Genomic DNA, 55,909 nt, shown 5'->3' with positions numbered 1-55,909 from the left:
TGTACGGCGACGAGGCCACCCCCGCCGCCGACGTCCACGCCTGGGCGGCGACGGTCGCCTACGCCGCGAGCGGTCGCGCGCCCTACGGCCGCGGGCCGGCCATGGCCGTCATGGACCGCACCCGCCGCGGCGAGCACGACCTGTCCGGCATCGAGCGCCCCCTCGCCGACGTCCTCGGCGCCGCGCTCCACCCGGACCCGCTCGCGCGGCCTCTCCTCGAGGAGCTCCTCGCCTGGCTCCGGCCGCTGAGCACCCGGCCCGAGCTGCCCCGGGTGGCGCCGCCGGGCGGGCTGTTCGCGCCGCCGACCGCGGCCGTGCCCGAGGTCCCGGCCGAGCCTGAGCCGGCGCCGGAGCCCGACGACTTCACGCTGCCTCTCGCGCTCGCCGCGCAGGCCCAGTCCGCCTCCTCGTCCCCCGGGGAGGGGTTGGGGCCGGTCAGCGCCGCCGCGCCGACCCCGGTCCTCACCCCGCCGACGGTGCCGGGCCCGGCGTACCCGCCGCCGGCCCCGGTCGCTGCGCCGGTCGCCGCGCCGGTGGTGGCGCCGGCCGTGGCGCCCCCCGACGCGGTGACCCGGATGGAGCGGGAGTTCGACCAGACCTGGGGCGTCGTCGACCCCGACGACCCCCTCGCGCTGCCCCCGCCCCCGGTCCCGCTCGGCGAGCGGATCCGCCGCTGGTGCGCCATCGGCGCCGGCGCCCTCGCCCTCGGCGCCGGCTTCGCCGCCGCGCCCTGGGTCGCGCTCGCGCTCGTGGTTCTCACCGTGTGGCTGCTCCGCGCGGGCTCGCTCGCCGCCTCGGCGGTCGCCCAGCGTCGTACCGTCCGCGGGATCAAGTGGTACGACGGCCTGCGCTGGGCCTTCTCCAGCCCCTGGCACGGCCTGCGCGCGGTGACCGGCACCGTCGTCCTCGTCTCCTGGAGCGCCGGACTCGGCCTCGCCGCCGGCCTCCTCGGCTACGCCATCGCCCTCGACGTCCCCTCGACCCTCCTCGCCGCCGGCGCGACCCTCGGCGTCGCCCTCTGGTCGGGCCCCGGCGGGAGCCGGTTCCGCTCACCGGTCGCCCGGGCCCTCTTCCCGCTGTGCCGGCGACCGCTGCCCTGGGTCCTGACCTGCGCGGTGCTGCTCGGGATCGCCGCGCTGCTCGCCGCCCTGGTCGCCGGCAACGGCGTCGCCTGGGTGCCCTGGACCAACGGCCCGTTCGGACTTTAGAGGCTCACCGCGCGCAGGGCGCCTGCTGCGCGACGCGGGGCACGCACGCCGGCCGCGTTGCCGTCCCTCGACAGGCCTCCGGCCTGCCTTCGCTCCGGCGCCTTGCCGGCGCACGCGCCCCGCGCCGCTCGCGACGGCGCCCTCCGCCCGCTGAGCCTCTGAGACCACCGTCTCACCATCCGTGGCAGACTAGGTCCCGTGACCACCTTCATCACGATCATTACCTAGCGCGTCCGACCACCGTCGGACGCGCCAGCCTCTCGTTGTCGGGAGGCTTTTGTTTTGCCCAGGTGACGCACCCAGCGAGAGATCACGATGACCCAGCAGCTCGACCTCCACGGCTCCTTCCACGTCTACGACACCACGCTGCGCGACGGTGCCCAGCAGGAGGGGCTCAACCTCTCCGTCGCCGACAAGCTGACGATCGCGCGCCAGCTCGACGGGCTCGGGGTGGGCTACATCGAGGGCGGCTGGCCGGGGTCGAACCCCAAGGACACCGAGTTCTTCCGGCGCGCCGCGCTCGAGCTGGACCTCCAGCACGCGCGGCTCGCCGCCTTCGGCTCGACCCGGCGGGCCGGGCTCAAGGCCGCCGACGACCCGCTGGTCGCGGCGCTGCGCGACAGCGGGGCCGGGGTGGTCACGCTGGTCGCCAAGTCGCACGTCGGGCACGTCGAGAAGGCGCTGCGGACCACGCTCGAGGAGAACCTCGCGATGATCCGCGACACCGTCTCCCACCTGCGCGCCGAGGGCCAGCAGGTCTTCCTCGACGCCGAGCACTTCTTCGACGGCTACCGGCTCGACCGGTCCTACGCGCTCGAGGTCCTCCGCACCGCGTACGACGCGGGCGCCGACGTGATCGCGCTCTGCGACACCAACGGCGGCATGCTGCCGGGCTGGGTCTCCGACGTCGTGCACGACGTCATCGAGGCGTCCCAGGTCCGCGTCGGCATCCACTGCCACAACGACACCGGCTGCGCGGTCGCCAACACGCTGGCCGCCGTCGACGCGGGCGCCACCCACGTCCAGGGCTGCATCAACGGCTACGGCGAGCGCACCGGCAACGCCGACCTCGTCAACGTCGTGGCCAACCTCGAGCTCAAGCTCGACAAGCAGGTCCTCCCGCCCGGACTCCTCGCCGAGGCCACCCGGATCGCCCACGCCGTCGCCGAGGTCACCAACGTCCCGCCCGCCTCGCGCCAGCCGTACGTCGGCACGTCCGCCTTCGCCCACAAGGCCGGACTCCACGCGAGCGCGATCAAGGTCGACCCCGACCTCTACCAGCACATGGACCCGGCCGGCGTCGGCAACGACATGCGCCTGCTCGTCTCGGACATGGCCGGGCGCGCCACCATCGAGCTCAAGGGCCGCGAGCTCGGCTTCGACCTGTCCGACTCCCCGGAGCTGGTCACCCGGGTGACCGCCCGGGTCAAGGAGCTGGAGGCGCGCGGCTACACCTTCGAGGCCGCGGACGCTTCGTTCGAGCTGCTCCTGGTCGAGGAGGCCGAGGGGCAGCGGCCGTCGTACTTCGACGTGGAGAGCTGGCGGGTCATCACCGAGACGCTCACCCACGCCCAGCCGGGCGAGGAGGCGGTGTCGGAGGCGACCGTCAAGCTCCAGGCCGCCGGCGTCCGCTATGTCGTCACCGGCGAGGGCAACGGCCCGGTCAACGCGCTCGACCAGGCGCTGCGCTCGGCGATCGTGCAGGCCTACCCCGAGATCGCGAAGTTCGAGCTCATCGACTTCAAGGTCCGCATCCTCGACCAGGGCCACGGCACCGACGCCATCACCCGGGTGCTCATCGAGACCACCGACGGCACCACGCCGTGGGTGACCGTCGGCGTGGGCGCCAACGTGATCGAGGCGTCGTGGGAGGCGCTGGTCGACGGGCTCACCTACGGCCTGTTGCGCCACACCCAGGACTGACCCGGCGATGAGTCCGGGCCGGGCGGCGGGTCTGCCCGGCATGGACACCCTGATGACCGGCCTCGGCCTGGTGGAGTCGCCGCGCCGCCACGACGGCCGGCTCTGGTTCAGCGACTGGACCCACGGACGGATCATCGCCGTCGACGACGTGGGCGCCGCCGAGACGGTCCTCGAGCACGCCTCGCTCCCGCTGTGCTTCGACTTCCTGCCCGACGGCCGGCTGGTCCTGGCGTCCAACCGGGAGCATGCGCTGCTGGTCGGCGAGCCCGACGGCTCCCTCGTGCCGTACGCCGACCTGGCCGGGCTCGCGCCCGCCCCCACGTTCAACGAGGTGGTGGCCGACCCCCACGGCCGGGTCTACGTCAACGGCTCCGGCGGCACCGAAGGGTCCGCCGGCTCCGGCGGGTCCGGATTCGTCGCGCTGGTCACGCCCGACGGCTCCGCCCGCGTCGTCGCCGAGGACCTCGCGTTCCCCAACGGGATGCTGCTCACGCCCGACGGCACGACCCTCGTCGTCGCGGACTCCTACCGCAACGAGCTCGTCGCCTTCCCGGTCGCCGCCGACGGCGGGCTGGCGGAGCGGCGTACCTGGGCGGGGCTGGGGGAGGACAACCCCGACGGCATCTGCCTCGATGCCACCGGTGCGATCTGGTACGCCGACGTACCGCACCAGCGCTGCGTGCGGGTCGCCGAGGGCGGCGCGGTGCTCGCCACCGTCGCGCTCGACCGCGGCGGCTTCTCGTGCGCGGTGGAGGGCGACCGGTTGTACGTGGTCGCGGCGCGGTGGCCGGGCATGGACCGGCTCGCCACGTTCCGCGACTGGGACGGGCAGGTGCTGCGGGTCGACCTGACCGAGTCGGCAGGGCGCGAGGCCTGAAGTCGGCGTTTTGCGCACCAGGGGGCCTGCGGCGGCGCCGGGTGCGGGCGCTCGGGACTAGGTTCGCTCCGCCGCGCCGGCGTCGGCGTCGGCGTCAGTGACGGAGGCCGGGGCCTCATCTCGGGTGGTCCCGGTCCCGACGACCCGGCGTACGAGCGTCTCCCAGCCGGCGAGCACGCGCGCCTCGCTCATCCCGCCCGGCCCCATCTGCTGGCGCAGGACGGGCACGTTGAGCGGCGCGATGAGCGACCCGGCGAGGTAGTCGAGGTCGCCCGGCGTCCCCAGCTCGGTGAGCAGCAGCCGGACGTGGAGGGTGGCGAAGCCGAGCACCGCGGGGTTGTCGCCCCAGGTCCGGCCTGCGGCCTCGATGAGTGCCGCCTGCTCGAGGTGCAGGCGCATCCGGGAGGCGCCGAAGGCGAGCAGCCGGTCCATCGCCGGCGCACCCGGTCCGAGCGGCGGGGGACCACTGATGACCCCGGCCTGCCAGACCCGCTCGCGGTGGTCGAGGAGCGAGGCCATCAGCCCCTCGCGGCTGCCGAAGCGGCGGAAGACGGTGCCCTTGCCGACCCCGGCCCGCGCCGCGACGGCGTCCATGGTGACGCCCTCGATGCTGCAGCCCTCGATCAGCTCGGTCGCGGCCTGGAGCAGCGCCTCCCGATTGCGCGCCGCATCGGCGCGCTCGGTGGGCGGCGCGCCGGTCAGCAGCGGCAGGGGTTTCGACATGGTTCGCCAACCCTAGGCGGTGGCGCCGACAGCCGCCTACGATCTGGCTCGCCGTCGCCGACCCGGCCGGCTACCTCGCCGCGCACGAGGACGCGCTGCTCCAGCGGGGGATCGAGGAGGCCGACGAGGTCGAGGGCGTGGTCGCCCTGGTCGACGCGCTCCACGGCGCCGGCGAGGTCGCCTACCTCGACTGGAAGGAGGAGGCCGGCGAGGTGCGGGCGCAGGTCGCGGGTCTGCCGCGGGTGCGAGCCGCGGGCGTGGCGCTGGACGCCGCGGGCGAGGGGAGCGTGGAGCAGGTCGCCGGGGCGATCAGCCGGCTGCTCGGCCCGGCCGGACTGGTCGTCGTGCAGGTCGACGAGGGCTCCGACGCCTATCCGCTCGTGGCGGTCCCGGCCGACCGGCTGCCGGCGCTCGTGGCGGCCGGAGCCGCCGTCGACGTCGGGGTGCGGACGTTCGGCTGAGGCGATCCGGGAAAAGAATCCGGCAGCCTGGAATAGAAGCGGACCGCGGTCCGTTTCGCCCATCATGACTGACACCACGAACACCCGCGTCGCCGTCCTCGTCGGTAGCCTCCGGGCCGACTCGCTCAACCGCAAGCTGGCCGAGATCCTCCGTGACGAGGCGCCTGCCGGCGTGACCCTCGACATCGTGGAGGGCCTCGACCAGGTCCCGTTCTACAACGAGGACATCGACGGTGAGAACCTGCCCGCGACGGCCGCCGCGCTGCGCGAGCGCGTCCAGGGCGCCGACCGCGTCCTCGCGGTCACCCCGGAGTACAACGGCACCATGCCGGCCGTGCTCAACAACGCGATCGACTGGCTCTCGCGTCCGTACGGCGCCGGCGCCCTGGTCGGCAAGCCCTTCGGCGTCGTCGGCGCCACCCCCACGCCGTACGGCGGCAAGTGGGCCCACGGTGACACCGCCCGCTCGGCCGGCATCGCCGGTGCGATCGTGGTCGAGGACGTGACCGTGTCGCAGTCCGCGATCGACGTCGACCCCACCACCGACGCCGAGGTCCGGGCCAAGCTGCTCGGCGCCCTCGCCCGTCTCGCGGAGTTCACCCCCGAGGTCACCGCCGCCTGATTTCCGCGAGGGACTACGGTCGGGTCGTGGCCGAACTCCACGACCTGACCGCGCTCGAGCAGGGCGCCCTGATCCGCTCCGGTGAGATCAGCCCTGTCGAGCTGACCGAGCACTACCTCGAACGCGCCGCGCGTCTCCCCCAGGAGTACGTCGACGGCGCGTTCGTGTTCCGCGACCCCGACACCGCCCGGGTCCGGGCGCGCGAGGTGGCGGCCGTGGGTCCGGTCGGCGAGGGTGCCTCGCCGCTGGCCGGCGTACCGACGGCGATCAAGGACCTCAACCTGACCAAGGGTGTGCCGACGGCGTTCGGCTCGCCGGCGTTCGCGGGCTACGTGCCCGAGATCTCCGACGGGGTGACGCTCGCGATCGAGGACGCCGGGCTGATCAGCCTGGGCAAGACGAGCACGCCCGAGTTCGGCTCGCCCTGCTACACCGAGCCCGAGGGGCGCCCGCCCGCGGTGACGCCCTGGGACACCACCCGGATGGCCGGCGGCTCCTCCGGCGGCGCGGCGGCCGTGGTGGCCGCGGGGCTGGTCCCGGTGGCGCAGGGCTCCGACGGCGGCGGCTCGATCCGGATCCCGGCGGCCTGCTGCGGGCTGGTCGGGCTCAAGCCGAGCCGGGGCCGGATCAGCGGCTTCCCGATGTACGGCGACCCGATCGGCCTCGCCGTCGCCGGACCCCTCGCGCGCACCGTCGCCGACGCCGCCGCGCTCCTCGACGTGATGGCCGGACGCCGCGCGGGCGACCCCTCGTGGGCGCCCGAGCCGAGCGGCACGTTCCTCGCCGCGACGGGCCGCGAGCCCGGGCGGCTGCGGATCGGCTGCTTCGACGAGCCCGTCATCGCCGACACCGAGATCGATCCCGAGGTGCGACGCGCCTACGACGAGACGACCCGGCTGCTGAGCTCGCTGGGGCACGTCGTCGAGGACATCCCGGTGCCGCTCCCGCGCGCGGCGGTCGCCGACTTCGAGACCTGCTGGGCGGTGCTGACCGGGCTGTCGACGGTCGGGCTGGCGCCCGAGCAGGAGGCCACGCTGCGTCCGCTGACCCGCTGGCTGGGGGAGCGCGGTGCGGCGATCTCGGGGCCCGCGTTCGGTCTGGCGATCGGCGCGCTGCGCCGGCACGCGGCCGAGGCGCTGGTCGCGCTGGCGCCGTACGACATCGTGCTGACGCCGACGGTCGCCACGCCGCCGCCGCTGGTCGGTGCGCTGCGCGACGACGCCGATCCGGCGGCGGACTTCGAGGCGCAGAAGCGCTACACGCCGTGGACCTCGGCCTGGAACGTCACCGGCATGCCGGCGATCTCGCTGCCGCTGCACCAGACGTCCGCGGGCCTGCCGATCGGCATGATGCTCGCCGCCCGTCCGGCCGAGGAGGAGCTGCTCCTCTCGCTCGCCGCCCAGCTCGAGACCGCGCTGCCGTGGAGGGACCGCCGCCCGCCGCTGTGGTGAGGCGGCTCAGCCGAACCAGCCCGGCGCCGCCTCGCCGAAGGCGTCGGGCAGCAACGACCCCGCCCCCTCCGGAACGACGGCGAGCACGGGCAGTCCGGTGACCCGCGGCAGGTCGTCGCGGTTGCAGCGCTCGGCCAGGCCCGGTGAGCACGGCCAGGCGCCGATGACGACGCCCAGCGGGACCACGCCGCGCGCGCGGAGCGCCGCGACGGTGAGCTCCGTGTGGTTGAGGGTGCCCAGCCCGGCCCGGGCGACGACCACGACGTCGGCGCCGAGCGCGACGGCGAGGTCGAGCAGCGTGCCGTCGTCCAGGTCGAGCCGGACGAGCAGTCCGCCGGCCCCCTCGACCAGGACGAGGTCGTGCTCGCCCGACGCGGCCAGGGCGCGGATCCGGCCGGCGTGGTCCGCGACCGTCGGCAGCGGCGCTCCGGCCCGGCGGGCGGCGGTGTCGGGTGCGAGCGCCTCGTCGAGGGCGGCGAGCTCGAGGACGTCGGCGCCGGTGAGCGCGGCGACCGTGTCGACGTCGTGGGGGTCGGGGTCGGCGCCGCCGATCCCGGTCTGGACGGGCTTCACGACCAGGACGCGCTGCCCCTCGGCCCGGGCCCGGGCGGCGAGCGCGGCGGTCGCGATGGTCTTGCCCACGCCGGTGTCGGTGCCGGTCACGACGACGACCCGGGCCGCGGTCACTGGTGCTCCTTGACGAGGGCGGCGAGGGTGGCGACGGCGCGCGCCCAGTCGTCGTCCGGTACGCCGGCGCTGGCGGTGATCCGCAGCCGCGAGATGCCGTCGGGCACCGAGGGCGGCCGGAAGCAGCCGACGCGCAGCCCGGCCTCCAGCGCGGCGGCCTGGGCGGCGACGGCCGCCTGGGGCGAGGACATCGGCACGGACAGGACCGCGCCCGCCGGTGCGGCCACGCCCAGGACGTCGGCGAGCTCGGCGACCCGGCTGCGGACCGTGGCGCCCAGCGCGGGCCGGTCGCGCAGCGTGCGGAGCGCGGCGAGCGCACCGGCGGTGGGCGCGGGGGCCAGGCCGGTGTCGAAGATGAGGGGCCGGGCCCGGTTGACCAGGTGCTCGCGCAGGGCCGGGGAGCCGAGGACCGCGCCGCCCTGGGCGCCGAGCGACTTCGAGAGGGTCGCGGTGACGACGACATGGGGGAGGCCGGCGAGCCCGAGGGTGGCCACGAGCCCGGGTCCGTGCACGCCGAGGCCGTGCGCCTCGTCGACCACCAGCAGGGCGTCGTGCTCGGCGCAGAGGTCGGCGAGCTCGACGAGCGGCGCGGCGTCGCCGAGCACCGAGTAGACCGACTCGGCCAGCACGATCGCGCGCTCGCCGTCGGCCGCGGCGGCGCGGAGTCCGACCCGGACCGCGTCCACGTCGCTGTGCGGTACGACGCTCAGCCGCGCCCGCGAGAGCCGCACGGCGTCGACGAGCGAGGCGTGGATGTGCGCGTCCGAGAGCACCCGCGTGGTGCGGTCGGCCAGCGCGGTGACCACGGCGAGGTTGGCGTGGTAGCCGGTCGAGAGCACGAGCGCCGCCGGCTGGCCGAGGTAGTCGGCGAGCTCGCGCTCGAGCTCGTCGTGCACGCCGAGGGTGCCCGTGACCAGCCGCGAGGCGCTGGCGCCGGCCCCCCAGGCCAGCGCAGCGTCCGCGGCGGCCCGGCGTACCCCGGCGTCGCGCGCGAGGCCGAGGTAGTCGTTGCCCGCCAGGTCGATGGTCGGGTCGTCGGCCGCGCGGGCCCGCAGCCGGCGGGTGAGGCCGGCGTCCTCGCGGGCCCTGGCCTCGGCCGCCAGCCAGGTCTCCCAGGTGCTCATCCGGCCCGCACCGCCGCGGTGATCCCGGCGACGAGCCGGTCGAGCTCGGCGGGTCCGGTGACGTAGGGCGGCATCGCGTAGATGAGGTCGCGGAACGGCCGCAGCCACACCCCCGCGGCGAGGGCGGCGTCGGTGGCCGCGACGACATCGACCGGGTGGTCGAGCTGGACGACGCCCACGGCGCCGATCGTCCGGACGTCGCGCACGCCCGGCGTACCGCGCAGGGGCGCGAGGCCCGTCGCGAGCCCGTCGCCGAGAGCGCCCACCCGGCGGGACCAGTCGCCCTCGAGGAGCAGGTCGATCGAGGCGCTCGCGACCGCGCAGGCCAGCGGGTTGCCCATGAAGGTGGGCCCGTGCATGACCACGCCGGCCTCGCTCGCGGAGATCCCGCGCGCCACCTCGTCGGTGGTGAGCACCGCGGCGAGGGTGAGGTAGCCGCCGGTCAGCGCCTTGCCCAGGCACAGGACGTCGGGCGTGACGAGCTCGCTCACGAAGAGGTGCCCGGTGCGGCCGAAGCCGGTCGCGATCTCGTCGAAGACCAGCAGCAGCCCGTGCTCGTCGGCGATCTCGCGGAAGACCTGCAGGCACGCGGCGGGATAGGGGTGCATGCCGCCCGCGCCCTGGAGCAGTGGCTCGACGATGATCCCGGCCAGCTCGTGCGCGTGCCGGGCCGCGAGGGAGCGCAGTCCGGCGGCCCAGGTAGCAAGTTCCGGCGCCCCCGCGTCGTACGACGGGGGCTGAGGCCCGAAGACCTGGTCGGGGAGGAGCCCCGCCCACATGCTGTGCATGCCGCCGACCGGGTCGGTGACGCTCATGCAGTCGAAGGTGTCGCCGTGGTAGCCGCCGAGGACGGTGAGCATCCGGGTGCGCTCGGGACGGCCGCGGCCGCGCTGGTACTGGAGCACCATCTTCATCGCGACCTCGACGCTCACCGAGCCCGAGTCGGCGAGGAAGACCCGCTCCAGCGGGGCCGGCGTGATCTCGACGAGGCGGCGCCCGAGACCGACGGCCGGCTCGTGGGTCAGCCCGCCGAACATGACGTGGCTGAACCGGCCGGCCTGCTCGGCGAGCGCGGCGTCGAGCGCCGGGTGCCGGTAGCCGTGGATCGCCGACCACCACGACGCCATCCCGTCGACCACCCAGGCGCCGTCGACCTCCAGCTCGCAGCCGCGGGCGCCGGTGACCAGGTGTGCCGGGGTCGGCGCGGTCATCGACGTGTAGGGGTGCCAGAGGTGCTCGCGGTCGAAGGCGAGCAGGTCGTGGTCGACGAGCGCGGTCATGTCAGGCGTTCGCCGCGACCTCGGTGCCCGCGCCGCGGCGCCGGATCGTCGGGTCGTGCTCGACCCCGTCGGAGGTCGCGGCGAGCGCGTCCTCGGCGCCGAGGATGACGAAGCCGTTGTCGCGGATCATCTCGATGTCGGCCTTGGCCTCCTGGCCCTCGGAGGTGAGGTAGTCGCCGAGGAAGATCGAGTTGGCGACGTGCAGCGCGAGGGCCTGGAGCGAGCGCAGGTGCATCTCGCGGCCACCGGCGATCCGGACCTCCTTGTCGGGGCACACGAAGCGCGCCATCGCGAGGATCTTGAGGCATCGGGTGGGGGAGAGCTCCCAGGTGTTCTCGAACGGCGTGCCGTCGAAGGGCATGAGGAAGTTGACCGGGATCGAGTCGGACTCGAGGGCCTTGAGCGCGAACAGCGCCTCGACGAGCTGCTCGTCGGTCTCGCCGAGCCCGGCGATCAGGCCCGAGCAGGGGGAGAGCCCGGCGGACTTGGCCTTGCCGATGGTGTCGACCCGGTCGTCGTACGTGTGGGTCTGGACGATCGTGTCGTGGTGCGACTCGGCGGTGTTGATGTTGTGGTTGTAGGCGTCGACCCCGGCCTCCTTGAGGCGCTCGGCCTGGCCGTCCTTGAGCAGGCCGAGACAGGCGCAGACCTCGACCTCGGGGTACTCCTCCTTGAGCGCCTCGGTCATCTCCGCGACCTTCTCGATGTCGCGGTTGGACGGCCCGCGCCCCGAGGAGACCATGCACACCCGGGTGGCGCCGCCGCGCAGGCCGGCACCGGCCTGCTGGAGGGTCTCGTCCTTGGAGAGCCAGGAGTACTTGAGGATCGGCGCGTCCGAGCCGAGCGCCTGGGAGCAGTAGTTGCAGTTCTCGGGGCACAGGCCGGACTTGAGGTTGACCAGGTAGTTGACCTTGACCGTGTTGCCGAAGTGCTCGCGGCGCAGCCGGCCGGCGGCGGCGACGAGGCCCACGAGGTCGGCGTCGGAGGCCCGGAGGACGGCGAGGGCGTCGGCCTCGGAGGCGGCTCCGCCGTCGAGGATCCGGCTGGCCAGCTGGTCGAACTGCGCGCTCATGGTGACTCCCTGGTGCGGTGGGCGAGGCTTCCTGAACAGTGTTCAGGTTGCTCAGGATAGCGGCGCCGGCGCTGTTTGGGGAGGCCTGCTCGCACCGTGGCTCACTCGAGGTCGACGTGGGTTAGGTGTCGTGCACCGGCTAGGCCGGTCGTGTCTGACTCCTTGCCGTCGGTGGTCTGGTCCTGTCGGCGCTTTGCTGGCAGGCGCAGTGAGCGGCCCGGTGGCCACGGTACGAAGCGGTTTGCGATGTCGGTGGGTGGAGCCGAGCTGGATGCTCGGTGGCACTCGCGATCGGGCTCCACCGACGAGGCGAAGGCGGGCGAGGAGTATCTCGCGCTCGAGCGCGAGGCCGGGCGACCTGTGTCGCGTGACGAGGTCCGCGTCGCCTCGGTCGGGGATCCGAGCGGAGTCACGATGGTCGTGGTCGCGCCCCGGCGCGGGACCGTTGTCCGGGAGGTGTCGGCGACCAGCGACCCCGTGTCGAGCGGGATCGCGCTCGGTGTCCGCATGGGTGTCGAGGAGAGAGGCGCGTCTCCGACGTCCGGCCGGGCCGCCGCTCGGCCCAGCTGGCCGTCGTGGTCCAGCTCGTTCCATTCCTCGGTTCGCATCAAGGTGTACGTCAACGTGCGCAAGCCGATCGGGCGCAAGTACGTCGGCGACGCGGTCTTCCAGACCTATCGCCGAAAGCTCGCGAACGACAAGAGCGACCAGGTGGACTACTGGCAGATCTCGCGCCACGCGATCGCGCGGCCCGCGAACACCAAGCTGCTGAGCACCCGAGTGAAGAAGCTCTGGGCGTCGCAGCAGCTCACGCCCAAGGCGCAGCGCAAGGCGCGCGAGTGGATGTGGAAGCAGACGAAGCCCACGCGCGGCTTCTCGGACTGCCGTGACGGTGTGTCGATCTCGGTGGGTCCGTTCAGCATCTCGCCGAGGGACTGCTCGGAGCTCGACGTGTGGACGGGCGACGTCGGGCATCAGCGGATGAGCATGGATCAGGGGGCTGTCGTCTCTGGGAACGGCGAACGATCCCTGGCCTACGTCTCGGGATTCTCGATGGCTCAGGGGCAGGCGCCGACGGCGACCTGGTACGAGTTCGTGACCTTCAAGGTAGGCAACGAGGTGATTCCGAACACGACGCACAAGTGCGCCTCGAGTGCGCTCGGTCCGCGCAATGCCACGGCCACCGAGACGTGCACGTCTTCGCAGTAGACGACGACCGAGCAGCTCAGTCGTCGCCGATGCCGCGAGCGTGCAGAGCGTCACCGGTCTCGAGGGCCCGCGCGACCACCCGGATGACGAACGGCGACAGGTACGCGCGCGGGTGGCGGCCGAGTCCCCGGGCGCGGGCGGCGTCGCGGGTCTCCAGGGCGAGGGCGATCGTGCCGGGCAAGGTCCCGATGGCGAGGGCGACAGCGAGCGCTACGCGTTCGGGGTCGACGAGGCGGCGTGCCGGCCACAGCCAGCGGACGATGGCGTCGAGCATGGCGTTGAGCGACGTCGTGGCGGTGACGACGACGGCGGCGAGCGCGAGCGCGACGAGGTCGACGAAGGACTCGACGGCCTTGCTCGCGCCGTACCACCACCACTGGAAGGCGGCGACGAAGAGGGCCAGCAGAACGACGCCGCGGGCGGCCCGGGCCAGGGTGCGCAGCCGGACCCGGGCGAGGGCGGCGAGGATGAGCGTGACGGTCAGGAAGACGAGGGAAGCGCTCGTGCTGCGGACCAGCACGATGGCCAGGCTGAACAGGGCCAGGCCGAGGACCTTCGCGCCGACCGGCAGCCGGTGCAGCGCGGTGCGCCCCGGCTGGTAGAGCGTCGCGGTGACCTGGCTCATCTGCTGACCGAGGCGACGTAGTGGTCGATGGCGGGGTCGGCTCCGCCGTCGAAGACCACCTCGGCGTCGGCAACGACGAGGACGCGGTCGCAGCGGCGGGCCAGCGCGAGGTCGTGGGTCACCAGGACGAGCTGTTGCGGCATCCCGAAGAGCAGGTCGGCGACCCGGCGGGTGTGGGCGAGGTCGAGAAGTGTGGTCGGCTCGTCGGCCACGACGACGGCGGGGTCGACGGCGAGGACGCCCGCCAGGGCGAGAACCTGCTTCTGGCCGCCGGAGAGCGAGTGCACGGAGTCGTGGGCATGGTCGGCCAGGCCGTGTCGGCTGAGGATCTCCAGGGCCCGGGACCGGCGCCGTTCCGCCGACTTCTCGTGCCTGCGCAGGGAGAGCTCGACGTCCTCGACGCAGGTAGGCATGACGAGCTGTGCGGCCGGGTCGGTGAAGCAGAAGCCCACCTTGCGGCGTACGGCGGAGGTCTGCTTGCGGACGTCGAGCCCGTCGATGCGTACCGAGCCGCCGGTGACGCGGACCAGTCCGTTGAGCAGGCGCGCGAGCGTCGACTTGCCCGAGCCGTTCGCGCCGATGATGCCGATCCGATGCTCGGTGAGGCTCAGCGTCGTCGGTGCCAGGACGGTGCGCTGGCCCCCGTCGCCGGCGAGCGGTACGACGACCTCCGCGGCTGCGAGCTCGATGAGGGGCATGGTCAGGCGTGCTCGTGATCGCGCTCGAGGAGGCGCGGGAAGGCGCGGTGCACCTCGGCGGCGATGAGCGCGACGATCGTGGTCTTCACCAGGTCACCGAGCCAGAAGGGCAGGTCGTAGTGCAGCGCCTGGTCGAACGAGACATCGAGGTGCAGCTTCATGCCGAGGATCCCCATCGGGTGGATGACGAGGATGCTGCCGGCCATCGAGCACAGGAACACCACGATCGCGCGGGTGCGGCGGGGGCCGGCGACGTACTTGACGAGGAAGCCGGCGAGCGCGGCGGCGAACGGGAACGACCAGAGGTAGCCGGCGCTGACGCTGGTGAACGCGCCGAGACCGGCCGAGTGCTCGGCGAACACGGGCAGCCCGATCGCGCCGAGCAGCATGTAGAGCGCCACCGCGAGGAAGCCGCGGACCGGGCCGAGCAGGCAGCCGGTGAGCATGACGGCGAACGTCTGGAGCGTGATCGGGACGCCGGACCCGCCGACCGGGATCGCGCCGAGGTAGGCGCACGCCGCGATGAGCGCCGCGAAGGAGGCGATGAGGGCGAGATCGGTCGTGGAGACCCGGCGATCGGTGGTGGTCTGCGTGTCGGTCACGGGTGCTGCTCTCCTCGACGGGCCAGTTGAACGCTGTTCAGGTTAAGGTGGCCTCTCGACAACGGTCAAAGTGGAGGCAGCGTGCGGTACCGCAGGACGGACGTGGTCGAGCGCGCGATCGAGGTGCTCGACGCCCACGGGCTCGACGCGCTGTCGATGCGCCGCCTCGCGACCGACCTGGGCGTCCAGCCGGGCGCGCTGTACCACCACTTCACCAACAAGGACGCCCTGCTCGCCGCGATCGCCGACGAGATCCTGCGCCGCGGCAGCCGGCCGGCCGAGATCGCGGCCTGGGACGCCGAGGTGCAGCTGCTGTGCGTGGGCCTGCGCGACGCGATGCGCCGCCACCGCGACGGCGCCGTGCTCATCGCCCACGTCAACCGGTCCGATGCGGAGGCGCTGGAGCGCCCCCTGCGGGCCGCGCTCGAGCGGGCCGGGGCCGACGACGACCTGGCCCGGGTGGGGGCGCGCACGCTCGTCCGGTTCGTGCTCTCGCACGAGGATGACGACGCGGCGGACTTCAGCCTGGGGCTCGGGCTGGTGCTCGGCGGGCTGCGCACGCGCCTCGACTGAGGACCGTCGTACGTCGCCTCTCGTTATCGTGGCGGTAACACCGAGGAGGCAGTGTGGACGACATGGCACCGAAGACCCAGAAGCCGGTGACGGTCGTGCTGTTCGGCGCGACCGGCGACCTCGCGCGGCGCAAGCTCCTGCCCGGGATGCTGCACCTGTTCGAGACCGGGCTGCTGCCGCAGCTGCAGATCATCGGCACCTCGCTCGACGAGCACACGACCGAGTCCTTCGTGCAGTTCGTGCACGAGGCGGTCATGGAGTTCTCCGGGGACGACGGCGACATGGCGGCGTGGCCGGAGTTCTCCCAGCTCCTGCACTGGGCGCCCGGTGCCGAGGGGCCGGCCGGGCTGCGGGCGGCGGTCGAGAAGGCCGAGTCCACCTGGGACGGCGACCGGATCCGCCTGCACTACCTGAGCGTGCCGCCCAAGGCGGCGCTCGCGGTGGTCAAGACGCTCGACGACGCCGACCTCGCGGCCGGCAGCCGGATCATCATGGAGAAGCCGTTCGGTGTCGACCTGGCCTCGGCCCAGCGGCTCAACGCCGAGCTGCACAAGACCTTCGACGAGTCGCAGATCTACCGGATCGACCACTTCCTCGGCAAGGAGGCGGCCCAGAACATCCTCGCCTTCCGGTTCGCCAACGGCCTGTTCGAACCGATCTGGCACCGCAACAACATCGACCACGTCCAGATCGACGTACCGGAGGAGCTCGGGCTCGAGCAGCGGGCGAACTTCTACGAGTCGACCGGCGCCTACCGCGACATGGTGGTCACCCACCTGTTCCAGGTGCTCGCGTTCACCGCGATGGAGCCGCCGACGTCCCTGGACCCGTCGGCCATCAACGACGAGAAGAACAAGGTCTTCCGCTCGCTGTTGCCGATCGACCCGGCCAACGTCGTGCGCGGCCAGTACGAGGGCTACCGCGACATCGAGGGCGTCGCGCCCGAGTCCGAGACCGAGACGTTCATCGCGCTCAAGTGCTACATCGACAACTGGCGCTGGGCCGGCGTCCCGTTCTACCTGCGCACCGGCAAGCGCCTGGCCGAGGGGGCGCGGATCATCTCGATCGCGTTCAAGGAGCCCCCGCGCTCGATGTTCCCCCACAACTCCGGTGTGGGCGACCACGGGCCCGACCACCTCACCTTCGACCTGGCCGACAAGGCGAAGATGTCGCTGTCGTTCTACGGCAAGCGCCCCGGTCCCGGGATGAAGCTCGACAAGCTCTCCATGCAGTTCGCGATGACCGACACCACCTGGGCGGGCTCGGTGCTCGAGGCCTACGAGCGCCTGATCTACGACGCCGCGCGCGGCGACCAGACCCTGTTCACGTCCGCGGCCGGCATCGAGCGGCTGTGGGAGGTCTCCGCGCCGCTGCTCGACAACCCGCCGGTGGTCCGGCCCTACCGCCAGGGCAGCTGGGGGCCGAACCAGATCCACCAGCTCATCGCGCCCTACGCGTGGCGGCTGCCGTTCGAGCGTCAGTGGCGCAACCCCAACGCGATGGGTGGCTGAGCCCGTGGGGCGGGCCCGCCGTACGCTCTCGCGCGCGCCCCTGGCGCTCGTGGTGGTCGTGGGCCTGCCCCTGCTCGTCCTGCTGGGGGCCGGGCCGACCCCGCCGGCGCTCGACGCGGCCCGGTTGTCCACCACGGCCGGTGCGCCGGGCGGCCACGAGGTGCTGGCGCTGGGGGACTCGGTGCCGTCCGGGTACGCCTGCGACTGCGCGCCCTTCCCGGTCACGTACGGCGCCCGCCTCGGCGCCCGGACCGGCGGTCAGGTCACGGTCGACAACGAGGCCGTCGACGGCAGCGACACCGCCGACCTGATCGACGAGCTGGGCACCCTGGCGCTGCAGGAGGCGGTGCGCCGCTCCGACATCGTGCTGCTGACGATCGGCGCCAACGACTTCGGCGACCACCTCGACGACGTCGTCGGCGGCGGGTGCACCGCCGGCGAGGGCGACTGCGTCGCCGACGAGCTCGCCACCCTGGGCCAGAACCTCGACACCGTGCTCGACACGATCCGGTCCCTGCGCGCGGGCCGGCCCACGACCGTCCTGGTCACCGGCTACTGGAACGTCTTCGAGGACGGCGAGGTCGGCCTGGACGCCTACGGCGCCGACGGCCTCGACAACGCGCGCACGCTCACCTGCCGGGCGAACGCGGTGATCAGCGCCGCGGTGACCGCTGCGGGAGCCCAGTACGTCGACCTGTTCGGGCCGTTCCAGGACGCCGGGCGCGACATCACCTCACTCATCGCGGACGACGGCGACCATCCCGACGCCGCCGGCCACGACGTCATCGCCGGGGCGCTGCTGGCGGCGGGGACACCGCGCCTGGGCTGAACCCCCGCACGTCCTGGCCCAACCAGCGCAGCGCGGCCGGCAGCAGCCCGATCCACACCGAGTCGCGGTGCCCGGCGTTCTGCAGGATGACCGCGTGCACGGCGGTCGGGGCACGCACCGCGCGCAGGAACTGCGCGCTGGAGCGATAGCTCAGGTGGTCGGCGTGTGAGGTCTCCAGCCACAGCGCCACCGGCGGCGGCCGGTCGCCGACCGCGCGGACGAGGTCGTAGCGCCGCCCGAGCGGGCTGTCGGCGCGGAACGGGTCGTAGAACGGCCCGAACTCGGGGCGGAAGTAGCCGCCGAGCACGATCCCGGCGCCGTACTGGGCCGGGTGCAGGACGGCGGCCATGGCGGCGTCGAAGCCGCCGGCGGAGTAGCCGATCGTCGCCCAGGCGTCGCGGTCGGCGATCACCCGGAAGTGCTGGCCGAGCCAGGCCGGGACGTCCTGCGTCAGCCAGGTCTCGACCTGCGGCTGCCCGGCCGGCCCGTTGACGCCCTCGGTGTCGACGCCGCGGGGGATCTCGACCTCGGGCATCACCAGCAGCGGCGCCCGCAGGTGCTGGGCGCCGGCCTCCTGGTCGATCACCCGGGGGAGGTCGAAGACCTGGATCCAGTTGAGCGGCTCGCTCGGGTAGCCGTGCAGGGCCTCCAGCACGGGGTAGCGCGTGCCGGCCGAGGACGAGGAGTAGCCCGGCGGCAGCTGGACGAGGACGGTCCCGGTCAGCCCGCTCGCGGAGCCGTGCACGACGTACGGGGTCAGGCCGTCGGGACCGGCCGGCGGGCTGGGCGGCGGCCGGGGATCCGTCGCCACGGGGGCGGCCTGGCCGGCGGCGGCGAGGTCGGGCGTCCGGCTCGCCACCCCGCCCCGGTCGAGCGAGGTCTGCGCCTGGTGCCCGGTGAGCGCGCCGTGGAGGTCGGCCCAGCTCGCGAAGAACAGGTACGTCGCGTTGAGCTGGGTCGCCGCCGTCAGCAGCACCATCACGTTGACCACGAGCAGGGCCGTCGCGCGCCCCGCGACGTGCCAGGGGGTGCGCCGGGTCAGGCGGGGCCACAGCACGACCACGGCGACGAAGGCCGCGACGGTCAGCGCGATGACCCCGTCGAGGAAGACCGGTCCGGTGAGTGACATGGCGTCCCCCTGGATGACGTCGGGAGCGACTGCTGCTCCCAGCAAAGCGCGCCAACCTGAGGGCCGCCTGATCGTGGCTAGCGGACGATCGCCTCGCTGTAGCCCGCCGGCCCGCCCAGCAGTGCCCGGCGCGACACCGGCGTGCGGCCGTCGACGTCGGTGACGCCCAGCGCGACCGCGAGCTCGGCACCGATCAGCGCCTGGCCCGACCGCTCCCGCTTGAGCGCCGGGTCGGCGTCGAGTGCCGCGATCGCCCGCCCGGTGAGCTCGGGGTGCTCCATGATCGGCAGCGAGTCGCGGTAGAGGTCCGGATCGCCGTCGACGACGCGCATCGTGCGCTCGGTGCGCAGCAGGCCCGGCCACAGCGCGACGACGCTGACGCCGGTCCCGGCGAGGTCGACGCCCATGTCGTGGCTCATCTTGTCCACGCCCGCCTTGACCGCGCCGTACGCCGGCCCGTGCAGGTAGCAGGTCGCACCGAAGCCGGAGATGTTGACGACCAGCGGCGCGCGCTCGGCCGACGCGAGCAGCAGGGGAGCGGCGTGCCAGGTCGTCGTGTACGTCGAGCGCAGCCCGACCTCGAACATCATCACCGCGTCGAGCGGCTTCTCCCAGAAGCCACCGCCCGCGGTCACCTCGTCGGGCACCGCGAACGCGTTGTTGACCAGGACGTCGAGCACGCCGTGCTCCGCGCGGACCTGGGCGACGAGCGCCGCGACGGCGTCGTCGTCACGGTGGTCGCAGGCCACGGCGATGCCGGTCCCGCCGCGCTCGGTGACGGCACGGGCGGTCTCGCCGACGGTGCCGCCGAGGTCGTGCGCGGCGGGGTCGACGGTGCGGCCGGTGACGTAGACGACGTACCCGGCCTCGCCGAGGGCGAGCGCAATGCCCTTGCCGAGCCCGCGGCTCGCTCCGGTGACGACGGCGACGCGGTGGTCCTTCGGGTGCGGCACGACTCAGTTCCCCCTAGATGACGCCGGATCGGCGCAGCGAGGCTACCCGGTCGCCGCCGTACCCGAGCTCGGCGAGCACCTCCTCGGTGTCCGCACCGACCTCGGGCGCCCGCCGGGGCGGACGACGCTGCTCGCCGATGACGTTGACCGGGGTGGGCAGCAGGTCGGCGCCGTGCTCGGCGGCCGGCCACCAGGGCATCCGGTGCGCGAACTGGGGGTCGCGGCCGATCCCGGAGGCGTCGTTGACCGGCGCGATGGGGCAGTCGATGGCGAGGCCGAGCTCGACCCAGGCCGCGGTGGTGCGGGTGGCGAACAGGTCCTGCAGCTCGGCGCGCAGGTCCCGGTCGCCGGTGGCGTGGTCGCCGTACTGCCGGCCCTCGCGGCCCGCGAAGAGGTCCATCCGGTCGCAGGCGAGGCAGAAGTTGCGCCAGAACTCCTGCTCGGAGGCCTGGAACAGCACGTGCCCGTCGGCCGACCGGTAGTACTGGTAGCGCACGGCCTCCTCCATCCCGCCCGGTCCGGGGCGGCGCCGGGCGCCGCCGTCGGCCGGGTTCCCGGTCACCTCGGGCTCGGGGCGCTCGTACGCCCGGTGGCCCTCGATCGGCAGCCAGTTGCTGAACGCCGCGGCGTCGCTCTGGGAGATGTCGAGATGGCACCCCGCCCCGGTACGACGTGCCCGCAGCACCGCGGACACCGCCGCGAGCGCGCCCCACAGCGGCCCGACCTTGGTGCCGGTGCCCGTGTGCTCGGGGATGTAGGTGAACCCCTGCTCGTCGATCGCGGGTGCGGCCAGCCCGGCCCAGGCGTCGAAGCCGACGCCGTGCGAGGGCAGGTCGCGGTAGGGGCCGTCGATGCCGAAGCCCGACAGCGAGCACAGCACGATCGCGGGGTTGACCTCGCGGAGCCGGTCGTAGCCGAGGCCGCGGCGCTCCAGCGCTCCGGGCCGCATGCCCTCGACGACGACGTCGGCGCCCTCGACCAGGTCGAGGAACACCTCGGGACCGCCCGGGGCGCGGAGATCGAGCCGGATCGAGCGCTTGCCCCGGTTGACGTGCCAGTGCAGCAGCGAGTGGCCCTCGACGATCGGCCAGCCGAGCCGGCGGATGTAGTCGCCGCCCGGGGGCTCGACCTTGATCACGTCGGCGCCGAGGTCGCCCAGGGTCATGGCCAGCGCGCCGGGCTCCAGCAGGGTGCACTCGACGACGCGGATGCCGTCGAGCAGGGAGGTGGGGGTCACGGGGATCCTCTCGGGTTCAGGGCTGCCGGCCGGTGCGCAGCGGCGACAAGGGGGCGGCGCACAGCAGCGTGCGCTGGTCGGACAGGACGAGGCCGGCGGTGCGCTCGCGCCACCGGTCGACGGCGGGGCCGTGGTCGAGGAACCGCTCGATCTCGGCCCAGCGTGGCCAGTCCGGGACCGACCACACGACGATCACCTCGCTGTCGGAGACCATCGCGGTGCGATAGGCGCCGGTGAGCCCGAGGCCGGCGCCGAGCGCCGGGTCGAGCCACTCGCCGGCCAGGAGCGCCAGGTACTCGCGGGCCCGGCCCCGGGCCACGGTCACCACCTCGTGGAGGTGGCAGACCGCGGCCGGCAGGTCCGCGCAGAGCCCGTCGATCGTGGGGCTGTAGTCGGCAGGGAGCAGGATCCGGTCGCGCCCGCCGGAGCGGAGCTCGGCGGCCGCCGCCCACCAACGGGCGAGCGTGGGGTCCTGGAGCGAGTCGTGCGAGAGCTCGTGGGCGAAGTTGGCGGCGAGGCCCTCCCAGTCGTCGAGCTCCCACAGGTTGACCACGCTCGGCCAGCGGCCGGTGCTGCCGACCGTCGCCCACACCCCGAAGCAGCGCATCCCGCGCTCGCCGCGCGCCCCGGCGTCCCAGCCCGAGGTCATGTGCTCCAGGTAGTCGGCGCGGCGGGCGCCGATGATGTCGATCTCCTCGTGGATGTAGATCGCGCTCACCGGGCGGCTACTTCGCGAGGTCGGCGTCGATGACCTCGTCCTCGGGGAGCGGGTCGGAGTAGACCAGCACGCCCTTCTGCCGGGCGTACGTCGCCTGGTAGCGGTCCGTGAGCCCGGCCGGGTAGGCCAGGTCGGGCGGGAAGACGAGCTCGGGCAGCTTGTCGAGCTGGTCCTCGGAGATCTCCAGCTGCTTGACCAGCGCCGCCCGGACGTCGGCGTCGTCGTGGTACGCGCCCTGGAGGTGGTCGGCGACGGCGCTGCGCATGCCGGCGAGGAGGCGCTTGCCCTTGTCGCGGTCCTTCTCCAGCAGGGTGGGGCCGAAGAGCACCGCGCCCATGGTGATGTCCTCCGGCTGGCCGAACGCGAAGGTGAGGTCCGCGGACTTCTCCGCCTCCAGCCAGACCGGGTCGGAGAGCCAGCCGGCCTTGACCGCGCCGCTCTCGAGGGCGACCAGGATGTCGGTCGCACCCATCGTCTGGAACTTCACGTCCTCGGCGGAGAGGCCGCTGCGCTCGAGCTCCTCCTCCAGCACCATCGAGACCGGAGCACCGGTGCCGACGGCGGTCGCGACCGTCTCGCCGCGCAGCTTCGCGGGGTCGAAGGTGCCGTTCGGCGCGAGGTCCTTGCTCACCCACAGCCCGGAGCGGCTGTTGTCGGGCGGGAACATGCCCGGCGCCACGATCTTGATGGGGGAGCCGCCGGAGACGGCGTTGAAGAACGCCGCGCTCGGCGCGCTGAAGACGGCGTCCACCTCGCCCGTGGCGAGCAGCACCATCGCGTCGCTGGGCGCGGCGGTGACGATCTCGACGTCGAGGTCCTCCTCGGCGTAGCTGCCGAGCTCCATGCCGACCAGCAGCGGCGCGAACGCCTCCAGCTTGGCGGAGATGGCGACCTTGACGGTGTTCTTGTCGGCGGCGTCGTCGGACGAGCCGCATCCGGCGAGCAGGGCGCCGGCGAGCAGCCCGGCGAGGGGCAGGGCGAGCTTTCGTTTCAACACTTCGGTTCCTTTGCGGGGGTGAGGGAGGAGGGGCGTCACCGGCGGTTCGCCGGTTGCGCCCACGGCAGGAGCCGCCGTCCGAGCGCGGTGACCAAGGTCGTGCAGAGCAGGCCGAGAAGGGCGATGACGCAGATGCCGACGTACATGGGGCGGGCCTGGAAGAGCGACCAGCTGTGCCAGATCCGGAAGCCGACGCCGCTGCTGCCCTGGACGAACTCGGCGCCGACGATGACGAGGATGGCGACGCCGACCGAGAGCCGGAGCGCGACGAAGAGCTGGGGCAGGAAGGCCGGCCACAGCACGTGGCGGAACATGTCCCAGCGGCTCGCGCCGAAGGCACGGGCCGCCTCGCGGTAGCCCTCGGGGATCGCGGTGACGCCGGCCATGCAGGTGATCCAGGTCGGGAAGAACACCGAGAGCGCGACGAGCAGGACGAGCGGCGTCTCGCCGAGGCCGAAGATCAGCAGGAGCAGCGGCAGCAGCGCGAGCTTCGGCACCGTGTAGAGCGCCGAGAGGAACGGGTCGAACGCCGCGCGGGCAAGACCGGAGAGGCCGAGCGCGAGACCGGCCGCGGCGCCGGCGGCCGAGCCGGCGACGAAGCCGACGACCACGCGGCGCAGGGTCGCGCCCAGGTCGTCGAGCAGCACGCCGTTGCGGATCATCTCGCCCGCGGTGGAGACGATCATCGTGGGCGCGGGGAAGAAGCGGACCGGGATGGCGCCCGTGCGGGCGGCGACCTCCCAGGCGACGAGCACCACCAGCGGGGTGAGGACGGCGAGCGCGCGCTCGAGGCGCCGGCGCCGCCGGGCGGTGCGGACCGGGTCGATCTCGGCGGCGGTGGGCCGGACCACCACGGTGGCGCTCACGACGCGCTCCCGCCGGCGAAGGTGCGGGAGACCTCGTCCCGCAGCAGCGTCCAGAGCTGCTGCTCCAGGGCGGCGAACGCGGGCTCGCCGCGGGTCTCGGCGGAGCGGGGCCGGGGGAGCGGCACCGGGAGGTCGGCGAGGATCCGGCCGGGCCGGGCGGACATGACGACGACGCGGTCCCCGAGCAGGATGGCCTCCTCGAGGCTGTGCGTCACGAAGACGACCGTGCGCCGGTCGGCCTGCCACAGCGCCAGGAGCTCCTCCTGGAGCACCGTGCGCAGCTGGGCGTCGAGGGCCGCGAACGGCTCGTCGAGCAGCAGCACCTCCGGCTCGACGGCGAGCGCCCGGGCGATCGAGACGCGCTGACGCATGCCGCCCGAGAGCGTCGCCGGGTAGGCGTCGGCGAAGTCGGCCAGGCCCAGCCGGGAGAGCCAGGTGTCGACGGTCCGGGTGGCCTCGGCGCGCGGTACGCCGGCCACGTCGAGCCCGAACCGGACGTTGGCCCGCACCGACTTCCACGGGAAGATCCCGTAGTCCTGGAACACCATCGCGGTCGGCGTCCGCCCGCTGCCCTCGTGGTGGACGAGCACCTCGCCCTCGCTGGGGCGGTGCAGCCCGGCCATCATCCGCAGCAGGGTCGACTTGCCGCACCCGGACGGGCCGACCAGGCAGACGAACTCGCCCTGGCGCACGGTCAGGTCGACGCCGTCGAGGGCGACGACGGCGTCCCGGGTGCCGTACCTCTTGCCGACACCGCGGACCTCGATCGCGGCGGCGCCCGCGGCGGCGGGCTCGGTGGTGGGGGACAAGGTGGCTCCTGGGGTGCTCATGCGACGGCTCCGGCGTTCTCGTGCGGGTCGGGGATCGAGGCGAGCGCGTCGACGGCGACGACGCGATCGGGCAGGACGATGAGGGGGTTGATGTCGAGCTCGGTCACGACGCCGTCCGCGGCCAGCCGCTGGACCGCCATGACGACGTCGACGAGCGGCTCCAGGTCGGCCGGCGGTGCCCCGCGGAAGCCCTTGAGGAGGGCCGATCCGGTGAGCTCGTCGACCATCCGGTGCACCTCGGCCCGGTCGAAGGGCGGCACCCGGAAGGAGACGTCGCGGTAGAGCTCGACCGCGACACCGCCGACGCCGAGCATCACGGTCGGCCCGAACACCGGGTCGGGTGCGATGCCGACGACCATCTCGACGCCGCCGTCGACCTGCTCGCTGACCAGGACGCCGGCGAGCCCGTCGGGGTGCTCGCCTGCGGGCAGGCCGGCGACGATCCGCTCGAAGTCGGCGACGACGGCGCGCCCCGCGGCGGCGTCGGTGATCCCGAGCCGGACCAGCCCGAGGTCGGACTTGTGCCCGAGCCCGTCGACGACGGCCTTGAGCACGACCGCGCCGTCGTGCCGCTCGATCGCCCGGGCGACCTCGGCGGCGTCGGCGCACAGCACGTCGCGCGAGACCGGGACGCCGTGCTCGGCGAGCAGGCTCTTCGCGTCGAGCTCGGTGAGCTGGCGCCCGGCGCCCGCCGGGGTCGGGGACGGGTCCGGGATCGCGGGGATCTCGTGCGCCCGCTCGCGCAGCTCGAGGTGGTCGGCCAGGGCGCGGATCGCGGCGACGCAGTTGCCGAACGTGCGGAACACGGGGAGCCGGGAGCCGAGCAGCACCCGGCGGTAGGCGTCCTCGGTCCCCGAGGGCGAGCCCCAGATCACGCAGATCGGCTTGTCCGTGGTCTCCGCGACCGCGACCAGGTCGGCCACGAGCGTGTCGCTCATCGGCGGGAAGGCGCCCGTGATCGGGACGACCAGGATGCCGACGGCCGGATCGGCCAGGATCGTCTCCAGGATGCGCCGGCCGCGCCAGTCGCCCACGGGGTGGCCGCCGTTGTCGACGGGATTGCTCACCCGCAGGTAGTCGGGGATCCACTGGCGCAGCGTCGTGACGGTCTCCGGGCTCAGCTCGGGCAGGTCGATCCCTGCGGCGCCGAGCAGGTCGGCCATGTGCGCGCTGGTCCCGCCGCTGATCGCGTAGACGCAGACGCCCGCGTGCGGGGGAGTGCCGGCCCGGGCGAAGAGGGCGGCGGTGTCGAGCAGCTCGTCGAGGCCGTCGACGCGGGCGATGCCGTACTGGCGCATCACCGCCGACGCGACGTCGTCCGCGCCGGCCAGGTGGCCGGTGTGCGACAGCGCCCAGGACCGGCCCAGCTCGGTCCGGCCGACCTTGACCGCGACCAGGGGGACCCCGCGGCGGGCGGCGGCGCGCGCGGCCCGGCGGAACGCCGTACCGTCGGCGAAGCCCTCGAGGTAGAGCGCGATCGCGCCGGTGTCGTCCTCGTGCGCGAAGTAGTCGACGAAGTGCGCGGCGTTGAGGTCGGCCTCGTTGCCGGTGGGCGCCCAGTGGCTGAACCGGATGCCCAGCTCCTGGCCCTGGAAGACGGGCCGGCCCTGGTGGCCGCTCTGCGTGATGAGCGCGATCGGCCGTCCGGGCAGGTCGGTACGGAACTCCTCGAAGAGGTTCATGTTGGTGTTCGGGCCGAGCGCGCGGACCCCGGCCGCGCGCAGCGAGCGGACCAGCGCGGCCTGGCGCTGCCCACCCTCGGGGCCGGTCTCGGCGTAGCCGGCGGCGAAGAGCACGACGAAGCCGACGCCCTTGGCCGCGATGCCCGGGAGCACCGAGTCGACGTCCCCGATGAGCACGATCGCCACGTCCACCCGGCCGGGCACGTCCTCGATCGAGCGGTACGCCGGCAGCCCGTCGATGACCGCCCGCCGCGGGTGCACGGGCACGGCCTCGGCACCGACCCGCGCGGCCCAGGCCGCGACCCGGCGCCAGTTGAGCGTCGTCGGCCGGCCCTCGGCGTCCGAGGCCCCGATCACCGCCACCCGTTCGGGTCGGAACAGGGCGTCGAGGTCGACGCTCGCGCGGTCGATGTGGTCCATCCAACACTCCTTCAGCGAAGCAAATGCTTGGTTCGGGGGGCAGTGTCAGGTTTTACTAACGATCGTTAGTCTGTCAAGCCCCAGGACCTAGGATGCGGAGTCCGATGAACGACGACACGACACGACAGCGCGGCCGCCCGCGCGGCAAGCCGGCCATCACTGCGGCCGACCGGATCCTCGACGCCGCGGCGGAGTCCTTCGCGCTCCACGGCAGCCGCGGGGCCTCGATGCGCACGATCGCCGACGCCGCGGGGATGCGCGCGCCCTCGATCTACAACCACTTCGCCAGCAAGGACGAGCTGCTCATCGCGGTCGGCAAGCGCTACTTCGCCGCGCTGGTCCCCGAGCTCCAAGCGGCCTCACGGCTGCCCGGGACCGGCGTGGACCGGCTCGAGAACCTCATCCGGGCCGCGACCGCGGTCAGCACGGCGCACCCGTTCGACCACCTCACGATGGTGCGCGAGCTCATGCAGGTGCGCCGCGAGCCGGGAGCCGAGTCGCTGGTCACCGACGGTCAGCGCTGCATCGCCATCTGGCACATGGTCATCCGGCGGGGGCAGGCCGACGGGTCGCTGCGCCCGGACATCTCGCCGGCCGGCATGACCTGGCTCATCTTCACCGCGATCACCGGGCTCACCGACCCGGCCCGGCGCGCCGACATCCTGGGGGACCCGGCGACGCGCAACGTCGACACCCTGTGCGCCGTCCTCATCGACGGCGCCCGGCCGGTCAGTCGATGACGCCCGCCTCGCGCGCCAGCCGCACCGCGTGCACCCGGTTGGTCGCGTGGAGCTTGCGCATGGCGTTCTTGAGGTAGGACTTCACGGTGCTCTCGACGAGCCCGAGCGAGACCGCGACCTCGCGGTTGCTCTGGCCGAGCGCGACCTGGGTGAGGACGTCGATCTCGCGGGCCGCGAGACCGGTCGGCACCCCGCGTCCGGTACGACGCGCCGCCGGGGCACGGCCGTGCTCGACCCGGCTGCGCACCTCCTCGAGGCGGGCGCGCAGGGCGTCGTCCTCGACGAGCGAGGCGAGGTCGGCGAGCTCGTCGGAGATGTCGCGCAGGTCGGCGCGGGTGAGCTGGACGTCGGACGGCGGCGCGGGCGTGGCCGGACGCAGGTGGCGCAGCTGACCCAGGCGGCGGCGGACCTCGTCGTCGACGGCGATCTCGCGCTCGAGGCGGCGCACGTGGGGGAGGAAGGCGTCGTACCAGACGTCGCCGAGCACGACCTGGGCCCGGTGGCCGAGGTAGACGATCATCCGGGGCACCCGGTCGACCACGATGGGCAGCGCGGTGACGGTCTCGAGCTGCTCGGCGCGGACCGGGCCGTCGTACTGGTGGGTGATGCCGCGGGCGTCGTAGTAGTTGGTCACCGAGACCGGGCGGCCCATGAGCAAGGCCTTGCCGCCCAAGCCGTAGCCCGAGCGCACCCGCAGGCCCTGGAGGGCACGGGTCTGGGCGCTGTGCAGCCCGGTGATGTCGAGGGCGCCGCCACTGTCGACGACAGGGCCGCCGAAGGCCATGTCGCTGTGCCCCGTCGCGCGGAACGCGGCGAGCGAGCGCAGCAGGCGCGCGCCCTCGGTCGGCGGCTCCTGGACGAGCTCGGGGGACATGGCCAGGGACATGGCTCCCACGGTAGGTGACTGCTGTCACAGGCGGCAACGGGAGCACCCTCCTTGGGAGGTAGCACCCCCTTCGAGGGGTTCGGCGGCGTTGTGGCCCGGCTCACACTCCCGCCGACCGAAGCGAACCCTGAGGAGTGGATTCCATGTCCCGACCGACCCCGATGCGTCGTGTCGCCTTCGCCAGCTGTGCGGGCACGACGATCGAGTTCTACGACTTCTTCATCTACGGAACCGCCGCGGCGTTGGTGTTCCCGACGGTGTTCTTCCCGGCGCTGGGCGACTCGGCCGCCAGCGTGGCGTCGTTCGCGACCTTCGCGGTCGCGTTCATCGCCCGGCCGCTGGGCGCGATCGGGTTCGGCCACTTCGGTGACCGGCTCGGGCGAAAGAAGACCTTGATCAGCACGCTGCTGCTCATGGGCGCCGCGACCGTCGCGATCGGCCTGCTGCCCGGTGCGGCGACGATCGGTGTGGCCGCGCCGATCCTGCTGGTGGCGCTGCGCTTCCTGCAGGGCCTGGCCGTCGGCGGCGAGTGGGCGGGCGCGACGCTGCTGGCCGCGGAGTACGCACCGGCGCACAAGCGCGGCCTCTACGGCGCCTTCCCGCAGATGGGCCCGGCGCTGGCGTTCGCCCTGTCCAGCGGGACCTTCCTCGTCGTCAACCGGGTCGTCGGCGACACCAGCCCCGCCTTCCTGGACTGGGGCTGGCGGGTGCCGTTCATCGCCAGCGCGCTGCTCGTCGCGGTCGGTCTCTACGTGCGGCTCAAGGTCGAGGAGACGCCGATGTTCCAGGAGAACGCCCGCACCCGGGCGTCCACCCAGGGCCCGCTCGCGTCGGCGCTGCGCCACCAGTGGAAGGAGATCCTCCTCGGCGGCGGGTCGTTGGCGATGCTGTTCGCGTTCTTCTATGTCGGCACCGCGTTCCTCACGTCGTACGGCACCACCGCGATCGGGCTGTCCCGGGCGACCGTGCTCACGATCGGCGTCGCCGCGGCGTTCGTCTTCGGCACCATCACGCTGCTGTCGGCGGTCTACAGCGACCGGATCGGCCGCCGCAAGGTCGTGCTGTTCTCGTGCCTGCTCGCGATCCCGTGGGGCTTCGCGCTGTTCCCGATCCTCGACCGCGGCACCGGTACGGCGTTCGCGCTCGGCCTGTTCGGCACGCTCGCGATCTTCGCGATGTCGTACGGCCCGGCGGGCGCGATGCTGCCGGAGATGTTCCGCACGGAGTACCGCTACACGGGCGCCGGCATGGCGTACAACCTGGCCGGCGTGATCGGTGGCGGCACGGCGCCGTACCTCGCCTCCGACTTCGCGGAGGCGGGCAACACGGCGGCGATCGGGTGGATGCTCGCGGTCTTCGCCCTCGGCAGCGTGGTGTGCGTGCTGCTCATGCCGGAGACCCGGCACCGGGCGATGACCAGCGAGGCTCAGGAGGCCGAGGCGGCCACCCTCGCGCCGGTGAACGTGTAGTCGTCCAGCGGGAAGCGGGTGGCCTCGCGGGCCGCGCTCAACGTCGACGTCGGGCGCAGCAGCACCGCCTCGCCGTGCTGGTTGAAGTAGTAGCTCCGCGCGGTGGCGCAGCTGCCCGCGTTGAACACGGAGTTGCCGAGGAGGCCGGTCATCCGGTCCAGGAACTGGTCGTTGGCCTCCTCGGTGACCTCCACGACGTCGGCCCCGCGCTGGCGCATCGCGCCGAGCACCCGGCCCAGGTGGGCCATCTGGGTCTCGATCGTCGTGAAGTACGACAGGCCCGAGTAGGAGTAGGGGCTGTTGAGGGAGAAGAAGTTGGGGAACTTCGGGACCGTGATGCCCTCGTAGGCGCAGAACCGGTTGTCCCGCCACCACTTGCCCAGGTCGCGGTCCTCGCGGCCGACGATCTGCACGGCCGGGAAGTTCACGTCCCACAGGTTGAAGCCGGTGGCGAGGACGAGGACGTCGAGGTCGACGCGGTTGCCGTCGGTGGTGACGATGCCGTGGGCGTCGACGTGGTCGATCGAGGTCGTCTCCAGGTCGACGTGCGGCTTGGTGAACGTCGGGTAGTAGGTGTTGGAGAACGTCGGCCGCTTGCATCCGAAGTCGTAGTCCGGCGTGAGCTTGGCCCGCAGCACCGGGTCCTTGACCTGGCGCTTGAGGTGGGCGGCGCACGCACGCTTGCCGGCGGCGTTGGCCCACGGCAGGTCGCGGAAGTGCAGGACACCGGCGACCATCATCACCTCGAGGATCGAGGTGCCGACCAGACGCGTCGCCTTCTGGGTGAGCGGGACCTTGGCGAACGCGGTGCGCACGACGCCCGGCACCGGGCCGTCCATCTTGGGCGAGACGTAGATCGGCGTGCGCTGGTAGACGGTGAGGTGGTCGGCGACCTTGGCCAGCTCGGGGATGAGCTGGACGGCGGTCGCGCCGGTGCCGATGATGCCGACCCGCTTGCCCGTGAGCTCGATGCCGTCGTCCCAGCGCGTGGTGTGCACGACGGTGCCGGCGAAGTCCTCGATGCCCGCGATGTCGGGCAGCTTGGGCTGGGAGAGGAAGCCGGTCGCGGTGAGCAGGAAGCGCCCGCGGACCACCTCGCCGCCGGCGAGCGTCACCTCCCACGCGGTGGCGTCCTCGTCCCAGCGCGCGCCCTCGACCACGGCGCCGAAGCGCATGTGGCGGCGCAGGCCGTACTTGTCGGCGACGTGGCCGGCGTACTTCTTGAGCTCGGGGCCGGGGGCGAACAGCCGCGACCAGTGGGGGTTCGGCTCGAAGGAGTAGGAGTACGTCGAGCTCGGGATGTCGACGGCGAGGCCGGGGTAGCGGTTGACGTGCCAGGTGCCGCCGAGGTCGTCCTCGCGCTCGAGGATGACCAGATCGTCGTAGCCCTGGCGGTGCAGCTCGATCGCGGCACCCATGCCGCCGAAGCCGGCGCCGACGATCACGGCGTCATGGATGGTGCTCATCGGGAGTTCCTCTCGGTGGCGGCGTCGGCCAGACGCTCGGTGTACGACGCCCGCTCGGCGGTGTCGGCGTGGAGGGCGCGGTCGTCGCGCATCAGGCGCCGGAACCGGTCGAGGACCGGCACGGGCACCAGGTGGGAGCCGGCGGCGAGCGCGCCGACGTACCCGGGAACCGCGATCTCGGCGTCGCGGCTGCGGACCGAGCCGACGACGGCGTCGGCGATCCGCTGGGGGGAGACCTTGGGGATCGGCTTCATGTCGAGGCCCGAGGCGAGGTCGGTGTCGACCGCGGAGGGCAGTACCGCGGTGAGCGTGACGCCGTGGGGCGCCATCTCCAGGCGGGTCGCGGCGGTGAGCCCGACGACCGCGAACTTGCTGGCGTTGTAGACCGCGAGTCCCGGGATGGGGAACTTGCCGGCCAGCGAGGCGACGTTGACGACGTGGCCGCGGCGGCGCTCGACCATGCCGGGCAGGACCCGGCGCATGCCGTGCAGGACGCCGTGGACGTTGACCTCCATCATCAGCCGGTCGAGTGCGGGATCCATGTCGAGGAAGGCGCCGTTGGGCATGATCCCGGCGTTGTTGACCAGGACGTCGACCGGGCCGTGCTCGGCCTCCGCGGCGTCGACGAACGCGTCGTACGACGCCCGGTCGGCGACGTCGAGCAGGTGCGCCGACGCTCCGGTCGCGGCCGCGGTGGCCCGTGCCGTGTCCAGGTCGAGGTCGCCGAACGAGACCTTCGCCCCGCGGGCCAGGAACGCCTCGACGGTGGCCCGGCCGATGCCGCGGGCACCGCCCGTGAGCGCGACGTGCGCTCCGGCGAGGTCGATGGGGGTGGGACGGGTCATCGGCGGGCCTCCTGGCGGGCGACGAGGGAGGGAGCGGTGCGGGCGGCGACCTCGCGGACCCGCTCGACGCGCGAGCGGTCCATGAAGTTCGCGCCCATGACGGACAGGTCGGTGGGGCTCGGCTCGATCCGGTGGACGCGCGCGCCCGCGGCCCGCAGCTGGGCGACCTCGCGGTCGACGCGGCGGGTCATCGGGTGCCGGAGCAGTCGTTCGGCCCGCTCCGCCCCGCGGGCGCGGGCGCCGCCGTGGCTGGACATCGGGGCGACCACGACGACCTCGTCGATCCGGCCGTCGGCGACGTGGGGGAGCAGGAGGTCGGCCGAGGTGGGCGACACGGCGCCGCCGTCGACGTAGCGGCGAGCGCCGATCGCGACGGGCGGGAACCAGCCGGGGATCGCCCACGAGGCCGCGATCGCGTGGCCCAGGGAGGTCGCGGGGGCGTCGGCGCGGCCGAGCGGCACGCGGGCACCGGTGCGGGTGTCCGCGGCGACCAGCCAGGTGGCGGGGTGCGCGACCCAGCCGGTGTCGGGGTCGGCGAGCGCGGTGCCCAGGTCGACGAGCCACTGCGCGACCCCGCCCCCGCGGGGGAGCAGCCCGGCCAGCCCGGACAGCACGTCGCCGCGGCCGCGCAGCGCGGCCCGGGTCAGCCCGAGCGCGGGCAGCGTGGGCCGGGGCAGTCCCGGCAGCCGGCCCGGCGCGCCGGGGGAGGACAGGTGCGCCGCGACGCGGGCGTCGCTGCGGTCCTCGATCGCGCCCGCGGGCACGCCGGCGCCGAGGAGGGCGACGAGCTCGGCCCCGGCCGACGTACCGATGAGGACGTCGGCGGTCCGGGTGTCCCAGCCCTGCCGGTCGAGCTCGGCGAGCACGGCGGCGGTCCAGGCGAAGCCCAGCGTGCCGCCGCAGCCGATGACGAGTGCGCGCCCCATGTGGCCCCCTGCGAGTCGTGTCGAGCAAAGCGGAATGGCGTGTCAGTTACGGAACGTATCGTCAGTTTCGGCGATCTGCAATAGGCTCCGGTGTCATGACGGCGACCACGGAGGGCCTCACGCGACTGGAGCGGCGCAAGGCCGAGACCCGCCGCGAGATCATCGAGGCCGCGTTCACGTGCTTCGCGGAGCAGGGCTACCACGCCACCGGGATCGCCGACATCGCCGCGCGCCTGGGCATCGGGCACGGCACCTTCTACCGCTACTTCGAGAACAAGCGCGACATCGTCGAGCACGTCATCACCGACCTGATCGACCGGATCGTCGGGGCGCTCGGCGCCGAGAACGCGCCCGACGCCGTCAGCACGCTCGACGAGTACCGCGCCCAGACCGCCCGGATCGGCACCGCCCTGGCCCAGATCTTCAGCGAGGACCCCCGCGTCGCCCAGCTCCTGCTCTCCGCCGCGGGCATCGACGACGCGATGCGCGAGCGGATGCTCGACCTCTTCGCGATGACCACGCCGCTCACCGCGGCGTACCTGGAGCACGGGGTGCGGCTCGGCTACCTGCGCGCGGACCTCGACGTCGAGCCGACCGCGCAGTCGATCAACGGCATGATCCTGGGCTCGGTGCTCGTCGGCATGCGCGATCCCGCGCCCGCGCAGCAGGAGCGGCTGAGCGCCGCCATCCGCGCCGTCATGTACGACGGGATCGCGGCGCGCTGAGCGGGGCCGGTTAGCCGCCCTCGAGGCGCTGCCGGAGCCAGGTGTTCCGGGTCCGGACCAGCCGGGTCAGGTAGCCGGTCAGGAACAGCCGGTCGACGCCCACCCCGACCGGCCCGAGGGGCGAGGCGAACGAGATCCGGTCGGTCATCCGGGTCCGGCCGCCGGCGTCCGCCGCGAAGAGGTGCTCGTGGTGCCAGCGGCCGAACGGCCCGCGCACCTGCTCGTCGACGAACCGGCCCGGCACCTGGTGCTCGGTGATCGCCACCGTCATCCGGAACGGGATCCCGACGTGCCCGGCCCGCCAGGTGACGCTCTCGCCCAGGGCGAGCTCGCCGGACGTCCGGCCGCCGACCGCGCGCTCGCCGGAGCGCGCCATGGACGCGGGGTGCGGGCGTCCGCGGTCGGCGACCGGTCGAGTCGCTAGTCGCCGACGATCGGGTGGTTCGCCGCGGGTCCGGTCGGGACCAGCCGGGCGCCCTCGGGGCCGTAGGCGTCGGCCGGCTCGGGGAACACGAAGAGCGCGCCCAGGTAGAGGATCGCGGCGAGGCCGAGGCTGATCGGGATGCTCAGGTCGACGCCGTTGGCGTGGTTGCCGAGCCAGCCGACGAACTGGCCGGGCAGGTTGACGAACAGCAGGCCGACGCCGGCTGCGATGAGCCAGGCGCCCATCGCGCGCCAGTTCCAGCCGTGCGCGAACCAGTAGCGGCCGCCGTGCTGGCGGCGGTTGAAGACCTGGAGCGAGTCGGAGTCGTACCAGCCGCGGCGCACGAACCAGCCGATCATCATCACGACCATCCACGGCGCGGTGCACACGACGATGAGGACGGCGAAGGTGCTGATGCTGGTGACCACGTCGATCGCGAACCGGCCGACGAAGATGAAGGCGATGGCGAACGCGCCGATGAAGGCGGTGGCCTGGACTCGGCTGAACGCCGGGAAGACGCTGGAGAAGTCCAGGCCGGTGCCGTAGAGCGCCGTCGTACCGGTGGAGAGGCCGCCGATGACCGCGATCGCGCAGACCGGGAGCATGAACCAGCCGGGGGAGACGGCGAGCAGGCCGCCGGAGTAGTTGCCGGCCGCGAACAGGTCGGGCTGCGCGGTGGCGACGATCGTCGCGGTGGTCAGGCCGAAGGTGAACGGTACGAGCGTGGCGATCTGGGCGCCGAAGGCGGCGAGCATCAGGTGCCGGCGCGGGGTCTCGCGCGGGATGTAGCGCGACCAGTCGCCGAGGAAGGCGCCGAACGAGACCGGGTTGGACATCACGATGAGGACGGCGCCCACGAAGGCCGGCCAGAACAGCGATCCGGTGGCGGTGCCGGCGTACCCGGAGTCGAAGTCGCCGGCGAAGGCGACGATGCCGAGCACGAACAGCAGCGTCGTGGCGACCACGGCGATCTTGTTGACCAGCAGCATGAAGCGGAAGCCGTAGATGCACACGACGAGCACGAGGACGGCGAACAGGCCATAGCCGACGGCCAGGCTGGCGTCGTTCTGGGGGATCTTGATCGCGCGGTGCGCGGCGCCGATGAGCATGTCGCCCGAGGACCACACCGAGATGGAGAAGAACGCGAGCGCGGTCAGCAGCGACAGGAACGAGCCGACCACCCGGCCGTGCACGCCGAGGTGGGCCGAGGACGAGACCGCGTTGTTGGTGCCGTTGCGGGCACCGAAGAGCGCCATCGGCGCGAGCAGCGCGGCGCCGACGAGCAGGCCGATCACGATCGCGGCGGCGCCCTGCCAGAAGGAGAGGCCGAAGACGATCGGGAAGGTGCCGAGGACGACGGTGGCGAACGTGTTGGCGCCGCCGAAGATGAGCCGGAAGAGGTCGACGGGCGAGGCGGTGCGCTCCTCGTCCGGGATCGGCGCGATGCCGTTGACCTCGATGGTGGTCGCGGCCGGCGGAGCGGCGGCGGCGCGGTCGGTGGTGGTCATCGGAGCCTCACTCGGCGATCGGGGACAGGTGCTCGTGGACGGCGACGAGGCCCGCGCCGGTCGCGGTGAAGACGATGGTCTCCCGCTCGGCATACGACTCCTCGGCGGCGCCCGCGGCCGGGCGGACCGTCGTGCGGACGGTGTGGGTGAAGATCGCGGTCGAGCCGGCGACCTGGACCTTGCGCTCGGTGCTCGCGCAGGCGAGGACCTGCCAGCCGTCGGCCAGCCACGACGCCCACAGCGCCTCGTACGCCGCGCGGTCGTCGAGCCGGGCGGGCTCGGTGTGGAAGACGAACGTCGCGTCGGGCGCGAAGCACCCGAAGTACGCCGCCGTGTCGGTCGCCGCGAAGGCCGCGACGAGGCGGTCGGCGGCGGCGAGGACGGCAGTCTCGTCGAGCTCGTCGAGGTGCTGCTGGGGCTCGGTCACGTCGTCCTCCTGCGCTGATCGGTCGGCTGACGCTACGGCGGGCGTGCGGCGGTGACAAGCACAACCGGAACTGGTGTGCGCATACTGACGATCGATCTGCCGGTCGGATGGGCAGAACGAGCGCCATCTGAGATCCTGGAGGCGGCCGGACTATCGATCGGCCGGTCGCCGCTGCGGAAATATCTTGCTGCGACTTCGTGCAAGAACGGCCAGGAGGAGACCGGTGGACGACGTCGACGCGCGCATCGTCGCGCTCCTGGCCGGCGACGGCCGGATGACCCACCGCGAGATCGCCGAGCGCACCGGGCTCTCCCGCTCGGCCGCCGGCGCCCGCCTGGCCCGGCTGCTCGCCGACGCCGCGGTCGTCGTCCGGGGCGCGGTCAACCCGGCACTGCTGGGCCAGCGCGAGCTCGGCTACCTCACGCTCGCCGTCGACGGCCCGGTCCTCCCCGTGGCCCGGGCCGCCGCCGAGCGCACCGACGCCACCCTCGTCTCGGTCACCACCGGCGACCACCCGCTCGTGGTCGAGGTCCGCGAGCCCGACGGCGTCCGCTTCGCCGCGGCCGTCGCCGAGCTGCGCGCGCTGCCGGGGGTGGTCGCCGTCGAGACCCTCGTCTACGCCGCCGTGCACCGCGACGTGCTCGGCCCCGTCGGGCCGGTGACCTGCGAGGTCGACGAGATCGACCTCGACCTGCTGCGGCTGCTCCAGGCCGACGGGCGCGCGTCGTACGTCGCGCTGGCGGAGGCGGTCGGCCTCACCCCGGCCGCCGTACGGCGCCGGGTGCAGCGGCTCGTCGCCTCCTCGGCGGTACGGATCGGCGGGCTGGCGCGCCGCACCCGGTTCGCGGGCCAGGACGTCACCGGCGTCGCGGTCCGCGTCGCCGGCTCGGTCGACCCGGTCGTCACGGCGCTGCTCGAGCTCCCGGACGTGCTCTTCCTGGCCGCCACCTACGGCCGCGCGGACCTCCTCGTCACGCTCGCCGACGGGCGGTCCCGGCCGACCCTCGACGTGCTGGAGCGCATCCGCTCGCTCCCTGGCGTGCGCGACCTGGCGACCTGGCGGCACCTGGCGATCGTCAAGGAGTCCTACGACGCGGCGAGCCTCGCGCCGGACGCGTCTCGCTGAAGATCTCGTTGAAGGTCTCGTTGATCGGGGGATCGGGCACGCCGTCGGTGCAGGTGACCTGGATCTCTGGCGGTGCCGTCCGGCAAAGTCTATAAATTCAGTCGAGAAACATTGATCGACTGAACGGGGGACGCCGGATGATCGAGATCTCCGGACTCACCAAGTCCTACGGGGCGACCACCGTGCTCGACGGGATCGACCTGTCCGTCGGGCAGGCGCAGATCGCCGCGGTGGTCGGGCCGAGCGGCGCCGGCAAGAGCACGCTGGCCCGCTGCATCAACCTCCTGGAGCACCCGACCAGCGGCACCGTGGCCGTCGACGGCCAGGACCTCACCCGGCTCTCCCGGCGCGACCTGCGCTCGGCGCGGCGCCAGATCGGCACCGTCTTCCAGTCCGCCAACCTGATGCGCCGCCGGACCGCCGCCCAGAACGTGGCGCTCCCGATGCGCCACGCTGGGCTGCCCGAGGCCGAGACCCGGCGCCGGGTCGCCGAGCTGCTCGAGCGCGTCGGCATGCTGCACCGGGCGAACCACTACCCCTCGCAGCTCTCCGGCGGCCAGCGCCAGCGGATCGGCATCGCCCGTGGGCTCGCCCTCGACCCCGCCGTGCTGCTGGCCGACGAGGCCACGTCCGGGCTCGACCCGGACAGCACCCGCGCCATCCTCGACCTGCTCACCGAGCTGCGTGACGACCTCGGCCTGACCGTCCTCGTGATCACCCACGAGATGGACGTCGTGCGCGGCATCGCCGACCTGGTCGCCCAGCTCGACCACGGCCGGATCGTCGAGCAGGGCGCGGTGGCGGACGTCGTGCGGAGGTCGGACTCGGGACTCTCCCGCGCGCTCCTGCCGATGCCGCCGGTCCCGGACGCCGAGCGGCTGCGGACCTGGAACGTGCGCTACGAGGGGGACGACGTCTCGCCGGTGTGGCTCGCCCAGGCCGGCCGCGAGCTCGACACCGACATCGCCGTCCTCGCCGCACTCGTCGAGGCCGCGGGGGAGTCCCGCGTCGGACGGCTCGCGCTCGGGCTCGACCCGCGCCTCGACGACCGCCGGGTCGCGGAGGTCCTCGCCCGGCACGGCGTCGTCGCCGAGCCGGCCGAGCGGGTGCTGCTGCGGGCGGTCCCGGACGCGGGGGCGGGTGCGGCATGACCGTCCTCCTCGGTACGCCGTGGCCCGACGTACCGGACCTGCTGCTGCCCGCGCTCGGCGAGACCTTCCGCATGGTCGCGATCGTGATGGCGGTCGTCGTCCTCGTCGGCGGGCCGCTCGGCGTCCTCATCTTCAACACCTCGCCGCTCGGCCTCACGCCGCACCGGCTCGTGCACCTGTCGATCAGCTGGGTCGCCAACCTCGGCCGCTCGCTGCCGTTCCTCGTGCTCATGGCGGCCGTGATCCCGGTGACCAAGCTGGTCTTCGGCACCACGATCGGCTTCCAGGCCGCCCTGATCCCCATGTCGATCGCGGGCATCGCGTTCTTCGCGCGGCTCACCGAGAACGCCGTGCGCGAGGTGCCCCGTGAGCTCCTCGACGTCGGCCTCGCCGGCGGCAGCAGCAAGCGCCAGATCATGACGTCCATCCAGCTCAAGGAAGCGCTCCCCGGGCTGGCCGCCGGGCTGACGCTCAACGTGATCGCGATGATCGAGTACTCCGCGATCGCCGGCGCCATCGGCTCGGGCGGCGTCGGCTACCTCGCGGTCAACTACGGCTACCGGCGCTTCGACGACAACATCATGATCGCCTGCATCGTGCTGCTCGTCGCGCTGGTCCAGCTCATCCAGTTCTCCGGTGACCGGATCGTCCGGGCCCTCACCCACTGACCCTGAAAGGGATCGTCATGTCCACCACCCAGCAGCCCGGGCGCCGTACCTCCGAGGCGGCCGAGAGCATCGACCTCGGTCGCTCGCCACGCAAGCTCCTCCTCGCCGGACTTGCCGCGGTCGTCGTCCTCGCGCTCGCCGTGTTCCTCGTCGTACGGCTGACGGGCGGGGGCGACGACAAGACCGTCGCCGGCAGCCACTTCGGCAGCGACTTCCAGATCGCCTACCAGGCCAGCAGTGCCTCGGAGAAGGCGTTCCTCGACTACCTGAACAAGGAGATCGCCCCCGACTACGGCGTCACCATCGAGGGCGTCGGCATCGAGGACGGCAACCAGCTCGACCAGGCCACGGCTGACGGCAAGTACATCGCCAACATCTACCAGCACAAGCACTGGCTCAAGCAGGTCACCGACGCCACCGGGATGAAGCTCACCGCCCTCGGCGAGGTCTTCCAGTGGTCGTACTCGGTCTACTCCAGCCGGTACGCCTCCCTCGACGACCTGCCCAAGGGCGCCACCATCGCGCTCCTCAACGACCCCGCCAACACCGCCCAGGCGCTGTGGATCCTCGAGCGCGCCGGCAAGCTGACCTTCAAGGACGGCGTCGACCCCTGGGCCGCCACCGAGCAGGACATCGCCGACAACATCGGCGGCTACAAGTTCACCTACATGGAGTACGGCGCCGGCCCCCGCACCCTCGACTCCGTCGACGCGGTCATCGACTACAACATGTCGTTCGTCGACGCCGGGACGCCCGTGAAGTACCGCATCTACGAGCCCGACGCCCCCAAGGAGTTCGCCGGCCAGCTCGTCGTCGGTACGGCGTACCTGGACGACCCGCAGGTCGAGAAGCTCGAGAAGGTCTTCTTCGACAAGCGCGTCCAGCCCTACCTCGCCGAGAACGACGACCCGAGCCTCTCCGGTCAGCTGGCACCCGTCTCCGCGGAGTGACCCACGGCCCGGCGCTCGGGCGCCGGTGCCGTCCTCGACTCGACGTGTTCAAGGTCTGGTATGTAACCTTGATAGGTAGGGTTTATCGCATTCGTCGAGATCGAGGGACAACGTCATGTGGCTGGTCGCAGTCTTCGCGCTCGCCGGCGGGCTCGCGCAGCTCGTCGACGGGACGCTCGGCATGGGCTTCGGGGTCACCTCGGCCACCGTCCTGCTCGCCCTCGGCGTCGCTCCCGCCACGGCCAGCGCCGCCACCCATGCCGCGAAGCTCCCGACCACCTTCGTCTCCGGCATCTCGCACTGGCGGGCCGGCAACGTCGACAAGGCCGTGCTCCTGCGGGTCGCCGTCCCGGGGGCGATCGGCGGCTTCGCCGGCGCCGTCATCCTCACCTCGATCAGCCTGGAGGCCGCCAAGTCGTCGATGGCCGGCCTGCTGCTCTTCTTCGGCCTCGTCATCCTCGCCCGCTTCGGCTTCGGCTTCCGGATCATCCCGACCCCCAAGTCCGGCCACACCGCCCGCTGGCTCTCGCCGATCGGCCTCCTCGGCGGCTTCGTCGACGCCACCGGAGGCGGCGGTTGGGGCCCCGTCGTCACCCCCAGCCTGATGACCGTCACCACCCACGAGCCCCGCCGCGTCGTCGGTACGACGAACGCCGCCGAGTTCGTCGTCGCCCTCTCGGTCTCCACCGGCTTCATCACCGGCGCCGCCCACCAGGACATCCCGTGGCTGCCGGTCATCGGCCTCGTCATCGGCGGCGTCATCGTCGCCCCCGTCGCCGCCCGCCTCGCCGGCCGGCTCCCGCACGCCCCGATGGGCGCGATGGTCGGCGGGCTGGTCATCCTGGTCAACGCGGTGACCGTCGTCGGCGCGATCGGCGATCTGCACATCGCGCTGGACGTCGTACTGATCGTGGGGTGGTTGGCGCTGGTCGGGCGGATCGCCTGGGTGGCGTGGGGGCGGGAGCGTCGTACGGCTTCGGGTGGGGAGCCGGCACTCGTCTGAGCGGGCCGCGTGGGCCGGGCTTGCGCCATGATGTGCCGGTGGACCCGCGCCAACGCAGTGCCGACCGACGCAGGTTCAAGCGGATCGCCTTCGCCTTCGCGATCGGAGTCGCGTGCATCCTGCTCACGCTCGCGCTGCTCGCCCTCGGCGTGGACGAGGCCGAGGGACGCCCCGGCCGGTCGGTCTGGCTCGGCTTCCTCTTCGGAGCGGGCTGGATCGGTGCCGCGCTCTACGAGCTCGGCCGCCGGCTCGTGACCGGGCCGACGAGGCCCGGCAAGCGAGCGCGCTACTGAACGACGGCCCCGCCGCGCCCGGCCACCGGCAGCGACCTGCGCTCAGCGCCTCGTCTCGCGAAGCCACCACTCCACCGAGCTCTCGGCCTCCTCGAGCTCCCGTTGGCGGCGCAGGGCGTGCTCGACGAACTCGCCAGGGAGCCGAACGTCGTGGTCGTCGACGTAGTGCGCCAAGCCCTCCGGCCACACGTAGGTGCCGTCCGTGAAGTCCAGCGCGCCGTTGTCCTTGCCGCACATCCGGCAGGGCGAGAAGCCCATCCAGGCATGGAGCATGGTGCCGCTGGCCAGGTAGTGCCAGACGGCGTGCCGCTCATCGTCGTCCCAACCGGCATCCACCCAGTCGGCCGGCGACGGGTACTCCGGATGCTGCTCGTTCCGCCAGAAGCCGATGAGTCTCAGCGCGGTCATCCCGCCACTGTAGGGACGCGCGAGAGCAGGCGCCGGCACTCCTCGATGAGCTGGTTCCTGAGCGGTGCCGCGCGTTCCGCGAACTCCCGCTGCTGAAGGAGTTCAACGGCATCAAGCCAGATGGGGTCGAATGGGACCGGTCTGACAAGTCCTGAGGCTTCGCGTGACGGCGGGATTGTGGGCGTCCTGCACTGGCCCGTCGACAGACCACGATCGCCTGAGGCGAGTCGGACGCGGTGGAGGGCCCCTTGCTCGTCAGCGCCCGGCGTACGTCGGCGCAATCAAGGCGACTGCCGCTGCTGCGGACAGGAAGATGCCGGCGACCTCTAACCCAACCGCGGCGGACAACTTTTTGTGTTGGGCGCTGTTGGCCTTGCGGAGGCTCACTAGATAGTCGGTGGTGACGTCCGCGACGGACTTGTCCCAGCCGGGGCTATCCCAGCTCGCCGTAACGAGGTTCTTCAACCCTCGGGCGTCCGGCCACTTGATCCTCGCCGGAAGGAACATCAAGAGTACGAACACGCCGGCCATGACGAAGAAGACCAAGCTGATCGTGATGAGCGCCACCGCGGTGCGGGGCATGGAGACCACGTCGTCCTTGCTGGCGGCGAAGCCGAACAATGTGCTCAGCGCGGCTACTAGGACTCCGGCGATCGTCAGGACGGCTTGCCCGTGGCGGCGCAGTTCTGAGAAGTCGGCCTCGGCCCGGTGCGCCTCATCGTGAATCAGCGTGCCCAGTGCGTTGGCGCCACCGCTCGGAGCGGGCGCCTTCGGAGCAGGTCGGGTCAGCATGACGCCGATCGCGACCCCTACGGCGAGCATCGCTCCGCCGACGCGGGGCCGCACCCGTCCTGTCCTACTTCTTGCCGCCGCGAGGTGGCTGCTTGCCACCCTTTTCGCGGTTGGGTGTGCCGGAGCCGGTGAGGCTTCCGCCCCGGTTGCCCTGGCTGTTCGGCGCGGACTTCTTGCCGGTGGACGTGGGGATCTTGGGAGCCTCTTTTTCGGCCACGGACGATCCTCCTGCGCTCCACGCGGCCAAAGTCTGAACCGCTGGGTCTCAACCTAGCGAACTTGGTTGCTGTCTGGCGCATCTGGGTGTCGTGTTGATGGCTCGGACTCGAATCCCTTAGCTGGCTAGGTGTGGTGCCCAGACTGGTCCCCGGAGAGCAGGGGGGGCGTGTCGTTGCGGCTCACGCCAGGAAGCTGATCGCGCGATTCAGGCATGCGACGGAACTGGTCGTCAGTAGCATGCGCGCATGAAGGTCGCGGCGATCATGTCCCTCTTCGTAGGGCTGATGATCGGCTCTGGGCTCGCCTTGCTGCCCACGTCGGTGTCGTTCTTGGGCTCCAGTGGCTCATGCGGGCCTCCGGTCCTGCGAGTGCTCGCGACCGAAGCAAGCACGTCGGACGACTTCGGAATCGAGCAAGGTCTCGTCGACCAGTGCGTGCAGCAGTCGTGGGTGCGGTTGATGGTGGGCGGGTTCCTCGGCGGACTCTGCGTCATCTTTTCGGTCATCATGTTCTCGCTCGACCGAGGCCGGGTGCGCGAGCCGTGGAACATCCCGCCGCCTGGCTGGGGACCGCCTCCGCCACCCCCTCCGCCGGGAGGATGGGCACGTCCATAGGCGGGCAATACCTGCCTGGACGGACCTTGGGTGAGCCCGCGACCGCCCAAGGGGGCGGTCCGGTGGTCGGCGCTATTGGGCTGATGAGTCGGCTGATGCGAGCAATCGATCGCACTCATTGATGAGCCGCTGCCGGATGGGTTCGGCACGCTCGGAGAACACGCGCTGAGCCTCGGCGTACTCGCGCTTTCCCTCTGGTGTCTCGATCTTGATGGGGGACCACTCGTTGCCGCCGAGGTCGAGGCCCGAGAGGTCGTAGGGAGCGGCACGCATGTCCATGACCCTGATGTCCCACGCAAGCTCGAAGGCATCGGCCACGAGGTCCGACGAGATCAAGGGAGACAACCTGACCGCGACCTTGCCGTAGAGGTCCATGCCCGCGTGCAGGCACCCCGGCTGCTCGAACGCGATGCGGTCGTCGCGCCCGGGGGAGAGCGTGTTCAGCGGCCGGGCCGGGGGAGTGAAGAAGCGGTAGGCGTCGAAGTGCGAGCAGGCGATCCGGTGGCCCTCGACGACGGCGTCGGTGCCGTCCGGGCCCAGGCGCAGGGGCCAGTCGGCGTGGCGGGTCTCGTCCTCGGTGAGGCGGTAGACCATGGCCCACTCGTGCAGGCCGAAGCAGCCGAAGTGGGGCGCGCGGCCGGCGGTCGCGGTGAGGAGGCGGTGCAGCGCCTCGACCAGCGGCCGCTGCGAGGCCAGGTACGCCGCCGTGACGCCGACGCCGACGCCGACGCCCGAGCCCACCGGCCCGTACCCCTTGAGCGAGGCGTGCTCGGCCGACGCCGGCAGCGCGACCCCGTACCCCGGGTGCCAGCGGCGCAGCTGCGCCGGCCGGTACGAGTAGTAGGTGAACAGGAAGTCGAAGACCGGGTGCTTCACGTGCGACTCGCGGCGCGCGAGGTGTGGGGCGACGTAGGCGTCGATGCGGGCGGCGTGCGCCGTCGCTCGCTCCTGCCAGGTGTCCACGCCACCGAGGTTAGTGACCGGTTGTCGCATTCGGCGGTGCAGGTGGCTGCGGACGCCTAGCCTGGACATCCCCCACCGACCTAGCTCCCGAGGTCTTCCGTGCTGCTCACACGCCTGCTCCGCACTGTCCTGCCGTTGCTCCTCGCGGCCGTCCTCCTCACCGGTGCGCCCGGTGCCGCCGACGCGGCGACCAAGCGCACCGTGAGCATCACGGCCGCCCCGGCCCAGGCCATGGCCGGGTCGAGCGTGACGCTCACCGGCCGGCTGACCCGCTCCCCGAAGGGGACGCCGCTGGTCGTCCAGCGCAAGGTCGGCGCCGGGTGGGCGAAGGTGGCGTCGGTGCGGACGAAGAACAAGTCCGGCGCCTACACCGTCAAGCTCGCCCGTACGACGACGCCCGGCACGTCCTACTACCGTGCGGTCGCGCCCAAGCGCGGCAAGCTCAAGGCGGCGACGTCGCGGGCGGTCGCCGTGGTCTCGCAGACCTCGGTCGCAGTCGGGCTCACCGTCGACCCCGTCTCGGTCGTGGACGGCATCCCGACGCCGGTGACGCTGAGCGGCACGGTCCGCCCGTTCGCCGCCGGGACGACGGTCACCCTCCAGAGCCGGTCCGGCGCCGTGTGGGTGCCGGTGACGACCGCGAAGCTCAGCGCGACGGGCGCCTTCACGGCGACGACGACGGCCTCGGGGGAGATGACCTACCGGGCGACGGTCCCGGCGGGCGGGCCCCGCCTCGCCGGCGTCTCGCCTGCCCGGACGCTCGGCGCCACCGCGCCGATCCCGGTGATCGAGACGTCCTCGCTGCCGAACGGCGTGCAGGGCACGCCGTACTCGAAGCAGCTCAGCGCGGCCGGCGACCCGGTCGGGACATGGTCGGTGAGCGGTCTGCCCAACGGGCTGACCTATGCCCCCGCGACCGGCGTCATCAGCGGTACGCCGACGACACCCGGCGTCTCAAACGTCACCATCGGCTTCACCCAGACCGCGAACGGAGTCGCCGCGAACCCCGTCCTCCTGCCGCTGCAGGTGACGGCCGCACCGCCGCCGGTGATCTCCACCTCCTCGCTGCCGGACGGGCTGCAGGGCACGGCGTACTCCAAGCAGCTCGCCGTGGTGGGCAACCCGGCCGGCACCTGGTCGGTGGCCGGTCTGCCCAACGGGCTGACCTACGCCGCCGCGACCGGCCTGATCAGCGGTACGCCGACGGCCGCGGGCACGTCCAGCGTCACGATCGGCTTCACCCAGACCTCGACGGGAGTCGCCGCGACGCCGGTGGTCCTGCCGCTCCTGGTCGCCGCACCGCCGCCGCCCGTGATCTCCACCTCCTCGCTGCCCGACGGCCTGCAGGGCACGGCGTACTCCAAGCAGCTCGCCGCGGTCGGCAGCCCGGCCGGCACCTGGTCGGTGACCGGTCTGCCCAACGGCCTGACCTACGCCGCCGCGACCGGCGTCATCAGCGGTACGCCGACGGCCACGGGCACGTCCAACGTCACGATCGGCTTCACCCAGACCTCGACCGGCGTCCCCGCCGTCGCCAAGGTGCTCTCGCTGCGGGTCGACGCCCCCGCGGTGGCCCCGGCGACGGTGCGGCTCAGCGCGGGCGGGCAGTACGGCTGCCGGGTCAACGCGGACCACACGGTCGACTGCTGGGGCTACAACTTCGCGCAGCAGCTCGGCCAGCAGCTCGACCTCCAGAACCCGCGCAACCCCACGCCCACCCAGGTCGGCACGTCCAGCGACTGGGTGGACGTCTCGGCCGGCGGGGCGGCGCAGTGGGCGCACGTCTGCGGGATCCGCGCCAACCGCAGCCTGTGGTGCTGGGGCTCCAACATCGACGGCGAGCTCGGTCAGCCCGGCGCCGGCACCGAGTTCGTGCCGAAGCGGGTGGACGTCGGGCGCAACTGGGCCGCGGTCAGCTCGGGCTACGCCCACACCTGCGCGGTCACGACCGACGGTCAGCTCTGGTGCTGGGGCAACGACACCTTCGGCCAGCTCGGCCGGCCCGGGGACGCGGCACCGGACCGGGTCGGTACCCGCAGCGACTGGAAGTCGGTCTCCGCCGGCTACACCCACACCTGCGCCACGACCACCGGGGGCCAGCTGTGGTGCTGGGGGTTCAACCCCCGCGGCCAGCTCGGCGACGGTACGACGAACGGCTCGGACGTCCCGGTGCGGGAGGGCTCGAACGGCACGACCTGGGCCGCCGTCTCGGTCAGTGCCGGCACCAGCTGCGCCCTCAAGACCGACGCGACGCTGTGGTGCTGGGGCTACAACGCGCACGGCGAGACCGGCACCGGCAGCCCCGGCACCGACCGGCTCCTGCCGACCCAGGTCGGCGTGGCCAGTGACTGGGAGTCGGTCTCGGCGACCGGCGCCGGCGGCCTGGGCAACCACGCCTGCGCGGTCAACACCGGCGGTCAGCTCTGGTGCTGGGGCTACAACGGGGACGGCGAGGTCGGCACGGGCGACACCACCCAGCGGGTCACGCCGACCCGCGTCGGCACCGACTCCGACTGGGCCCAGGTGGCGACCGGCGGCAGCATGACCTACGCCCTCAAGGACGACGGGACGCAGCGGTCGTGGGGCAACAACTTCCAGGGTCAGCTCGGCACCGGCGCCGTCAACGCGGGCAGCCTGTCCCCGGTGACGATCCTGCCCTGAGCGCCCGCTCACGATGACGGAGGCGCACGCCGCGCCCGATAGGCTCGCGGCGTGCGCATCGTCCGATTCACCACAGGCGAGGAGCCGTCCTACGGCGTCCTCACCGGCGACCTCGACGAGTACGGCCAGCCCGGGGATGACGCCGTGGTCGTCGGCCTCGCCGGCGACCCGCTCTACGTCGGCATCAAGCTGCTCGACAAGGAGTACCGGCTCGAGGACATCCGCCTGCTGGCGCCCGTCCTGCCCCGCAGCAAGGTCGTCGGCATCGGCCGCAACTACGCCGCCCACGCGGCCGAGCTGGGCAACGAGGTGCCGAGCGAGCCGATGATGTTCCTCAAGCCGAACACCAGCGTGATCGGCCCCGACGACGTGATCCGCTACCCGCGCCAGTCCACGAACGTGCACTACGAGGGCGAGCTCGCCGTCGTCATCGGGCGGATCTGCCGCGACGTCCCGGCCGAGCAGGCGACCGACGTCATCCACGGCTACACGATCGCCAACGACGTGACCGCGCGCGACCTGCAGAAGGCCGACGGGCAGTTCACCCGGGCCAAGGGCTTCGACACGTTCTGCCCGCTGGGGCCGTGGATCGAGACCGATCTCGACCCGCACGACTTCGCCGAGGGCCGCCGGGTGCAGACCTTCCTCAACGGCGAGGTCGTCCAGGACGGTACGACGGCCGACATGATCTTCGACGTGCCCGCACTCGTCGCGCACGTGTCCAGCGTGATGACGCTGCTGCCGGGTGACGTCATCCTCACCGGCACCCCCGAGGGTGTCGGCCCCCTGCAGGTCGGTGACGAGGTCGAGATCTCGATCGCTGGTCTGGGAACCCTCACGAACAAGGTGGAAGCACGCGCATGAGCAACGTACGAGTCCGGATGGCGCCGTCCCCGACGGGCAGCCCCCACGTCGGCATGATCCGGACCGCCCTCTTCAACTGGGCGTTCGCCCGCCACCACGGCGGCACGTTCGTGTTCCGCATCGAGGACACCGACAAGGAGCGCAGCACCACCGAGTCGCTCGACTCGATCCTCGACCTGATGCGCTGGCTCGGTCTCGACTGGGACGAGGGCCCCGAGGTCGGCGGCCCGCACGCGCCGTACTTCCAGAGCGAGCGCAGCGACAAGTACGCCGACGCGCTCGCCCGGCTCAAGGACAGCAGCCACACCTACGACTGCTACTGCACCAACGACGAGGCCGCCGCGCGCCGCAAGGCCGCCGGCTCCAAGGTCCAGGGGTACGACGGCTTCTGCCGCGAGCTCACCCAGGACCAGGTCGACGCGTTCGTCGCCGACGGCCGCAAGCCCGTCGTCCGGTTCCGGATGCCCGACGGCTCGATCACCTGGAACGACCTGGTCCGCGGCGAGGTGAGCTTCGAGACCGAGTTCGTGCCGGACTTCGCGCTGGCCCGCGCCAACGGCGACCCGCTCTACACGCTGGTCAACCCGGTCGACGACGCGCTGATGGAGATCACCCACGTCCTGCGTGGCGAGGACCTGCTGTCGTCGACGCCGCGCCAGATCGCCCTCTACGAGGCGCTCAAGGCGGTCGGCATCGCGAAGACGACGCCGGAGTTCGGCCACCTGCCCTACGTCATGGGCGAGGGCAACAAGAAGCTCTCCAAGCGCGACCCCGAGGCGCACGCGCTGGCCTACCGCGACCAGGGCTACCTGCCCGAGGGGCTGCTCAACTACCTGGCCCTGCTGGGCTGGGCGATCGCGGCCGACCGCGACGTCTTCTCGCTCGAGGAGATGGTCGAGGCGTTCGACGTCACCGACGTCGTCCCCAACCCGGCGCGCTTCGACCTCAAGAAGTGCGACGCGATCAACGCGGCCCACATGCGCCTGCTCTCCACCGACGAGATCACCCACCGGGTGCTGCCGTTCCTCAAGCGCGACGGCGTGGTCGGCGACCCGGTCGGCGACGCCGACGCCCAGCTCCTCGAGCTCGCGATGCCGCTGGTGGCCGAGCGGATCAACAAGCTCTCCGAGGCCAGCGGGCTGCTCGCCTTCCTCTTCGTCGACGAGGCCGACTTCGCGGTCGACCCCGAGGACGCCGAGAAGCAGCTCGGCGAGGCCGGCCGGCCCGTCGTCCAGGCCGCCCACGACGCGCTCGCCGCGCTGGGCACCTGGTCGACCGACGCGATCCAGACCGCGCTCCAGGACGCGCTCGTCGAGGGCCTGGGGCTCAAGCCCCGCAACGCCTTCGGCCCGGTCCGGGTCGCGGTGACCGGCAAGCGGATCTCGCCGCCGCTGTTCGAGTCGCTCGAGCTGCTCGGTCGCGACCGCAGCCTCGGACGGCTGCAGCGTGCCCTCGGCTGACCCCGCCCCGCACCTCCGGTACGACGAGCTCCACCGGCTCGGGCCGGCGGGCGCCTGGCGGCCCTTCGCCGGGATCCCGTCCCTCGTCGTGCTGTTCTTCATGGGGCAGGTCGTCCTCAGCGTCGTCCTGACGACGCTGCTGGTGGCCGGGGGCGACACCTCCAAGGAGGCCGTCGAGAACCTTTCCGGCGACGTCACGACGCCCGCCTTCCTGGCGCTGGTCAACCTCGGCTGGGCGGTCGCCATCCCGATGGTCTGGCTGGTCGCCCGGGCCCTGCACGACCAGAGGCCCGGCTGGGTGGCGTCGGTCGTCGGCGTCTTCCGGTGGCGCTGGTTCGCGGTGTGCCTGGGGCTCGCCGTGGTCTCGCTCGGCCTGACCTTCCTCGTCTCGACCGTGCTGCCCGACCAGGGCGCCGGCTCCGTCGACGTCGGCGGGGGAGCCAACCCCTGGACGTCGACCGTGCGCGACTTCCTGCTCGTCATCGTGCTGCTCACCCCGCTCCAGGCGGCGGGGGAGGAGTTCGTCTTCCGGGGCTACCTCGCGCAGGCCTTCGGCGGGCTCGCCGCCCGCTTCGGGTCCCGGGCCGGCGCGGCGGTCGCGGTCGTCGTACCGGCGGTGCTGTTCGCGCTCGCCCACGGCCTCGGCCAGGACGTCCCGATCTTCTTCGACCGGCTGGCCTTCGGTCTCGTCGCCGGCCTGCTCGTGCTGCTCACCGGCGGCCTCGAGGCGGGCATCGCGATGCACGTGCTCAACAACTTCTTCGCCTTCGGCCTGGCCCTCGCCTTCGGCGACATGACCAGCGCGCTCAACCCGAGCGGCGGCACCTGGTGGGCCATCCCGGTGACCCTGACCCAGTCGGTGAGCTACCTGCTCCTGGCCGTCCTCGCCGCCCGCCGCCTGGGTGTCGCGGCGCGCACCGATCCCGCCACCATCGGGGCCATTTTGGAGGCGCGGCGGGGCCGCGTGTAGTGTTCCTGGTCGGCCCGGTCCTCCGGGATCAGGCCGATGCAGCAGTGGTCTATGGTGTAATTGGCAGCACGACTGGTTCTGGTCCAGTTAGTCTAGGTTCGAGTCCTAGTAGACCAGCGAGTTCTCGCGAGAAGGCCCGAGAAAGCGCCGATTTGGCGCCGAACGGACAAGATCGCTAGAGTTCCGCAGGTCGTTGAGAGACCCCCTCGGGGTCAACGCAGCGACATTGCCCCCGTTGTGTAGCGGCCTAGCACGCCTGCCTCTCACGTAGGTAGCGCCGGTTCGAATCCGGTCGGGGGTACAGCTTCGGGCCCGGTCCATCAGGACCGGGTCCGAGTGCGTTTTCGGGCTGGACGCCTGGCTCTCCCGGGCGCGCCTTTGCGCGCCATTCGTCCAGGAACGGCGGGACGGCGCGGGCGGACGGTTGACGAGCCCGGCCGGGGCCGCTTGGGTGAGCGCACGCCTTTTTGTGATCCCCCTCACATTCGCGAGGCGCAACCCCCCGTCCCCCACCCCGAGGGTTTCATCGTGACTTCATCAGCACATCTGAGAAAAAGGCGCTGGGCGGCCTCTGCTGCCGGACTGGCGCTGTTCGGGCTCGTCGTCGGCGTCCTGCCGAGCGAGTCCACCGCGGCGCCCGCGCCGCGCAGCCAGGCGGCTCCCGACGACCCGGTGCTCGACCGGAGCGCCGACGAGACGCCGCAGGTCGTCGAGATCGTCGTCCCGGGCACCGCCGAGCTCGACCGCCTCGTCGCGACCGGCGTCGACCTCGACCACGGCGTCCACCAGGAGGAGGACGGCCTGGCGGTCAACGCCGTCGTCACGCCCGGCGAGGTCAAGCAGCTCAAGGCGCTCGGCTTCAAGGTCGGCCCGACGCTGCTGACCGCCGCGGACACCGAGGCCGTGGTTGCCGAGCGCGACGCCACGATCGAGGAGCACCAGCAGAGCGCCGATCAGCTCGACGCCGAGGCGACCGACCCGGACACGAGCGACGTCAAGATCCTGCGCGCCGACTACTTCACGTCGTTCGGTACGCCGACGCTCGCCGTCGAGGCCCAGGTCGCCAACGGCGCGCTGGTCCCGACGCTCACCGTCGAGCGGGACAGCGGCCCCGGCACGGAGTTCGGCAGCGGCGGCACCCAGACGATCCCGCCGTTCATCGACGCGGGCGTGTACATGTACCACACCGGTGCGAGCTCGGCCGGCCTCACGACGCGGCCCGACCGGGTCCGGATCACCAGCCCCAGCGGCGATGTGGCGATCTTCAAGGTCCGCGACTGGCTGCCGACCAACCCCGGTGAGGCCGACCCGTTCAAGGGCCCGGGCTACCAGGAGGACTACATCCAGTCCTACCTCGACCCGACCCAGCTCTACGACCGGATCAAGCAGCTCGCCGAGACCTACCCGAACCTCGCCGAGATCGTCGAGCTGCCGTACAAGACCAACGGCTACCGGCGCGTCGCCCAGGCGATGGTCGGCCCGACGGCGAACAACGCGACGGCGATGTCCCAGCGCGTCGGTCTCGACTCGCTGGCCTGGGGTCACGAGGGCGGCAACGACATCACGATCACGGTCGTCGACCCGGGGGCACCCACGTCAGCGGCCTCGGTCGCCGTCACGGGCAAGGCGATCACGCTGAGCCTGGCCACCGACCCCGCCGGTGCACCGACCACCACGGCCGCCCAGGCGGTGGCCATGATCAACGCCAGCCCGGCCGCCGGAGCCCTGGTGAAGGCCTACACCTACCGGGGCAACACGGGTTCCGGAGTGATCGCGCCGGTCACCACGACCGCGCTGAGCGACGGGCTCAACGCGCCGGCGTCGATCTCCCACGACCCCCAGCAGGTCTATGCCATCAAGATCGGCAAGGTGCGCGACGGCTCGAAGCCCGGTGTCTTCTACTACGCCCAGGAGCACGCCCGGGAGTGGGTGCCGCCGCTGGTGACGATCGAGACCGCCGAGCGCCTGCTCCGCAACTACGCCACCCACGAGGGCACGCGCGACCTGGTCGACAACCTGGAGATCTGGATCCTCCCGTCGGTCAACCCCGACGGTGGCCACTACTCGTTCTACGACTTCAACAGCCAGCGCAAGAACATGACCCGCTACTGCGGTCTCGACACCACCGGCGACTTCGCCTCCCGCAACTCGTGGGGCGTCGACGTCAACCGCAACTACGACACCTACAGCGCGTTCGACGGCTACAGCGGCGCGTCCACCACGAGCTGCACCAGCGGTACGTCGGCGGGCCCGGCCGAGATGTCCGAGCCCGAGGCGCGCAACGTCGACTGGGTCGCCGCGCACCCGAACATGACGTTCTCGATGAACGTGCACAGCTCGGGCAACTACTTCATGTGGTCGCCGGCGTCGTACAAGACGGCCGGGCGCGAGACCGCGCCCGTCCCGACCCTCGAGGAGGAAGGCCTGTTCTGGGGCGCCTCCTCGCGGATCCTGACCGCCATCAAGCGGCACCGTGGCCTGAGCGTCACGCCTGCGAAGACGGGGCAGGTCGTCGACGTGCTCTACTCGGCGGCCGGGAACTCCGGCGACATGCTCTGGTACAAGTACGGCATCTACGCCTGGGACTTCGAGGTCGGCACGACGTTCCAGCCCGCCTTCGAGAACGCCGATCCCAAGGGCGCCTCCGCCCACGCGGAGAGCCAGGAGTTCGCCAACGGCCTCATCGAGATGGCCCGGGTCGCGCTCGACCACGAGCGCGACGAGGTGCCGCCGGTCTCCTCGGTCGCGGTGACCGCGGCGCCGTCCGCACCGGGCAAGGTCAACGTCCAGTTCGAGACCAACGAGCCGGCCGCGATCTTCTACACGCTCGACGGCACCGTCCCGAACCTCTCCTCGGAGCGGTACGACGCCGACGGCCTCCGCAACACCCTCGGCGCCCGCCTCAAGGTCGACGCCGGTGCGGAGGTCCGCTGGATCACCGTCGACAGCCGCGGCAACGTCGAGCGGCACTTCGTCCCGGGCAAGGAGGGCAACTACCGCTCGTGGAAGGCCGAGGTCGGCTACGAGGAGCCGCTCGCGTCCAGCGCGACGTCCCTCACCCTCAGCCCGGCGACCACCAAGGTCGGTGCGACGGGGGTCAAGGCCCAGGTCGAGGTCACCGCGACCGGAGCCGGCGACCAGCCGGTGCCCTCGGGCGTGGTCACCCTCCGCGACGGAGCCACCGTCGTCGGCTCGGGTGAGATCGACGAGAACGGGGTCGCCTCGATCCCGGTGACCGCCTTCGCCAAGGCCGGCAACAAGGTGCTCACCGCCGAGTACGGCGGCGACGCCGCCTTCGCCCCGAGCGTCTCGTCGAGCGCCGTGCTCAAGGTGGCCAAGGCCGCCTCGACGCTCACCGCGGAGATCAAGACCGCCAAGGTGACGCCGAAGAAGCGGGCCAAGCTCAAGGTCGTCGTCGCGGCGCCCGGCGCCAAGATCTCGGGCACCGTCCTGGTCCGCGTGGACGGCCGTCTGGTCGCCTCGCGTGCCGTCGCCGCCAACGGCAAGGTGACGCTCTTCCTGCCCAAGCTCCGCAAGGGCAAGCACACGGTGCAGGTGACCTACCTGGGCAGCGCCCACCTGGCGCGGGCGGTCACCAGCACCAAGGTCAAGGTGGTCCGCCGCTGATCCTGGTGCTGCAGCACGGGCGGCCGACGCCACCGCGACCAGGACCTACGGGTCCGGGTCGGGGTGGACGTCGGCCGCTCCGTGCAACGATTCCGTCGCGGCTCTCGTCTACCTGGGTGTGAGAGACCAGGACGAGGCCGCGTTCACGGCGTTCGTGGCCGCCGCGGGCGACCGGCTCCTCCGGTTCGCCCGGCTCCTGGTGCTCGACCACGGCGAGGCCGAGGACGCCCTGCAGGAGGCGCTGACCCGGCTCGCCCGGCACTGGCACCGGACCGAGACGCCGGAGGCCTACACGCGCACGATCCTGGTCAACCTCGCCCGGGACCGCGGTCGCCGCCGCCACCTCGTGCCCACCCCGGCCGAGGAGGTCGAGCCCGAGCGCCGGGCCACCGTCGCGGACCCGGCCGACGCCGTCGCGGCCCGCCGCCGGCTCGACGCCCTGCTCGCGAGCCTGCCGCCCAAGCAGCGCGCGACGGTCGTGCTGCGCGTGGTGGAGGACCTCAGCGAGGCGGAGACCGCGCGGATCATGGGCTGCGCTGCCGGCACGGTCCGCAGCAACCTCTCGCGCGCCCTCGGCAGCCTGCGCGGCCGCCTCGACGACTCCCTGGAGGCGATGTCATGACGACGCCGGTCGAGACCGAGCTCCGCACGCTGGCCGCCGCCGCGGGCGGCGACATCAGCGCACCGGCGGGCCTGGCCGCCCGGGCCGTGCGCGGCGCGCGCCGCACCCGCCGGCGCCGTACGCTGATCGCGGCGGGTGTGGTCGTCGTCGGCCTCGGCGTCTCGTGGGGCGCCGGGCGGATCGGCGCGGGGCCCTACTACGACGAGCGCCAACCGAGCCACGCGATGGACCCGGCGGTCGCGATGGGGGAGTCGGTGACCTTCGACCGCGACCTCACCGCTGCGCCCGGCGATGTCGTGCGGATCTCGGTCCCGGAGGTGCCGGTCCCGCTGCTGACCCGGGTGATCGCGGTGGGCGGCGCGACGGTGAGCTGTCCGGCACGCCCCGACGGGACGTGCGCGGGGGTGCTCGTCGACGGCCGTCCGAGCGCCGACGCCTACCTGGCGGGGCTGTCCACGGAGCCGTTCGCGGCGGTCGTCGTACCGGAGGGGGAGGTGTTCGTGCTCGGCGACAACCGCTCGCGGGCGATGGACTCGCGGATCCTCGGGCCGGTCGCGGCGAGCGGCATCGAGGGCGTCGCGGTCGGTGTGCGCCGCGACGACGGGTACGCCGCGATCCCCGGCGCACCGCGGCACGCGCTGCCCGGTGACGACGATCCGGTCGATCCGGTCGGGCCGGTGCCGCCGGCCGGGGTGGCTCCCGCGCCCTAGTCCTTCGAGTCCTTCGGGGCCTTCGGGCCCTTCGCGCGCGCCGCCGCGCTCTGCTTCGCCGCCCGCGTCCGTGGCGCCGTCGGCTCGGTCCCCACGACCGCGAAGATCGGCGCGGTGACCTTCTCCAGCGCCGCGACCGCCTCGGCGTGCCGCTCGGCGAGCGAGGCGACCACGCCCGCGAGCTCGGCCTGGGCCTCGGCGAGGGTGTGGACGGTGTCGGCGAGCTCGCGCTGGCGGACGATGAAGTCCTGGAGCGGCTGGGCGGTGGCGCCGGCGAGGCCGGTGATGCCGGTGGCCATGCCGGCGACCGCGCCGGCGAGGTCGCCGACCTGCTTCGCGAGCTCGTCGGGTTGGGTGACGCCGGTGACCGCGGTGTCGCGCACGGTCCGCAGGACGTCGCTCGTGAGCTTGAGCGCGGCCTGCTGGGACTTGAGCAGCAGGTCGATCGGGTTCAGGGGAGCATCCGCCATGCCGTCAGGGTGGCAGAACCGGCGGCCGGGCGGGAGACCTCAGCGACGAGCGTGGCGCAGCATGTCCTCGCGCGGGACGACCTTGATCCGCTCGGCGTCGCGGCCGGACGCGGCGCCGAGGGCGGCCTCGTGGGCGTCGAGGAGCTGCCAGCCGTCCCAGGTGACGACCTCGACGCCGCGGGCGGCGAGGTGCTGGACGACGGCGCTGCGGGCGGGCATCTCCGGGCGGGGGATGCCGTCCACGTCGGCGAGGAGGCTGGTGATCGTCTCGGCGGCGTCGGACTTCGTGTGGCCGATCAGGCCGATCGGGCCGCGCTTGATCCAGCCGGTGACGTAGGTGCCGGGCATCGCGACGCCGTCGAGGCCGAGGACCCGCCCCGCGTCGTGCGGCACGACGCCCGCGGCGTGGTCGAAGGGCACGTCGGGCAGGTGCGTGGAGAGGTAGCCGACGGCACGGTAGACCGCCTGCACCGGGGTGTCGGTGTAGTCGGCGGTGGTGCGCGCGGTGCCGTCGCCCTGCAGCTCGGTGCGCGCGGTGCGCAGGCCCTCGACGCGGTCGGCGCCGATGACGCGGACCGGCGCCTGGCACAGGTGCAGGTGGATCCGGTGGTCGGC

56 protein-coding genes and 2 tRNA genes (2 of these 58 only partly in view) are annotated in these 55,909 nt (G+C 72.7%); 29 read left to right on the top strand and 29 right to left on the bottom strand.

Annotated elements, in window-relative coordinates:
* The 3 genes from CCO04_RS27175 to CCO04_RS27165 form a co-directional block, all read left to right on the top strand.
* Positions 1-1,208: the 3' portion of a serine/threonine-protein kinase gene (locus CCO04_RS27175; RefSeq protein WP_215817310.1), read on the top strand. 553 nt of this gene lie to the left of the window's left edge; the window shows 1,208 of its 1,761 coding nt (coding positions 554-1,761); the start codon falls outside the window, past its left edge; the stop codon is at positions 1,206-1,208.
* Between the two features lie 315 nt (positions 1,209-1,523).
* Positions 1,524-3,131 (top strand): citramalate synthase, encoded by a 1,608-nt coding sequence (cimA, locus tag CCO04_RS27170; RefSeq protein WP_215817309.1) that lies wholly within the window; start codon positions 1,524-1,526, stop codon positions 3,129-3,131.
* A gap of 7 nt (positions 3,132-3,138) precedes the next feature.
* Positions 3,139-4,008 carry an SMP-30/gluconolactonase/LRE family protein gene (locus tag CCO04_RS27165; protein ID WP_215817308.1) on the top strand — a complete coding sequence of 290 codons (870 nt, stop codon included), beginning with the start codon at positions 3,139-3,141 and terminating at the stop codon, positions 4,006-4,008.
* A 57-nt stretch (positions 4,009-4,065) separates the two neighbouring features.
* Here CCO04_RS27165 and CCO04_RS27160 read toward each other — a convergent pair whose 3' ends face one another.
* On the bottom strand, positions 4,066-4,731 hold the full coding sequence (locus CCO04_RS27160) for a TetR/AcrR family transcriptional regulator (RefSeq protein ID WP_215817307.1): 666 nt from the start codon (positions 4,729-4,731) through the stop codon (positions 4,066-4,068).
* Positions 4,732-4,772: 41 nt separating this feature from the next.
* Here CCO04_RS27160 and CCO04_RS27155 point away from each other — a divergent pair, with 41 nt between their 5' ends.
* The 3 genes from CCO04_RS27155 to CCO04_RS27145 all read left to right on the top strand — a co-directional run bounded on the left by CCO04_RS27155 (position 4,773) and on the right by CCO04_RS27145 (position 7,265).
* The gene (locus tag CCO04_RS27155) at positions 4,773-5,192 is read left to right on the top strand and encodes a DUF6630 family protein (protein WP_308281585.1); all 420 of its coding nucleotides are present in this window, start codon (positions 4,773-4,775) and stop codon (positions 5,190-5,192) included.
* A 64-nt stretch (positions 5,193-5,256) separates the two neighbouring features.
* Entirely contained in the window at positions 5,257-5,814 is a 558-nt protein-coding gene (locus tag CCO04_RS27150) for an NAD(P)H-dependent oxidoreductase (RefSeq protein WP_215817305.1), read from the top strand.
* A gap of 26 nt (positions 5,815-5,840) precedes the next feature.
* Positions 5,841-7,265 carry an amidase gene (locus tag CCO04_RS27145; protein ID WP_215817304.1) on the top strand — a complete coding sequence of 475 codons (1,425 nt, stop codon included), beginning with the start codon at positions 5,841-5,843 and terminating at the stop codon, positions 7,263-7,265.
* A 6-nt stretch (positions 7,266-7,271) separates the two neighbouring features.
* On the opposite strand, the gene bioD is transcribed toward CCO04_RS27145, so the two are convergent.
* Genes bioD through bioB form a run of 4 tightly spaced genes read right to left on the bottom strand, consistent with a single transcriptional unit; the run spans position 7,272 to position 11,428 of the window.
* A complete protein-coding gene (bioD, locus tag CCO04_RS27140; protein WP_215817303.1) occupies positions 7,272-7,952 on the bottom strand; it encodes a dethiobiotin synthase in 681 nt (226 codons plus the stop codon).
* Positions 7,949-9,076: an 8-amino-7-oxononanoate synthase gene (locus tag CCO04_RS27135; protein WP_215817302.1), complete on the bottom strand. Its 1,128-nt coding sequence runs from the start codon at positions 9,074-9,076 to the stop codon at positions 7,949-7,951. The genes bioD and CCO04_RS27135 overlap by 4 nt, the downstream gene beginning before the upstream one ends.
* A complete protein-coding gene (locus CCO04_RS27130) occupies positions 9,073-10,356 on the bottom strand; it encodes an adenosylmethionine--8-amino-7-oxononanoate transaminase (protein ID WP_215817301.1) in 1,284 nt (427 codons plus the stop codon). Before CCO04_RS27130 ends, CCO04_RS27135 begins: the two co-directional genes overlap by 4 nt.
* Position 10,357: 1 nt before the next feature.
* On the bottom strand, positions 10,358-11,428 hold the full coding sequence (gene bioB / locus CCO04_RS27125; protein ID WP_215817300.1) for a biotin synthase BioB: 1,071 nt from the start codon (positions 11,426-11,428) through the stop codon (positions 10,358-10,360).
* 150 nt (positions 11,429-11,578) lie between these two features.
* Here bioB and CCO04_RS27120 point away from each other — a divergent pair, with 150 nt between their 5' ends.
* A complete protein-coding gene (locus tag CCO04_RS27120) occupies positions 11,579-12,637 on the top strand; it encodes a hypothetical protein (RefSeq protein ID WP_215817299.1) in 1,059 nt (352 codons plus the stop codon).
* Between the two features lie 16 nt (positions 12,638-12,653).
* Here the strand turns inward: CCO04_RS27120 and CCO04_RS27115 are convergent, their stop codons facing one another.
* The 3 genes from CCO04_RS27115 to CCO04_RS27105 are packed head-to-tail and all read right to left on the bottom strand — an operon-like array spanning position 12,654 to position 14,562.
* Positions 12,654-13,262: a CbiQ family ECF transporter T component gene (locus tag CCO04_RS27115; protein ID WP_215817298.1), complete on the bottom strand. Its 609-nt coding sequence runs from the start codon at positions 13,260-13,262 to the stop codon at positions 12,654-12,656.
* Positions 13,259-13,960, bottom strand: coding sequence for an energy-coupling factor ABC transporter ATP-binding protein (locus tag CCO04_RS27110; RefSeq protein WP_215817297.1), 702 nt, complete (start codon positions 13,958-13,960; stop codon positions 13,259-13,261). The genes CCO04_RS27115 and CCO04_RS27110 overlap by 4 nt, the downstream gene beginning before the upstream one ends.
* A 2-nt stretch (positions 13,961-13,962) precedes the next feature.
* On the bottom strand, positions 13,963-14,562 hold the full coding sequence (locus CCO04_RS27105) for a biotin transporter BioY (RefSeq protein ID WP_215817296.1): 600 nt from the start codon (positions 14,560-14,562) through the stop codon (positions 13,963-13,965).
* Between the two features lie 81 nt (positions 14,563-14,643).
* On the opposite strand from CCO04_RS27105, the gene CCO04_RS27100 reads away from it, so the two are divergent.
* The 3 genes from CCO04_RS27100 (at position 14,644) to CCO04_RS27090 (ending at position 17,475) form a co-directional block, all read left to right on the top strand.
* On the top strand, positions 14,644-15,135 hold the full coding sequence (locus CCO04_RS27100; RefSeq protein WP_215817295.1) for a TetR family transcriptional regulator: 492 nt from the start codon (positions 14,644-14,646) through the stop codon (positions 15,133-15,135).
* Positions 15,136-15,197: 62 nt separating this feature from the next.
* Positions 15,198-16,646, top strand: a complete 1,449-nt coding sequence (zwf, locus tag CCO04_RS27095; RefSeq protein WP_215817294.1) for a glucose-6-phosphate dehydrogenase — start codon at positions 15,198-15,200, stop codon at positions 16,644-16,646.
* On the top strand, positions 16,639-17,475 hold the full coding sequence (locus tag CCO04_RS27090; RefSeq protein WP_215817293.1) for an SGNH/GDSL hydrolase family protein: 837 nt from the start codon (positions 16,639-16,641) through the stop codon (positions 17,473-17,475). Before zwf ends, CCO04_RS27090 begins: the two co-directional genes overlap by 8 nt.
* On the opposite strand, the gene CCO04_RS27085 is transcribed toward CCO04_RS27090, so the two are convergent.
* The 8 genes from CCO04_RS27085 to CCO04_RS27050 all read right to left on the bottom strand — a co-directional run bounded on the left by CCO04_RS27085 (position 17,429) and on the right by CCO04_RS27050 (position 26,307).
* Positions 17,429-18,604, bottom strand: coding sequence for an esterase family protein (locus CCO04_RS27085; RefSeq protein WP_215817292.1), 1,176 nt, complete (start codon positions 18,602-18,604; stop codon positions 17,429-17,431). The genes CCO04_RS27090 and CCO04_RS27085 overlap by 47 nt on opposite strands.
* A 77-nt stretch (positions 18,605-18,681) precedes the next feature.
* Entirely contained in the window at positions 18,682-19,557 is an 876-nt protein-coding gene (locus tag CCO04_RS27080; RefSeq protein WP_215817291.1) for an SDR family NAD(P)-dependent oxidoreductase, read from the bottom strand.
* A gap of 13 nt (positions 19,558-19,570) precedes the next feature.
* Complete coding sequence (locus CCO04_RS27075) at positions 19,571-20,794, bottom strand: CaiB/BaiF CoA-transferase family protein (RefSeq protein ID WP_215817290.1); 1,224 nt, start codon at positions 20,792-20,794, stop codon at positions 19,571-19,573.
* A 16-nt stretch (positions 20,795-20,810) separates the two neighbouring features.
* Positions 20,811-21,512, bottom strand: a complete 702-nt coding sequence (locus CCO04_RS27070) for a hypothetical protein (RefSeq protein WP_215817289.1) — start codon at positions 21,510-21,512, stop codon at positions 20,811-20,813.
* Between the two features lie 7 nt (positions 21,513-21,519).
* The gene (locus CCO04_RS27065) at positions 21,520-22,509 is read right to left on the bottom strand and encodes an ABC transporter substrate-binding protein (protein ID WP_215817288.1); all 990 of its coding nucleotides are present in this window, start codon (positions 22,507-22,509) and stop codon (positions 21,520-21,522) included.
* A 35-nt stretch (positions 22,510-22,544) separates the two neighbouring features.
* On the bottom strand, positions 22,545-23,375 hold the full coding sequence (locus tag CCO04_RS27060; RefSeq protein WP_215817287.1) for an ABC transporter permease: 831 nt from the start codon (positions 23,373-23,375) through the stop codon (positions 22,545-22,547).
* The gene (locus CCO04_RS27055) at positions 23,372-24,205 is read right to left on the bottom strand and encodes an ABC transporter ATP-binding protein (protein ID WP_215817286.1); all 834 of its coding nucleotides are present in this window, start codon (positions 24,203-24,205) and stop codon (positions 23,372-23,374) included. Before CCO04_RS27055 ends, CCO04_RS27060 begins: the two co-directional genes overlap by 4 nt.
* A complete protein-coding gene (locus tag CCO04_RS27050) occupies positions 24,202-26,307 on the bottom strand; it encodes an acetate--CoA ligase family protein (protein ID WP_215817285.1) in 2,106 nt (701 codons plus the stop codon). Before CCO04_RS27050 ends, CCO04_RS27055 begins: the two co-directional genes overlap by 4 nt.
* A 104-nt stretch (positions 26,308-26,411) precedes the next feature.
* Here CCO04_RS27050 and CCO04_RS27045 point away from each other — a divergent pair, with 104 nt between their 5' ends.
* Positions 26,412-27,047, top strand: a complete 636-nt coding sequence (locus CCO04_RS27045) for a TetR/AcrR family transcriptional regulator (protein WP_215817284.1) — start codon at positions 26,412-26,414, stop codon at positions 27,045-27,047.
* Here CCO04_RS27045 and CCO04_RS27040 read toward each other — a convergent pair.
* Positions 27,037-27,933: a helix-turn-helix transcriptional regulator gene (locus tag CCO04_RS27040; RefSeq protein WP_215817283.1), complete on the bottom strand. Its 897-nt coding sequence runs from the start codon at positions 27,931-27,933 to the stop codon at positions 27,037-27,039. The two genes, CCO04_RS27045 and CCO04_RS27040, sit on opposite strands and share 11 nt — an antisense overlap.
* Before the next feature lie 143 nt (positions 27,934-28,076).
* On the opposite strand from CCO04_RS27040, the gene CCO04_RS27035 reads away from it, so the two are divergent.
* Entirely contained in the window at positions 28,077-29,402 is a 1,326-nt protein-coding gene (locus tag CCO04_RS27035; protein ID WP_215817282.1) for an MFS transporter, read from the top strand.
* On the opposite strand, the gene CCO04_RS27030 is transcribed toward CCO04_RS27035, so the two are convergent.
* Genes CCO04_RS27030 through CCO04_RS27020 form a run of 3 tightly spaced genes read right to left on the bottom strand, consistent with a single transcriptional unit; the run spans position 29,360 to position 32,639 of the window.
* On the bottom strand, positions 29,360-30,868 hold the full coding sequence (locus CCO04_RS27030; protein ID WP_215817281.1) for an NAD(P)/FAD-dependent oxidoreductase: 1,509 nt from the start codon (positions 30,866-30,868) through the stop codon (positions 29,360-29,362). The two genes, CCO04_RS27035 and CCO04_RS27030, sit on opposite strands and share 43 nt — an antisense overlap.
* Entirely contained in the window at positions 30,865-31,713 is an 849-nt protein-coding gene (locus CCO04_RS27025) for an SDR family oxidoreductase (protein ID WP_215817280.1), read from the bottom strand. Before CCO04_RS27025 ends, CCO04_RS27030 begins: the two co-directional genes overlap by 4 nt.
* On the bottom strand, positions 31,710-32,639 hold the full coding sequence (locus CCO04_RS27020; RefSeq protein ID WP_215817279.1) for a patatin-like phospholipase family protein: 930 nt from the start codon (positions 32,637-32,639) through the stop codon (positions 31,710-31,712). Before CCO04_RS27020 ends, CCO04_RS27025 begins: the two co-directional genes overlap by 4 nt.
* A 95-nt stretch (positions 32,640-32,734) precedes the next feature.
* Between CCO04_RS27020 and CCO04_RS27015 the strand changes: the two genes are divergently transcribed.
* A complete protein-coding gene (locus CCO04_RS27015) occupies positions 32,735-33,364 on the top strand; it encodes a TetR/AcrR family transcriptional regulator (protein WP_215817278.1) in 630 nt (209 codons plus the stop codon).
* Positions 33,365-33,374: 10 nt separating this feature from the next.
* On the opposite strand, the gene CCO04_RS27010 is transcribed toward CCO04_RS27015, so the two are convergent.
* From CCO04_RS27010 to CCO04_RS27000, 3 genes are read right to left on the bottom strand one after another with little or no spacing between them, the layout of a single operon-like run.
* Entirely contained in the window at positions 33,375-33,740 is a 366-nt protein-coding gene (locus tag CCO04_RS27010; protein ID WP_215817277.1) for an SRPBCC family protein, read from the bottom strand.
* Positions 33,741-33,784: 44 nt separating this feature from the next.
* Entirely contained in the window at positions 33,785-35,296 is a 1,512-nt protein-coding gene (locus CCO04_RS27005; RefSeq protein WP_215817276.1) for a cytosine permease, read from the bottom strand.
* A 7-nt stretch (positions 35,297-35,303) separates the two neighbouring features.
* Positions 35,304-35,723, bottom strand: coding sequence for a nuclear transport factor 2 family protein (locus CCO04_RS27000; RefSeq protein WP_215817275.1), 420 nt, complete (start codon positions 35,721-35,723; stop codon positions 35,304-35,306).
* Between the two features lie 223 nt (positions 35,724-35,946).
* Between CCO04_RS27000 and CCO04_RS26995 the strand changes: the two genes are divergently transcribed.
* The 6 genes from CCO04_RS26995 to CCO04_RS26970 all read left to right on the top strand — a co-directional run bounded on the left by CCO04_RS26995 (position 35,947) and on the right by CCO04_RS26970 (position 40,914).
* Positions 35,947-36,849 (top strand): Lrp/AsnC family transcriptional regulator, encoded by a 903-nt coding sequence (locus tag CCO04_RS26995; protein WP_308281569.1) that lies wholly within the window; start codon positions 35,947-35,949, stop codon positions 36,847-36,849.
* A gap of 137 nt (positions 36,850-36,986) precedes the next feature.
* Positions 36,987-38,000: a methionine ABC transporter ATP-binding protein gene (locus CCO04_RS26990; RefSeq protein WP_215817274.1), complete on the top strand. Its 1,014-nt coding sequence runs from the start codon at positions 36,987-36,989 to the stop codon at positions 37,998-38,000.
* The gene (locus CCO04_RS26985; protein ID WP_215817273.1) at positions 37,997-38,668 is read left to right on the top strand and encodes a methionine ABC transporter permease; all 672 of its coding nucleotides are present in this window, start codon (positions 37,997-37,999) and stop codon (positions 38,666-38,668) included. Before CCO04_RS26990 ends, CCO04_RS26985 begins: the two co-directional genes overlap by 4 nt.
* Before the next feature lie 17 nt (positions 38,669-38,685).
* Entirely contained in the window at positions 38,686-39,618 is a 933-nt protein-coding gene (locus CCO04_RS26980; RefSeq protein WP_215817272.1) for a MetQ/NlpA family ABC transporter substrate-binding protein, read from the top strand.
* A 115-nt stretch (positions 39,619-39,733) separates the two neighbouring features.
* Positions 39,734-40,621 (top strand): sulfite exporter TauE/SafE family protein, encoded by an 888-nt coding sequence (locus CCO04_RS26975; protein ID WP_215817271.1) that lies wholly within the window; start codon positions 39,734-39,736, stop codon positions 40,619-40,621.
* A gap of 38 nt (positions 40,622-40,659) precedes the next feature.
* On the top strand, positions 40,660-40,914 hold the full coding sequence (locus CCO04_RS26970; RefSeq protein WP_215817270.1) for a hypothetical protein: 255 nt from the start codon (positions 40,660-40,662) through the stop codon (positions 40,912-40,914).
* 42 nt (positions 40,915-40,956) lie between these two features.
* Here CCO04_RS26970 and CCO04_RS26965 read toward each other — a convergent pair whose 3' ends face one another.
* The 3 genes from CCO04_RS26965 to CCO04_RS26955 form a co-directional block, all read right to left on the bottom strand.
* Positions 40,957-41,322 (bottom strand): hypothetical protein, encoded by a 366-nt coding sequence (locus CCO04_RS26965; RefSeq protein ID WP_215817269.1) that lies wholly within the window; start codon positions 41,320-41,322, stop codon positions 40,957-40,959.
* A gap of 255 nt (positions 41,323-41,577) precedes the next feature.
* Positions 41,578-42,168: a hypothetical protein gene (locus CCO04_RS26960; RefSeq protein ID WP_215817268.1), complete on the bottom strand. Its 591-nt coding sequence runs from the start codon at positions 42,166-42,168 to the stop codon at positions 41,578-41,580.
* Positions 42,169-42,178: 10 nt separating this feature from the next.
* Positions 42,179-42,331, bottom strand: a complete 153-nt coding sequence (locus CCO04_RS26955) for a hypothetical protein (protein WP_215817267.1) — start codon at positions 42,329-42,331, stop codon at positions 42,179-42,181.
* 247 nt (positions 42,332-42,578) lie between these two features.
* Between CCO04_RS26955 and CCO04_RS26950 the strand changes: the two genes are divergently transcribed.
* Positions 42,579-42,947, top strand: coding sequence for a hypothetical protein (locus tag CCO04_RS26950; RefSeq protein ID WP_215817266.1), 369 nt, complete (start codon positions 42,579-42,581; stop codon positions 42,945-42,947).
* Between the two features lie 72 nt (positions 42,948-43,019).
* Here the strand turns inward: CCO04_RS26950 and CCO04_RS26945 are convergent, their stop codons facing one another.
* Positions 43,020-43,910 (bottom strand): 3-methyladenine DNA glycosylase, encoded by an 891-nt coding sequence (locus CCO04_RS26945; RefSeq protein ID WP_252373957.1) that lies wholly within the window; start codon positions 43,908-43,910, stop codon positions 43,020-43,022.
* 99 nt (positions 43,911-44,009) lie between these two features.
* On the opposite strand from CCO04_RS26945, the gene CCO04_RS26940 reads away from it, so the two are divergent.
* The 9 genes from CCO04_RS26940 to lepB all read left to right on the top strand — a co-directional run bounded on the left by CCO04_RS26940 (position 44,010) and on the right by lepB (position 54,824).
* Positions 44,010-46,571, top strand: coding sequence for a putative Ig domain-containing protein (locus CCO04_RS26940; protein ID WP_215817264.1), 2,562 nt, complete (start codon positions 44,010-44,012; stop codon positions 46,569-46,571).
* A gap of 51 nt (positions 46,572-46,622) precedes the next feature.
* The gene (locus CCO04_RS26935) at positions 46,623-47,435 is read left to right on the top strand and encodes a fumarylacetoacetate hydrolase family protein (RefSeq protein WP_215817263.1); all 813 of its coding nucleotides are present in this window, start codon (positions 46,623-46,625) and stop codon (positions 47,433-47,435) included.
* Positions 47,432-48,895, top strand: a complete 1,464-nt coding sequence (gltX, locus tag CCO04_RS26930; RefSeq protein WP_215817262.1) for a glutamate--tRNA ligase — start codon at positions 47,432-47,434, stop codon at positions 48,893-48,895. Before CCO04_RS26935 ends, gltX begins: the two co-directional genes overlap by 4 nt.
* Complete coding sequence (locus tag CCO04_RS26925; RefSeq protein WP_308281566.1) at positions 48,882-49,865, top strand: type II CAAX prenyl endopeptidase Rce1 family protein; 984 nt, start codon at positions 48,882-48,884, stop codon at positions 49,863-49,865. Before gltX ends, CCO04_RS26925 begins: the two co-directional genes overlap by 14 nt.
* Positions 49,866-49,910: 45 nt before the next feature.
* Positions 49,911-49,982, top strand: a tRNA-Gln gene (locus CCO04_RS26920).
* A 111-nt stretch (positions 49,983-50,093) separates the two neighbouring features.
* Positions 50,094-50,166: transfer RNA gene (locus tag CCO04_RS26915), tRNA-Glu, on the top strand.
* Between the two features lie 227 nt (positions 50,167-50,393).
* Entirely contained in the window at positions 50,394-53,492 is a 3,099-nt protein-coding gene (locus CCO04_RS30025) for a M14 family zinc carboxypeptidase (protein WP_215817261.1), read from the top strand.
* Between the two features lie 118 nt (positions 53,493-53,610).
* Positions 53,611-54,114: an RNA polymerase sigma factor gene (locus CCO04_RS26905; protein WP_215817260.1), complete on the top strand. Its 504-nt coding sequence runs from the start codon at positions 53,611-53,613 to the stop codon at positions 54,112-54,114.
* On the top strand, positions 54,111-54,824 hold the full coding sequence (gene lepB / locus CCO04_RS26900; RefSeq protein WP_215817259.1) for a signal peptidase I: 714 nt from the start codon (positions 54,111-54,113) through the stop codon (positions 54,822-54,824). Before CCO04_RS26905 ends, lepB begins: the two co-directional genes overlap by 4 nt.
* Here the strand turns inward: lepB and CCO04_RS26895 are convergent.
* Positions 54,821-55,294 (bottom strand): hypothetical protein, encoded by a 474-nt coding sequence (locus CCO04_RS26895; RefSeq protein WP_215817258.1) that lies wholly within the window; start codon positions 55,292-55,294, stop codon positions 54,821-54,823. The two genes, lepB and CCO04_RS26895, sit on opposite strands and share 4 nt — an antisense overlap.
* A gap of 39 nt (positions 55,295-55,333) precedes the next feature.
* Positions 55,334-55,909 carry the final stretch of an FAD-dependent oxidoreductase gene (locus CCO04_RS29415; RefSeq protein WP_215817257.1) on the bottom strand. The gene runs 771 nt beyond the window's last position, so 576 of the gene's 1,347 nt are visible here — the last part of the coding sequence; its start codon lies beyond the right edge, outside the window — the gene reads right to left on this strand; the stop codon is at positions 55,334-55,336.

Source organism: Pimelobacter sp. 30-1 (assembly GCF_018831735.1).
Taxonomy (GTDB): Bacteria; Actinomycetota; Actinomycetes; order Propionibacteriales; family Nocardioidaceae; genus Nocardioides.
Note: the sequence above shows the minus strand (reverse complement) of the source record. Positions and strands in the feature narration are given on the sequence as shown.

Coding starts and splice junctions, on each gene's coding strand:
- CCO04_RS27010 (WP_215817277.1), bottom strand. CDS start 33,740: ATGGCGCGCTCCGGCGAGCGCGCGGTCGGCGGCCGGACGTCCGGCGAG.
- CCO04_RS27130 (WP_215817301.1), bottom strand. CDS start 10,356: ATGACCGCGCTCGTCGACCACGACCTGCTCGCCTTCGACCGCGAGCAC.
- CCO04_RS26895 (WP_215817258.1), bottom strand. CDS start 55,294: ATGGCGGATGCTCCCCTGAACCCGATCGACCTGCTGCTCAAGTCCCAG.
- CCO04_RS27085 (WP_215817292.1), bottom strand. CDS start 18,604: ATGTCACTCACCGGACCGGTCTTCCTCGACGGGGTCATCGCGCTGACC.
- CCO04_RS27135 (WP_215817302.1), bottom strand. CDS start 9,076: ATGAGCACCTGGGAGACCTGGCTGGCGGCCGAGGCCAGGGCCCGCGAG.
- CCO04_RS27150 (WP_215817305.1), top strand. CDS start 5,257: ATGACTGACACCACGAACACCCGCGTCGCCGTCCTCGTCGGTAGCCTC.
- lepB (WP_215817259.1), top strand. CDS start 54,111: ATGACGACGCCGGTCGAGACCGAGCTCCGCACGCTGGCCGCCGCCGCG.
- zwf (WP_215817294.1), top strand. CDS start 15,198: ATGGCACCGAAGACCCAGAAGCCGGTGACGGTCGTGCTGTTCGGCGCG.
- CCO04_RS26980 (WP_215817272.1), top strand. CDS start 38,686: ATGTCCACCACCCAGCAGCCCGGGCGCCGTACCTCCGAGGCGGCCGAG.
- cimA (WP_215817309.1), top strand. CDS start 1,524: ATGACCCAGCAGCTCGACCTCCACGGCTCCTTCCACGTCTACGACACC.
- CCO04_RS27005 (WP_215817276.1), bottom strand. CDS start 35,296: ATGACCACCACCGACCGCGCCGCCGCCGCTCCGCCGGCCGCGACCACC.
- CCO04_RS27045 (WP_215817284.1), top strand. CDS start 26,412: ATGAACGACGACACGACACGACAGCGCGGCCGCCCGCGCGGCAAGCCG.
- CCO04_RS27165 (WP_215817308.1), top strand. CDS start 3,139: ATGAGTCCGGGCCGGGCGGCGGGTCTGCCCGGCATGGACACCCTGATG.
- CCO04_RS27020 (WP_215817279.1), bottom strand. CDS start 32,639: ATGGGGCGCGCACTCGTCATCGGCTGCGGCGGCACGCTGGGCTTCGCC.
- bioB (WP_215817300.1), bottom strand. CDS start 11,428: ATGAGCGCGCAGTTCGACCAGCTGGCCAGCCGGATCCTCGACGGCGGA.
- CCO04_RS27035 (WP_215817282.1), top strand. CDS start 28,077: ATGTCCCGACCGACCCCGATGCGTCGTGTCGCCTTCGCCAGCTGTGCG.
- CCO04_RS27030 (WP_215817281.1), bottom strand. CDS start 30,868: ATGAGCACCATCCATGACGCCGTGATCGTCGGCGCCGGCTTCGGCGGC.
- CCO04_RS27160 (WP_215817307.1), bottom strand. CDS start 4,731: ATGTCGAAACCCCTGCCGCTGCTGACCGGCGCGCCGCCCACCGAGCGC.
- gltX (WP_215817262.1), top strand. CDS start 47,432: ATGAGCAACGTACGAGTCCGGATGGCGCCGTCCCCGACGGGCAGCCCC.
- CCO04_RS27040 (WP_215817283.1), bottom strand. CDS start 27,933: ATGTCCCTGGCCATGTCCCCCGAGCTCGTCCAGGAGCCGCCGACCGAG.
- CCO04_RS27115 (WP_215817298.1), bottom strand. CDS start 13,262: ATGAGCCAGGTCACCGCGACGCTCTACCAGCCGGGGCGCACCGCGCTG.
- CCO04_RS27015 (WP_215817278.1), top strand. CDS start 32,735: ATGACGGCGACCACGGAGGGCCTCACGCGACTGGAGCGGCGCAAGGCC.
- CCO04_RS26985 (WP_215817273.1), top strand. CDS start 37,997: ATGACCGTCCTCCTCGGTACGCCGTGGCCCGACGTACCGGACCTGCTG.
- CCO04_RS26990 (WP_215817274.1), top strand. CDS start 36,987: ATGATCGAGATCTCCGGACTCACCAAGTCCTACGGGGCGACCACCGTG.
- CCO04_RS27110 (WP_215817297.1), bottom strand. CDS start 13,960: ATGCCCCTCATCGAGCTCGCAGCCGCGGAGGTCGTCGTACCGCTCGCC.
- CCO04_RS27025 (WP_215817280.1), bottom strand. CDS start 31,713: ATGACCCGTCCCACCCCCATCGACCTCGCCGGAGCGCACGTCGCGCTC.
- CCO04_RS27050 (WP_215817285.1), bottom strand. CDS start 26,307: ATGGACCACATCGACCGCGCGAGCGTCGACCTCGACGCCCTGTTCCGA.
- CCO04_RS26950 (WP_215817266.1), top strand. CDS start 42,579: ATGAAGGTCGCGGCGATCATGTCCCTCTTCGTAGGGCTGATGATCGGC.
- CCO04_RS26965 (WP_215817269.1), bottom strand. CDS start 41,322: ATGACCGCGCTGAGACTCATCGGCTTCTGGCGGAACGAGCAGCATCCG.
- CCO04_RS26975 (WP_215817271.1), top strand. CDS start 39,734: ATGTGGCTGGTCGCAGTCTTCGCGCTCGCCGGCGGGCTCGCGCAGCTC.
- CCO04_RS27055 (WP_215817286.1), bottom strand. CDS start 24,205: ATGAGCACCCCAGGAGCCACCTTGTCCCCCACCACCGAGCCCGCCGCC.